Below are 41,716 nucleotides of genomic sequence, written 5' to 3' on the forward strand. Positions count from 1 at the left end.
GTGTGGAGGGTGTCGCTGTGGGTGTTGGTCGGCGGGGCGCCGGCGGGCCGGGGCCCCGGGGGCGCGCGCGGGCCGGCGCCCGGGCCCGGGCCCCCCCCCACGACGGCGACCACGTGGTCGCGTACACGGATCGCGGCAGCCACCATGCGGACGCCGCGGTGGTCGCGGTGGCTCCCGCGCTGGCCGGGCGGATTGCCCACCGGCCGCCGCTGCCGGCGCTGCGGGACGGGCTGACCCAGCGGATGCCGATGGGATCGACGCTGAAGGTGCACGCGATCTACCCGGAGCCGTTCTGGCGCGCCGAGGGCCTTTCCGGGGTCGCCACCGCCGCGGAGGGGCCGGTGACGGAGACGGTGGACAACGGCACGCCCGGCTTCCCGCGCGGCGTGCTGACCGCGTTCGCGTACGGCAGCCAGGCGCGCGAGCTACGCCAGATGTCACCAGGCCAGCGGCGGTCAGCCCTGCTGGACGCCCTGGTGCTGATGGTCGGCCCGTCCGCGGCGCACCCTGACGAACTGGTCGAGTACGACTGGTCGGCGGACGAGTGGACCCGGGGCTGCTTCTGCGGGGCACTGACCCCCGGCTCGTGGGCCGCCTACGGGCCCCAGCTACGCCGACCGGTCGGCCGGGTGCACTGGGCGGGCACGGAAACCGCCACCCGCTGGGCGGGTTACCTGGAGGGCGCCGTGCTGGCCGGCGAGCGGGCCGCCGGCGAGGTGCTGGACACCCAGAACCGCCGGAAGCGCGATTCGCACACGCGATCTCCCGCTGACGCAACGCCGCAAGCGGGCTGCGCGACGACGTACCGAGGATGGGGGAGGGACAAGCGCATGCCGCAGCATCCTGGCGTTGCGGAGCCGCCGAGCGTCCGGCGCACCGAACTTCAGCGGCACGCGGCCTCCGTACCGGGCCGGTTGATCGTGCAGACGCTGTTCGAGATACCGGTCGGGCTGGCGTCGGGCCGACACAAGCACCCGGGTGAGGAGGTGGGATTCCTGATCCGCGGCACGGTCGCCATGGAGTTCGACGACCGGCCCACCCTCACCATTCAAGCCGGGCAGCCCTTTCTCATCCCGCCGGGGGTCATCCACAACGCCCGGAACATCACGCCGGATGTCACCACCATGATGCTGTCGACGTATGTCGTCGACGAGAATGAGCCGCTGGTGGCCCAGTGCCACTGATCAGGACGAAGGTCCTGAACGGAAGGCAGCCGACCCCCGGCTGACGGAGTGCCCGCGTCGGCAGGCGATGATCGTGGGATGGGTATCCCAGGCTCGCTGCGCGAATCTCTGCACGACCCCGCGTTCTGGGCGCGGTACACCTTCGCCACGGAGGACGGCCCCGGCGCCGATCGGCTCGGTGCCCTTGAAGAGCTGCTCGACCAGGACGACGTCGATGATGACGACGAGGATGACGAGCGGAGCAAGCCACTCAACGTCACCTTCGACGTCGGCGGCGGCCACCTCATCCTGCTCGACGTCAACACCCGGCTCGACTCGTACGAGCTGGGCATCACCGGGCCCGGTGCCGTCGAGTGGGCCGGGCTGGGCTGGGACGACCTGGCGCACTGGCACCCGTACGCGCTGCGCTGGTCGGAGCTCGATCTGATCTGCCGGGCGATCGCCGTACGGGATCCGCTGCTGTCGCACCCCGGGGTGCCGATGGCCCTGCTGTGCCGGTTCGCCGCGGTCTTCGACGACGACGACATAGACGCCGCCGCTGCCGCCGTGGACGCGGCATACGTCGCCCTGCGGCCGCACGGCTGGGACGGCTACTGGCCCACGGGCACGGACTGGCTCGAACGCGCCGACTTCCGCGGCCAGAAAGTGGTCTGGCACCGCGACGAAGAAGGCAACCTGTGGGCCGAACAGGACGACGACCGCGACGCCGACTTCTACAGCACCCGGGTCACACCGCCGGCGCCGGCCGACGAGCATTTTCCGCATGCCCGGCTCAGGAAGCTGCTGGTCGCCGCCGCGACCACGGTAGCGACCGGATCACGCCCCTGACCCCTGACACCAGCTTCTGCGAAGGTGCTTCGGGTAGGACGGCGGACTGGGGTCGACGGCGGGCACCCGGCCGCCGACCGCGCCTGGCACGACAAACCGAGTGCGACCGTCGACCGGGCTCGTGTTGACTTTGCCGGTGGATCGTCAACGGCTCAGCAGCATCGCGCACTCGCACCACCCGATCGCGGCCCCGATCTCCGGTGTCAACCTCAACCGACTCCTGCGCCGAGCAGACCGCCAACCAGCGGCTCGTGTCCTCGACCTCGGCTGCGGAGAGGGTGCCTGGGCGCTGCAGGCCCTCGCGCACTACCCCGACGGGCACGCGGACGGCGTAGATCTCAGCCCGTACGCCCTCGAACGCGCCGCCACGGCCGCCGCTGAACGCGGCCTCGCCGACCGGCTCACCCTGCACGAGCGCGACGCCCGGACGTACGTGCCGGACGGCGATTACGACCTGGTGCTGTGCGTCGGGTCGACACACGCGTTCGGCGGCTTCGGCGAGACGCTGGAACTGGCCGGTCGGCACGTGAATGCCGACGGCGTCCTGATGGTCGGGGAGGGATTCTGGCAGGTCCCGCCGGCTCCGGAGGCACTCTCAGCGCTCGATGCGAACCCCGAGGAGTTCACCGACCTCGCCGGCCTCGTCGACACTGCCGAGCAGGCCGGCTGGACGCCGGTGTATGCCCACGTCAGCGACGCCGCAGAGTGGGACGACTACGAATGGTCGTGGATCGGCTCGCTCACCGAGTGGGCGCTGGACAACCCGGGCCACCCGGACACCGCCGAGGCGCTCACCGTCGCCCGGGAGCACCGCGACCAGTGGCTGCGCGGCTACCGCAACGTTCTGGGCTTCGTGACGCTGGTACTACGCCGAACCTGATCGTGGTCAGCCGTCGCGCCGCTGGTCAGATTCGCGAGCGGAACGGGGCGAGGGTGGCGCGGATCTGCTCGCCCGCGCCCCAGTCGTCGTCGAACTGGGCCAGTACGGCGAGGTGCTGCCGCAGCTGCACAATCGGCATGCGCGCCCGCCAGCCGCTGTCGAGCGCGGTCAGCTCCGCATAGACCGCGAAGAACCGGTGCGCCTCCGGTGGGGGCGAGGTGGACCACACATGGGCGAGGTCGACCTCGGCCCACATGTAGGACACGGCCGGGTCGATCAGCGCCGGCTGCCCGTCCGGGGCGGCCAGCACGTTCTGAGCCCACAGGTCGCCGTGCGTCAGGCATGCCGGCCGGTCCGGCAGCAGGTCGGGCAGCCGGTCACACAGCCGCTCCAGCGCCGCCCGGTCCCCGGCGTCGAGTGCCGCCTCGACACGCGGCTCCCCGAGCCACCGAAGCAGCCGGTGCTGTGCGAAGAAGGCGAAGCCGTCGTCATCCCAGGTGTTGACCTGCCGGCGGCGGCCCAGCCAGTTGTCGCGGTGCCAGCCGAAGCGAGGACTGGTCGTGCCCATGTGCAGGCGGGCGAGCGCGTGCGCGAACCGCTCCCAGAAGGTCTCGCTGCCTGGCCGCGGCCGCAGCACCGACAACACCAGCAGGTCCCGGTCCGCCAGGATCACCTCGGGTGTCGCCACGCCGCCGAGCTCGCGCAGGGCGGCCAACCCTTCGGCCTCCGCGACGAACACGTCGTCGGCCGGCGCGTCGGCGAAGGCCTTGACGAACACCGACGTCGCGTCTCGGCGGGTGGCGATGCCCGCGAGCGCCGCGAGCCCACCCGTCGCCGGCTCCACCGCGACCACATCGCGCATCCCGGCCCGGGACAGACGCTCCAGCAGGAACGTCGTTGACCGCATCAATGGCTCCTTCTGTCCCGGATGCCTGTTCGCAAGATCTTACGTGAGGAACACTCGGCCACGCGTACACGATCAACCTTCGGCCCGGGGCCAGAGGTCCCACCAAGCCGCCGACACGGGACGCCCGGAGGTCCAGCCAGTGGGGCGCGGGTCAGGCGCTACCCGGGGCGGGTGGGGGCACTATCGTTCGGACGTGCACATCCGTTTCGACGTCCCAGCGGACCCCGCCTACCCAGGCCGCGTGGCGGCCGCGCTCAGCAGGGTTCGGCTGCGCCGGTACGGTCAGGTCGGGGCGGTGCTGACGGCGGTCGGGGCGATCGGTTTCGTCGTCTCGCGGGGTTTCGCGTGGGGCGACCGGGTGTCGTCCCTGTGCATGGCGATGGTCGTGGCCGGCGTGCTGTCGATGCTGTACTCGCCGTGGGTGCGGTGGCGCGCCCGGCGCCGCTCCAGTGGGTACGCGGTCGAGGGCGCCTACGACATCACCGACGACAACATCATGATGCGCAGTGGTTCCGAGTCGGGCGGCATCGCCTGGGACGGGGTCGCGCGGGTGGGGGAGACCCCGGAGTTCTGGATCGTGTACGTCGGCCGGATGCCGGCGACCGTGATCCCACGGCGCTTGATGTCCGCCGAGGACGCCGAGACGTTGCGGGCCTACCTGGCCAGACGGGGGCTGCTCCAGTCTTAATGAATCCCGTGAACGAGCGAGGTCTCCGAGGTATCGGACACCTGCGGCCCGGGTGGGTGCGGACATGCCGCGGAGACGGCGGGCCACCCGGACGTGCCCGTCGGCACCGGCGGGAACTGTCCAGTTCGCCGTAGCCGCGGCGGCTCGGGTAGCGGCCGGCGGTCGGCGTGGTGAATGGTGAGTGGATGGATCGCGCGTTCGTACTCGTCCATAGCCTGCTGCTGGGTCCTCTGACGTGGGCTCCTGTAGCGGCGCGGCTGGCGGCCGGGGGCGCGGTGGCGGTGGTGCCGTCGTTGGTTGACGTGACCGAGGTCGACGACCCGCCGTTCTGGCCGCTCGTTGCCGCCAAGGTCAACGACGCTGTCTCCCGCCTACCGCAGGACCAGCCGATCTTGCTGGTCGCGCACAGCAACGCCGGTCTGCTCGTTCCGGTCATCATGCGGGCGGCTCGCCGTCCGGTCGCCGGGTGCATATTCGTCGACGCGAGTTTGCCCTGCCCTACCGGGTCGACGCCGGCCGCGTCACCCGAGCGGCTGGACCACCTGCGCAGCAAGGTGACCGAGGGTCGGCTGCCGCAGTGGACGACGTGGTGGAACGAGGACGACGTCGCGCGGCTGTTCCCCGATCCGCAGACCAGATCGGCGGTCTCGGCTGAGCAGCCCCGCCTTCCGTTGAGCTACTACGAGCAGCAGATTCCCGTCCCTGGTGGCTGGGATGATCGGCCCTGCGGCTATCTGCTGTTCGGGCCGCCGTATGACCGGATGGCGCAGGAGTCCCGGGAACGTGGTTGGGACGTCGACGAGGTCCCGGGCGGGCATCTGCACCAACTCGTCGATCCGGACGCGGTGACCGCCCGCCTCGTCGCCATGACCGAAGGATGGGGCTCCTCAGCCTACTGAGCCGGCGACGCCTCATCCCGCCGAGCGCACGTCATCGCCAGAGATGCCGGGCCTTGTTCGGAGCAGATAGCTTGTCGCCGTGAGGAGTTCTGGTGACCGCGCCGGACGACACGCGGTGGACGGTGCGTGTGGCGTGGGAACCCCGCTGGCGAGCCCTCGCCCGACGCTTCGGCGGTTGGCGCCGGAAGCGAAGAAGCCCCGATGTCCGTTCCGGGGATGTGGTGGATGGCGTGGTGCAGCTCGGGGATGCGGCAACCTCAGGTTCGGGCGGGGGAGGCGACTTCGACCTCGGGGACGCGATCATCGTCCTCGTGGTGGTCTTCATCGCGGTCATCGCGGCCGCCGCGCTGTTCTGGTGGGTACTGCTTCCGTTGCTGCTGCTTGCCATCGACCTCGTCGTCGTCCTCGTGCTGCTGGTGCTGGCGGTCGTGGGGCGAGTGCTGTTCCGCCGGCCGTGGACGGTGGAGGCGACGGCGGCCAACGGCGAGACGGTCACCACGGAGGTCGTGGGGTGGCGGGCCGCCCTGCGTCGGCGCGACGAGATCGCCGAGGTGCTGCGTAGGGGCCAACGGCCCGTCGATACAGTCAGCCCGACCCGCTAGGTGGGCCGCGGGCTCGTTCACCGGCCGCGGCCGCTGCTGTTGGTCGAGACCCCAAGACCATCCATCGGTGCCCGAGTGACCTCGGTGCGGTCACCCGGGTACCGCACGTCATGCCGTCGGCCGGGCCTGGTGCAGGATCTGGGCCAGCGCCGTCGGCCGGCTGAGCATCGGCCAGTGCCACGTCGGCAGTTCCTCGTACCGCCACGAGTCGCCGGTCATGTGGTGGCACAGCGGCATGGTGGCGGCCATCTGGCGTACCTGCTCGACGGTGAAGCTCGACAGCACGCCGAGGCGGGGTAGCTTCTCCCACGCCCCGGTGAGCCGCACCGGGGTGGTGACGGTTGCCCACGGTTGGGCCACGGATCGCTCACCGAGCAGCGCGATGACCGACTCATCCACATCTGCTGCTCCGGCCGCCAGTTCGGCCCACGGTGGGGGCGGAAGCCGCCAGCCGTCGCCGTGTTCGGCGACCATCGCCGCCTGGCGTTCACGCTCCTGGGGCGGGCTGAACTCTTCGCTGGCCACGCCGTCGGGCAGCGGGCCGGTGTCGACGAAGACCAGCTGGGCGATGCGGTCGGGCATGCGGTCGGCAGCGGCGGTCGTCACGACCGCGCCGGCGTAGCTGTGCCCGACGAGGACCACGTCGTGCAGGTCCTCGTAGCGCAGCAGGTTGACCACATCGGTGACGTGGACGTCGAGATCGGTGTCCGGGCGGGCCAGGTGGGCCCGCTCGCCGAGGCCGGTCAGACTCAGCGGGTACACCTCGTGGCCGTGCCCACGCAGAGCGGCGGTGACCGGGCGCCAGGCCCACGCGCCGAGCCAGAGCCCGGGAACGAGTACGAATGTCGTCATGGACCACACGCTAGGCTGAATACCGGACACATTCCGCCCGGATTAGGAGTCAGACTGTTGGCCCGGCCCACTGCCCGCGTACTGGCTCTGCTGGAGATCCTCCAAGTCGGTGGCGGCTTCACTCTCGCCGACCTGGCGGCCCGCCTGGGAGTCGACGAGCGCACGGTCCGCCGCTACGCCGCGCACCTCGCCGACCTCGGCATCCCGGTCGAGGCGCGGCGCGGCCGCTACGGCGGGTATCGGCTCACACCCGGGTACAAGTTGCCGCCACTCATGCTCACCGACGAGGAGGCGGTCGCTGTCATGCTCGGGCTTGTCGCCGCTACCCGAACCGGGCTGGCCACCGCCGAAGGCGCGGCCGCCGAGAGCGCGACCGCGAAGATCCGCCGGGTACTGCCGGCCGTCCTCGCCCGGCGGATCGATTCGCTGCTGGCCACCGTGGACTTCACCGCACCGGTCCGTCAGCCCACCTCGCCCGGCATCGAAGTGCTGCTGGTGCTCGCGGAAGCGGCCCGACATCAGCAACCGGTCACCATCGCCTACACCACCTGGCGCGGCCGGTCCGGCGAGCGGCGACTCGACCCGTACGGGCTGGTCTTCCACGCTGGCCGGTGGTACGTCACCGGTCACGACCACGACCGCGGGGCCGTGCGGACGTTCCGGCTCGACCGGATCGGGACGGCCCGCCCCGCCCAGGGCAGGTTCGACATCCCAGCCGGCTTCGATCCCACCACTCAGGTGCTGGCCGGTCTGGCGGCCGTGCCCTACGCGCACCACATGTCCGTGGTGCTACACACCACTCTGGCCCAGGCGCAGCGACGGATCCCGCCCTCGGTCGGCACGCTTACCGAGGTGCCCGACGGAGTGCGGCTCACCGCCCGGGTCGAACGGCTGGACGGTGCCGCACAGATGCTCGCCGGGCTCGGCTGGCCGTTCACGATCGACCGACCGGACGAACTCAAGGACGAGATACGCGCCCTGGCCGCCCGGCTGCTCACCGACGCCGGGCGATGACCAGCAGCCGCGCCCGCCCGGTCATGCCGGCCGGCGCGCCGGCTACGCATCCTCCCCGACCGTCGGTCATCCGGTGCGGCGGTCAGTCGACGCTGACCCGGACCGGTACGCCATCCGGGGCCCGGACGGTCAGGATGGCGCGACCCTCGGCCACCGTCACCTCACCCCGGTCGGCGCGTACCGGTCGGTCGGTGGCGAAGACCGCGACATCCTCGGTCTGGGTCGGCCGGAGCAGCACCTCCGAGCCGTTGCGGGCCACCAGTTCGCAGCTGCTCTCGATCAGTGTGGCCGGCCCGACGCGGATCCCGGCGGGCAGCATCAGTCCGGCGCGGGCGCCGATGCGCAGCCGCCGGCCGGACAGGACCGGCTCGTCCCGGTGCCACAGGCCGAACTCGATCGCCGACGGTGCGACGTTGACCAGGTGAAGCAGCCGTTGCCCGGACCGGTCCACGGTCGAGGTGAGCAGCAGCCCGGGGTCGCCTGCGTCGTGCCGCAGCCGGGGCCGCACCCCGAGCCGGGTCAGCACCGCTCGCCAGAAGTCCAGGTGGCACGGGTAGTCCGTGGCGATCACCACGGCCCGGCCGGTGCCGGCGGTCACCTCGACGCCGCACGGCCGGCCGGAGCCGACCTCGGTGAGCAGCCGTTCACCGGGCCCGGCGAGCAGTTGGGCGTAGCCGACCCGGACCTCGGCGGGGCCGGCCGCCCAGTCGTGGCCGACCACCGACGGGAAGTAGTGTGGCCCGCCCTCCAGCCAGCCGTCCGGCCGCAGCCCGAGCGCGTCGGCCAGCAGGGTGCACGGTGTGCCGTCGTGGTCCCGGGTGGGAAGCGGTCCGTGCAGCAGCAGCCGGCCGCCGGCCCGCAGGTGGCCGACCAGCCGCTGCTGGACGTCCGAACCGAGGGTGGGGGCGGTGGCCAGCACCAGCACCGGCGGGGCGCCGCCCGGCACGTGCGCTGCGCCGTCCGGGGCCTGCAGGTCCGCCGCGGGGAACGAGTAGCCGGCGAGCAGCAGCGCCCGCGCCAGCACGTCCCGCGCGCCCATGCCGCGGAACCGTTCCAGTTCGGCGACCTGCGTCGCCCGGTTGGTGGAGGCCGGGTGGCGGTACTCGGTCAGGTAGTGGTCCCGAACGAACCCGAGGGCGAACCCGTCGTGTTCCTCGTCGCCGTCGGCGAGCAGATCGCCCACCGCGCGTACGGCGTGCAGTGCCTGCCGTGTCGCGGAGTACGTCGGGTTGAGCCGCCCGTCGGGGCCGACAGGGGCGGCGAAGCCGTGCCGCTCACCGGTGAACGCGATCCGGTCGTTGCCGTCGCCGACCGGCTCGGCCAGGGGTGGGTTGTGGCCGCCGGCGAACAGGTAGAGGTTGAGCAGCCGGTTGCCCTGCGCCACGCAGAGCCGGGTCTTCAGGTCGATCGCCTCCGGCGGGTGGAGCGTGGACAGATCCTCGCCGTAGTCACCGCTGCCGGCCTCGAACTCCAGACAGGCCAGCGGCTGGTCGCGGTCGTGCGTGGCGGCCAGGAAGGCGTTGGACACGTACAGGTCGGCGACGTTGCCGACGGTCAGATCGCCGAGGTAGTAGTCCGAGCCGGAGGTGAGCTATGGCTGCCCCCGGTACGCCTCGACCAGCTGGCTGATCCCGATCGGGAAGGTGCGGCCCCGCCGCTCGGCGGTGCCGTGGACGTTGACCAGGAACGGCACCCCCGTCACCCCGTGCCGCTCGACGCTTCGCCGCAGCGCCGCCACGTACCGGCGGTAGCGGTCCCGCATGTAGCGGCCCAGGTCGTCGTGCAGCGCCAGCGACCGCTCCTCGGCCGGGGTGCGCAGGGCGGTGGACCACGCCACCGGATCGGCCGGGTCGGCGCCGATCCGTGCCGCGGCGGTGTCCTTGCCGTACCGCTTGACGGCCCAGCGGGCCAGGTCGGCGCAGAGGCCGTCGGTGAGGTCGGGGGAGTTGGTCACCCAGGACAGCATCCCGATCTCGTTGTCGAGCTGGACCGCCACCACCGGGCCGCCACGCGGCGCGAGCCGGTCGGCGACCAGCGGCATCACCTGGGCGTACCAGGCGTCGGCCGCGGCGAGGAACTCGGGTGCCAGGTAGTCGATGGTGCGGGTGCTGATCGGCGCCCCGTCCCAGGTGGTGGGGAGCAGGTGCGGGTGCTCGTCGTACACCCGGTAGGGGATGCCCTCGTTCTTCAGCTCGGCCATGACGAACGGGCCGGGGCGGACCACGGCCCGCAGTCCGCGCTGGTGGGCGAGGTCGAGGAAGCCGGCCAGGTCGCGTTGCTCGTGGGTGTGCCCGGTCAGGTCGACCGAGCCGTCCGGCAGTTCGTGCCACAGCCACGGCACGTAGGTGGCGACGGTGTCGGCGCCGCATGCGCGGAGCTGGTCGAGCCGGTCCGCCCAGTCTGCGCGGGAGAGGCGGAAGTAGTGCACCTCACCGGCGAGCAGCAGCTCGGGCCGGCCGTCGACGAGGATCCGGCGATCTCGGAGTAGTACTTCCGGCATTTCGGGGCAGGCCTCCTCGCACGGGAGATTGTGGCCGCAAGGGTTGTGAAGTTCGTCGTCGCTGCCTATGGTTCGGCTGAAACCGGTTTCTGTAAGGCACGTTACGGATCGAGGGAGCAATGGGCAACAGCCGTATGACGGTTCGGGAGATCGCCAAGCTCGCCGGCGTCTCCGTCGCCACCGTCTCGCGGGTCTCCAACGGCACCGGCCAGGTCTCCGAGGAGATGCGCCGCCGGGTGCTGGAGGCGATCGAGAAGCACGGATACCGCCCCGACCACCTCGGCCGGGCCCTGGCCGCCGGCCGGCACGGCTCCCTCGGCCTGGTCTTCCCCGGCCTGTCCGGCCCCTACTTCACCGAGCTGATCCAGGGCTTCGAGTCCGAGGCGGTGGGGTCCGGCGCCAGCGTGCACATCCTCTGCACACACCTGCGCTCCGACTCCGACGACCAGGTGCTGGAGATGGGCCGCCGGGTGGACGGTGTCGCCGTCATGGGCGGCACCATCGCCGACGAGACCCTGCTTCAGCTCGCCACGATGGTCCCCGTCGTGGTGGTCGCCGGCGAGGGACCCGGCGACATCCCCTCGGTTCGCGCCGACAACACCGGCAGCATGCTGGCGCTCACCCGACACCTGCTCGCCGAGCACGACCTGCGCGACCTGGCCTTCGTCGGCAACCCGGCCGGCTCGCCCGACGTCAGCGAACGCTGGGCCGCCTTCCGGCAGGCGCACCACGACCTCGGCATCCAGCCACCCGCCGCGCCCGTCGCGGTCAGCATGCAGCAGGCCGACGGGCTGCTCGCCGCCGAGCAGTTGCTGGGCGGCGACGCGCCCCGACCCGGCGGGGTGGTCTGCGCCAACGACGAGATCGCCCTCGGCGTGCTGGTCGGCGCGCTCGGCCGGGGCCTGCGGGTGCCGCAGGACCTGATCATCACCGGCTTCGACGACGTGCCGGCCGCCGCCCTCGTCGCCCCCTCCCTGACCACCGTCCGGCAACCCGTACGCGAGCTCACCGCCGAGGCGGCCCGGCTGATCCTGCGTGCCGCCGAACAGCCCGACAACACCCCCGCCGGCAGTCTCGTGCTGCCCACCGAACTCGTCCTGCGCCGCAGTTGCGGCTGCACCGCGCCACCGACCTCAGGTATGGGCAGGTGAGCGGCCCACACCCCTAGAAACCACCACACCACCGGAGGTACGACATGAGAAGTAGGCGGTTAGCCGCCGCGGCCGTGATCGCCCTGGCCGCATCGGTCGCCCTGGGCGGCTGCGGCCGCGACTCGGGCGGCAGCAAGGACGAGGCGAAATCCGTCGGGAGCGGCAAGGCGAGCGGCGACATCACCGTCTGGGCGATGGGCACCGAAGGCGAAAAGCTCGCCGAGTTCGCGAAGGAGTTCTCCACCGAGAACCCCGACGCGAAGGTCTCCGTGACCGCGGTGCCCTGGGACGCGGCGCACCAGAAGATCGCAAGTGCCATCGCCGCCAAGCAGACCCCGGACGTGTCGATGATCGGCACCACCTGGCAGGGCGAGTTCGCCAAGACCGGCGCGCTCGACCCGACCCCGCCCGACCTGATCAAGAAAGACGACTTCTTCCCCGGCGCCTGGGACACCACGATCGTTGACAACACCTCGTACGGCGTCCCCTGGTACGTGGAGACCCGGCTGATCTACTACCGCAAGGACCTCGCGGCCAAGGCCGGATTCCCGGACGGCCCGAAGACGTGGGACGACCTCAAGGCCATGGCCAAGGGCATGAAGGACAAGGCCGGCGCGAAGTGGGGCCTCAACCTCCAGCCCGGCAAGACCGGCAGCTGGCAGTCGGTCCTGCCGTTCGCCTGGTCCAACGGGGCTGAGGTGGCCAGCGCCGACAAGTTGAGCTTCGACACCCCGGAGATGACCGAAGCGCTCGGCTACTACCAGTCCTTCTTCAAGGAGGGACTGTCCCCGACCGCACTGCCGGAAGGTTCGCTCGAGCCCGGCTTCATCAAGGGTGACATCGGCGCGTTCATCTCCGGCCCGTGGCACGTGGGCATCCTCGACGACCAGGGCGGCCCCGGCTTCAAGGACAAGTACGCACTCGCGCAGATGCCGACGAAGAAGTCCTCGACCTCGTTCATCGGCGGCAGCAATCTCGCCGTCTTCAAGGACGCCAAGAACCGTGACGGCGGCTGGAAGTTCGTGCAATGGCTGAGCAAGCCCGAGGTGCAGGTCAAGTGGTACCAGGCGGTCAAGGACCTGCCCGCGGTGCAGTCCGCCTGGACCGACCCCACGCTCTCCGGCGACACCTTCCTGACCGCGTTCGGCCAGCAGCTCAAGAGCGCCAAGGCGCCGCCGTCGATCCCGACCTGGGAGCAGATCGCGGCCGCCTTCGACCTGGAGGTCGAGAAGCTGTGCAAGCAGAACGCCGACCCCGCCGCGACCGCCAAGGCGGCCCAGGAGAAGGCGAGCGCCATCGGGACCGGGAGCTGACATGGTCAGCGCCTCCGCGGCGACGGCACCGGCGCGACCGGACGGGGCGAGCAGCCCCGGCCGGCCCGCCGGGTCGGTCCGGCGACGTCAACGCCTGCGGCGCGCGCTGACCGGCTGGGCCTTCTCCGCACCCTTCACCGTGCTGTTCGCAGTGTTCATGGCGCTGCCGGTGGTGGTCTCGCTGGCCATGAGCTTCACCGACCTGCGCTCCACCGACCTGCGCAACCCGCTCGCGGTCAACGTCGTCGGCATCGACAACTACACCCGCCTGTTCTCCGATCAACTCTTCCTGCGCTCGGCGGTCAACACCCTGGTGTTCGTCGTCATCGGAGTGCCGCTGACGATGGTGCTGGCCCTGGCCGCCGCGACCGGACTCAACTCCGGGCTCGTACGCTTCCGCGCGCTGTTCCGGGTCGGCTTCTACCTGCCGGTCGTGACCAGCATCGTGGCGATCGCGGTGGTCTGGCGCTTCCTGCTCGACCCCGAGATCGGGCTGGTCAACAACCTGCTGCGACTGGTCGGGATCGACGGCCCGAGCTGGCTGTTCGACACCCGGCTCGCGCTGCCGTCGCTGATCGTCATGGCGGCCTGGCGCAACTTCGGCTTCCTGATGGTGATCTTCCTGGCCGGGCTCCAGGCGGTCCCGGCCGACCTGTACGAGGCCGCGACGCTCGACGGCGCGACGCGGTGGCAGCAGTTCCGCAACGTCACCCTGCCGATGCTGCGGCCGACGCTGCTCTTCGGCGGGGTGGTCACCGGCATCGGCTACCTCCAGCTGTTCGAGGAGCCGTTCGTCATGACGCAGGGCGGCCCCCTCTCCTCGACGCTGTCGGTCTCGTTCCACATCTACAACCAGTTCGGCTTCGGCAACTACGGCTACGCGGCCGCCGCCAGCTACGTGCTCTTCCTGGCGGTCGTGGCGCTGTCGGTCGTGCAGTTCCGCCTGCTGGGGGAGAGGGACTGACGATGGCCACGAGAGACACCACCCTGCGTACCCGGGACCGGGTCGCCAGGACAGTGCTCCACGTCGTCCTGGTCCTCGGACTGCTCGCCGTGGCCGGACCGTTCGTCTGGATGGCCCTCGCATCGGTCAAGCCGGAGCGGGAGATCCGCGCGGTGCCGCCGACCTGGTGGCCCGAGACGTTCACGCTGGACAACTTCCGCGAGCTGTTCTCCCGGCTCGACTTCCCGCTCTACTTCGTCAACTCGGCTCTGGTCGCGGCCGTGGTCACGGTCGGCAACCTGCTGTTCTGCTCGCTCGTCGGGTACGCGTTGGCAAAGCTGCGCTACCCCGGCAAGCGCATGCTCTTCCTGGCCGTGCTCGGCATGCTCATGGTGCCCGGCATGGTGACCTTCGTCCCGCAGTTCGTGCTGGTCAGCAACATGAGCCTGACCAACACCTACGCCGGCCTGATCCTGCCGTTCCTCGTCGGACCCTTCGGCGTGTTCCTCATGCGGCAGTTTCTCCAGTCGATCCCCGACGACCTCATCGAGGCCGCCCGGGTCGACGGCGCCGGCGAATTCCGGATCTTCTGGCGGGTGGTGCTCCCGTTGTGCCGCCCGGCGCTGGCCACCCTCGGGATCCTCACGTTCCTCGGCTCCTGGAACAACTTCCTGTGGCCCCTCGTGGTCGCCACCACGGAGGACAAGTACACGTTGCCGGTCGCCCTCGCGCTCTACAGCGTCGGCCAGAACCGCACCGACTACGGTCTGCTCCTCGCCGGCGCGGTCGTCGTCGTGCTCCCGGTGCTCATCGTGTTCCTGCTCCTGCAGCGGCACTTCCTGCGCGGCATCGCGACCACCGGAATCAAGTGACCCATGCTCCCGCACCAGACAAGGAGACCCATGCGACGCCTTCTCGCACCGCTCCTCGCGCTGGCACTCGTGCTGGCCGGCGGCTCGCCCGCCGTCGCGGCAACCGACGAGCGCGGCCCGGACCGGGCCCTGCTCCGCTACGCCACGGACACGTGGCGGTCGATGGCCGCCATGACCGACCCCGGCACCGGCCTGATCGCCGACAACATCACCGGCGACCTCGCCGCCGGCGGCCGCGCCACCTACACGTCCCCCACCAACATCGGCGGCTACCTGTGGTCCGCGGTGGTCGCCAGCAAGCTCGGCATCATCTCGCGGTCCGAAGCCCGTCAACGGATCGCCAAGACCCTCGACACGCTCGCCCGGCTCAAGCACCACACCGCCTCGGGCATGTACTACAACTGGTACGACCCGCGGGACGGCTCGGTCGTCACCGTCTGGCCCGACAACGGCAGCACCGTCTACCCGTTCATGTCCAGCGTGGACAACGGCTGGCTCGCGGCGGCGCTCAACGTGGTCAAGGGGGCCGTGCCGGAGCTGCGCGGCCAGGCCGACGCGATCCTGCGAAGGATGAACTTCGGCTTCTACTACAACCCGGCGGCGTCGACCCCGTTCGGGGCCAGCGGCCTGATCGCCGGCGGCTTCTGGGACGCGCCACCGCCGGGGTGCTCGCGGCAGCGGGACGGCGTGTGGTTCACCTGCAACCACTACGACATCACCGTCACCGAGCCGCGCATCGCGACGTACCTCGGCATCGCGATGGGCCAGATCCCACCGAAGGCCTACTACAACACCATGCGCACCCTGCCGGCCACCTGCGACTGGAGCTGGCACGAGATGCAGCCGGTCGGCTTCGACACCAGCTACGAGGGCGTTGCGGTGTATGAGGGCGCCTACCGGTACCGCGGCATCCAGTTCGTACCCAGCTGGGGTGGCGACATGTTCGAGGCGCTGATGCCCGACCTATTCGTGCCCGAAGCGCGGTGGGCGCCCAACAGCTGGGGCCGCAACCATCCCGCGACCGTCGCCGGCCAGATCGAGCACGGGATGAACGACGCCGGGTACGGCTACTGGGGTTTCTCCCCGGCCAGCGACCCGACCGGCGGCTACCAGGCCTGGGGTGTCGACGCGATGGGCATGGACACCGACGGCTACCCGTCCGACATGGAGCACTCGAAGTACGACGCCGGGTTCGGCGACTGCCGCCCGGCCGGCCCGGACCCCGACTACGGCGACGGCGTGGTGACCCCGCACGCGGCGTTCCTCGCCCTTCCGTACGCCAAGGCAGCGGCCGTCGACAACCTCGCCCGACTCAAGGCCAACTTCGACTCGTACGGCCCCGGTGGCTTCTACGACGCGATCGCCGTCGGCAGCGGCACCGTGGCCAAGCGCTACCTGTCCCTCGACCAGGCCATGATCATGGGTGCGCTCGGCAACGAGCTCGGCAACGACCTGCTCCGCCGCGCGTTCGTCTCGCCACAGTTCGAACGCCGGATCCGTCCGCTGATCGCACAGGAGACGTTCAACGTGCCGGCCAACCAGGACCTTCCCCAGCTGCGGGCGGCCGGCTGACGGCACCGGGAAGTAGGGCCTGCGGCCGCCGCAGGCCCTACGTCCCAGATGCGGCCGGATCCTCCCGGTGGCCGGCGCGGCTCACGCCCGGGGCACCTCGACCAGCACCGCGCCGGGCTGCGGCAGGTCCAGTTCCAGCACCGCCGCTCCGCCGTCGGCGGACGGCTGCACCTTTTCCACCGTGAGCTGGTCGACGGCGCGGAGCGCCGCCCACTGCTCGTCGGTCGGCCACTCGGCGACCCCCAGCCGCTCGGCGAGCGTGGTGACGTCACCGTGCTCCCGGTCGAGCCGGGAGACCAGGGCGGGCCGGCCGGCCGCGCCGTCGACGACCAGCCGGATCCGCCGGGCCAGCGCCGGATCCCCGTCCCGCTTGTCCTGGTCCAGGGTGGACACCCAAATCAGGATCGCCAGGCTGCCGTCACCGCGCCGGCTGGCCCAGGTCTGCACCAGGCCCTCGGCGCCGTCGCCGGCGGCCCGTACCGGCAGTTCGGTCTCGCCGAGCTGGGCGAGCATCCGCAGCGCGTGGTAGCGCGGCTTGGCGATACCGCCGACGGTGAGCAGGCCGAACCCGCCGTGCAGCAGCCTCGGCGGCCGGCCGAGTTCCTCGAAGTGGTCACTGGCCACCCAGTAGGACAGCGCGTCGACCCTGCCGGCGGCCGACCGCATGCCGGTGAGCAGGAAGGTCGCGGCCGAGGTGCCGTCGTTGACCGGGTGGAAGTGGGTGGGGGTGACGCCCCACTCGGTCCACAGGATCCGTGCGTCGGGAAAGCCGAGGCGGGCCAGCGTCGGCCGCAGGTCCAGCGGCGGGCTGCCGTACGTGTGGGTGGAGACGAAGTCCACCGGTGCCCCGGACCGCGCGGCATGTTCCAGCAGCGCGTCCACCCAGCCGGCGGCCGCCGACGACGGCCCACCCACCGGGATCCGCGGATCGACGTCCTTGACCGCGCGGGCGGTCACGTCGTACAGCCGCATCCACTCCTCGCGGCTGCCGCTCCAGAAGACCTCCAGATTGGCCTCGTTCCACACCTCGAAGTCCCAGGCGAGCACCTGCTCGCCGTACCGGTCCAGCAGGTGGGCCACCAGCGCCCGCACCAGCCCGGACCACCGGTCCCAGTCCCGCGGCGGGGAAATGATGCCGCGATAGGTGAAGACTGTGCGATCCGGGTCGGTGGCCAGGTCGCGGGGCATGAACCCGATCTCCACCACCGGCGTCATGCCGATGCCCAGGAGCAGGTCGTAGACCTGGTCCACGCGGCTGAAGTCGTACACCGGCTCGCCGTCGACCTCGCGGTAGACACCGAGGTCGTCGTGCAGGATCGAGTGCGCCCGCACGGCGGTCACGCCGATCTCCTCGCGTACCCGGCGGAGCGCGGCCAGCAGTTCGCCGCCGATCTCCCGGCCACCCGAGCGGTCCCGGCAGAGCAGTTGGGACAGCCGCTCGCTGCCGATCATCGGCTGCCACGGACGGTGCAGGGTGCTGCCGGCGGCGTCCGCGTCGAGGTGGAGCGTGACGGTGGTCGGTTCCCCGGCGCCCGGCAGGGCGGCCGCCGTGACCGCGTCGCTGAGCGCGCCGGTCACGGTCACCTCGGGTACGGCGGCCACCGCGTACGCGTACCGCTCGCCCGGGCTACCGGTGGTGTCGACGTACCAGGTGTCGGGAACGGCGAGCACGTCGCCGCCGAGGTGGTCCACCGGAGTGAACGGCCCCGACGCCCGATCGCCATCCAGCGTCGCGCGATGCACCAGGTAGCCGACCGCGCCGTTGACGGGCTGCCAGGAGAGGCGGACATGTCCGCGCCCGGGGGTGGCGGTGAGGCGGGCCGGCGGTGGCAGGTCGGGTAGCGCCGGCGTGCCGCCTTCGTCGCTGTGCCGGGCGATGCGGGCTTCCCAATCGGTCCGGGCGTCGGACGGCTCGGGTCCGCTGGCGTTCGTCACCGGGTACCTCCTCGCGGTCTTGAGTGAACCGGTTCGACGAATGTAACCGGTTACCGTCGCTCGTGCGATCCGGCTATCGGCCGGGCGACTCGCGGCCGCGCGCCCCGTAGCCGACAGTGGAGCGTCCTCGACGCGGCACCGTTGACGGCGGCCTCGAGGCCGCCGACCGCCGCGGAGCTCGGGCGGCCGGACGGGGAACCCGGCCCCGGTTCCGTACGTCGTAGGAGGCATGACAGGCAGCAGCGCCCGCGTACCCCATCGGCCGGCCGCCGCCGGCGCCCCCGCGGCCATGGGACTGGCGCTGCTCGCCAGCCTGGCCTTGATCGCCGGCTGCATGGCCACGTCGGCACCCCCACCGCCGCCCCACCGGGCCGCGCCCGCCGGAGGGATCCAGCTCGTCGCGTTCGACTCCTGTGCGCAACTGCTGCCGCAGCTGAAGGCGGCAGCCCGGGCGTACGTCCAGCCGTGGGGGTTCGCGCCGAACGGGGACGTGCTGGCCCTCGGCGGCCCGCAGAAGGCCGCGGCCGCGCGGGCGGATGCGGCGCCCGGCGCGGCTGCCGCCGGCGGCTACTCGGGCACCAACACCCACGAGGCCGGGGTGGACGAACCGGACCTGGTCAAGACCGACGGCGGGCGGATCGTCACGGTCAACCACGGCCGGTTGTACGTGGTCGACCCGGCGACCCGCCGGCTGACCGGAGAACTGGACCTGGCCCCCGGCGCCGACCGGGTCGGGTGGGCCGGCCGGGTCGAGGACAGCCTGCTGCTGCACGGGGACCGGGCGCTGGTGCTGCTCCGGCAGGGCTGGCCGGCGGTCACGAAACAGGGCGTCCCCGGCCCGGATCGGCGACCCGGGCCGGCGGACGACCCCGGGTCGCCTGACATCGTCGGCCCGCGGCTGGTCATGGTCGACCTCTCCGGCACTCCGAAGATCATCGGTGAATACCGGATCGACGGCGATCTGGTGGACGCCCGCCAGGTGAACGGAACCGTCCGCGTCGTGGTCCGCTCCGCGCCCCGGCTGACCTTTCCCTACCGGGAACGGGCCAACGACGCGCAGCGCACCGCCGCCAACCGCGAGATCATCGACGCCGCGACCGTCGACGACTGGCTGCCCCGCTACGAGATCACCGCCGACGGGCAGACCCGCAGCGGCCAGGTCGGCTGCGACCGGGTGAGCCACCCGGCCAGCTACTCCGGCACCTCACTGGTGACCGTGCTCAGCTTCGACCTCGGCCGGGCCGCGCTCGGCGCCGGCGACCCGGTCACCGTGCTGGCCGACGGCGACACCGTCTACAGCAACGGACCGCGGCTGTACGTCGCCAACGATCAGCGCTGGAAGGTGCTGCCGAGGCTGACCGCGCGGAACCTTGCACCCGACCCCCGGGACGAGGCCACCGAGATCTACCAGTTCGACACCTCCGGCGCAGGCGCCCCACGCTTCGTCGCCGCCGCCTCCGTGCCCGGCTGGTTGATCAACCAGTACGCCCTGTCCGAGTGGGACGGGCACCTGCGGGTGGCCACCACCACCGGCCGTACCTGGGGCCCCAACCCCAAATCGACCTCCAGCGTGTATGTGCTGCGGGCCGACGGTGCGACGTTGACCCGGGTCGGCAGCGTCACCGGACTGGGCAAGGGGGAACGGATCCACGCCGTACGGTTCGTCGGCGGCACCGGGTACGTCGTCACCTTCCGGCAGACCGACCCCCTCTACACCGTCGACCTGCGCGATCCGAAGGCACCGACCGTGCGCGGCGAACTGAAGATCAACGGGTATTCGGCGTACCTGCATCCCGCCGGCGAAGGCCAGCTGCTGGGCGTCGGGCAGGAGGCGTCCGACCGGGGCCGCGTCCAGGGCACCCAGGTCTCACTCTTCGACGTCTCCGACCCGGCCAAGCCGACCCGGCTCGCCCAACACCACGTCGCACAGGCGCACTCCGAGGCGGAGTTCGACCCGCACGCGTTCCTCTACTGGCCCGCCGAACGCCTCGTCGTGCTCCCACTGACCGTCCCGAACGCCGGCGCCGCGCGTGCCCCCGGTACGGCGAACGACGGCAACGCCGGTCGACTGCCGCGCAGTGTGGCGCTGGCGCTGCGGGTCGAGGACGGCGGGTTCACCACGGTCGGCACGATCGACCACACGGCGCGGGCGGGACGTCCCGGGGAACTGGTGCCGATCCGCCGATCACTGGTGGTCGACGGAGTGCTGTGGACCGTGTCCGAGGCCGGCCTCCAGGCGAGCGAACTCGCCACCATGCGGACCCTCGGCTGGCTGCCTACGGCGTGACCGGTGTCCCCGCGTGCGGCGGCGCAGCCGCCCACCGGCTCACCGGGCGGGTGGGTCGACGGCCCGCGAGCCTTGATCGCTGCCGAGTCGGCTGATTAGCTGGCCGGCATGACTGAGCTCGGACCCGTCGCCTGGCCACCGGAGCCGATCCGGACCGAGCGGCTCGTGCTGCGTGAGTCCGAGGCGCGGGACCGTCCGGCGTTCATCGAGCTGCTGGCGTCGCCAGCGGTGCACACCTACCTCGGCGGCCCCCGGTCCCGTGACGAGCTTGAGCGCGAGACGCCCGGGGTGCCCGAGCGGTGGCCGGGGAGTTTCGTCGTTGCTCTCGACGGGGCGATGATCGGCCAGATCCTGCTCAGGAGAGCAACCGGGCACCGTCGCCCGGCTGCCGTGGGGAAGGCCGATCTCGGTTACCTGTTCCTGCCGCGGGCGTGGGGGTTCGGGTACGCCGCCGAGGCGTGCGCGGCGGCACTCGCCTGGTTCGACGGCGTCCTTCCCGGGGAGCCGGTGGTGCTCACCACCCAGACCGCCAACGTCGGCTCCATGCGCCTCGCGGCAAAGCTCGGGTTCACCGAGGTGGAACGGTTCCAGGCCTGGGACGCCGAGCAGTGGCTCGGCGTGCGCCCCCCGGTCACGCCGTCCGCGTGACCTCGTGCTCGACAGCGCGCGGAGCAGCCGGCCGGACCGGTCAGGAATCGAGAAGCACCGGCCACGCACCCGTGCCTAGCGTGATCGCCATGACCTCCATCAAGTCCGTCACCCTCGACGTGCCCGACCTCACCAGCGCCGACGCCTTCTACACCGCCTTCGGGGTGGCCGACCACGTGCGGCTACGCGCTTCCGAAGCACCGACGGCCGGCTTCCGTGGTTTCGTGTTGTCGCTCGTGGTGTCCCAGCCGAGCACCGTCGACAGCCTCATCGGCGCCGCTCTCGGTGGCGGCGCCACGGAGCTGAAGCGGGCCAAGAAGGGGTTCTGGGGGTACGGCGGCGTCGTGCAGGCGCCGGACGGGGCGATCTGGAAGGTCGCGACGTCGGCGAAGAAGGACACCGGTCCCGCCACCCGGCGGATCGACGACGTCGTGCTGCTGCTCGGAGTCGCGGACGTGAAGGCGAGCAAGCAGTTCTACGTCGACCGCGGCCTGGCCGTGGCGAAGAGCTTCGGCAGCAAGTACGTCGAGTTCGCCACCGCGGAGTCCTCCATCAAGCTGGCGCTGTACGGGCGGCGCGCCGCCGCCAAGGACGCCGGCGTCTCCCCGGACGGGACCGGCTCGCACCGGATCGTCATCGGCGGCGATGCCGGCTCCTTCACCGACCTGGACGGGTTCGCGTGGGCGGCATGAGGATCGCGGTCACCGGGGGCACCGGGCGGGTCGGCGGTCGGGTGGCGCACCTGCTGGCCGGCGAGGGACGGCACGACGTCATCGCGCTGTCGAGCCGCACCGCGCCGTACGACGGCCCGGCCGCGCTGCGCGCCGCGCTCAACGGGGTCGACACCCTGGTGTTCGTGTCCAGCGACGGCGAGGCCGCGCGGGTGATCGTCCACCACCACAACGTCCTGGACGCGGCGATGCGGACCGGCGTCCGGCACGTGGTGCTGCTCAGCGGCGTGGACGCGGACGTGGATTCGCCGTTCTGCTACGCACACACCAACGGCCGCACCGAGCGGCTGCTGCGCGCCTCCGGCCTCCCGTACTCCATCGTGCGTGCCGGCCTGTTCACCGAGTTCTTCGTCGGCCTGATCCAGCAGGTCGCCGCGAGCAGCACCGGGACGGTGGCGCTCCCGGCCGCGGAGGGCCGCGTCTCCCTCGTCGCACGCAGCGACGTGGCGCACTGTCTGGCCGCTCTGGCACTGCGCGAACCCACCAACGCGCACCACGACGTGACGGGGCCGGAGAGCCTCACCGTCGAGGCGGTCGTCGCGGCCGCCGGATACCGGTACGCCGACACCACGCCGGCCGACTTCGCCGGCGCCCTGCTGCGCCACGGCGAGGAGCCGTGGTGGACCTACGCGTACGCAAGCATGTTCGAGTCCATCCGGCAGGGCCGCTGGGCGGCGACCTCCGCAGCGGTCACCGAACTGACCGGCCGTGAACCGGCGGCCCTGCCGGACGTGCTCACCGCCGCGAGCCTCGGTTCGGGCACCGGAACGACGTGATCGATGTCGGAGTCGTCACTGCGCGCCGGCCCTGCCGAGCCGGCGCGGTCCCAGCGGAGGCGCCCGGTGGCCCCGGTCAGTCCCGGGGCGCGAACAGCATGCGCGCCAGCACGAGCATCATCGCCGCGAAGCCGCCGACCAGAGCGAGCCACGACCACGCCCAGCCGACGGTGAAGCCCAGCACCGCGAAGGCCGCGATGGCGATCAGCCAGAGGGTGAGGGTGTACAGGCCGAAGCGGGCGGCGGCGGCCGGGTCGTTGGTGAAACGGTCGCCGACGTCCTGCTGGGATGCGTGTTGCTGGAGCACCCACGGCTTGTGGCGGTTGGTCTGCGTGGCACCGAGGTAGGTGAACCCGACGGCGGCGGCCACGATGGCGAGTACGCCACCGATCAGCCAGGGCAGCTCGCCCTCGGCCAGGTACCGCCAGCCCGAGCCCGCGCCGGCCAGGGCGAGGGCCGTGGCGGCCCCGTATCCGGCGGCGCGAAGGGCGCGCACGGGATAGTTGGTGGTGGTCTCCTGCCGCAGTGCGTCGGCCACGATGAGGCCCACGGCCAGCGCGGCGGCCGGGATCGCGGCGAGTTGCGCCGGCTCGGGCACCGCGACGTCGACCGCGGCCAGTACGAGGATGGCGAGCGCGGCGACCGCGACCGCCGCCAGGACGACGGTGCGTACCAGGAATCCGGGCTTGGGCCGGACCCGGTGGCGTGCCCACGCGGCGGCGGGTGTGTCGGACCCGGTCTCCATCTCGTCGATCAGCGATCGGACGTCGCCCAACTCGGCCGTCGCGCGGCGCACGGCGGCGGTGGGGGAGAGCCCGGCCCGTTCGAGGTCGGCTACCCGGGCTACCAGGTTCGCTCGGATCTCCTCCTTCAGGTCCTGAATCTCGGGGGTCATCTCGACGCCGGCGAAGGCCTCGTCGAGGAGGCGGTGGATGTCTGTCGCGGAGCTGCGCGTGGTGCCGTTCGAGGCGGTCATGACGATGCCTTTCCAGTGGCCGGTTGCCGGGGGTTGGGTTGATCGCCGAGGTCGAGCAGAGAGTCGATGAGGTCGCGCGTGACGACCCACGCCGCGACGTTGCGGCGGTAGACGGCGTGGCCGGCGTCGGTGATGCGGTAGTACTTCCGCCGCCCGCCCTTGGTCTCGTCACCCCAGTAGGCCTCGACGAGTCCGTCCTTGACCAGGCGCCGGTAGCTGGCGTACAGCGTCGCTTCCTTGATCTCGTACGCCCCGCCGGTCGCGTCGCGGATCGTCTTGAAGATCTCGAATCCGTAGCTGTCGCCGCGGCAGAGGATCCCCAGCACGATCGTGTCGGTGTGCCCGCGGAGCAGGTCGGCGGCGAAGGCGTCACCGAGAAGGGCGGCGTCGCTCCCGCTTCTCTCAAACATGACTAGTACTGTATCAGGTCTAGTACTAGTGCAGCTATAGAGCCGGGCAGGACAGCCGCCGCCCTGCCCGGCGGACAAGGGGACCTGCCGGCCTGGAACGATGACCGGGTGAAGATCACCCGTCTCATCACCTGCGAGGACGCGCCGGCCCTGGCCGAGTTGCTCCGCGTCAACCGCGAGTTCCTCGCGCCGTGGGAGCCGATCCGTAGCGAGGACTACTTCACGGCGGACGGCCAGCGCGCCGTCATCGAAGCCGATCTCCAGCAGCACGAACAGGGATCGAAGCTGCCCCACGTCATCCTCGACGACTCCGGTCACGTGATCGGCCGCATCACGCTCAACGGCATCGTGCGCGGGCCCTTCCAGTCATGTGCCATGGGCTACTGGGTGAGCGCCGGCCACAATGGCCGAGGGTTCGCGACGAAGGCGGTGCGCGAGATCGTTCGGGTGGCCTTCGAGGAGTTGGGGCTGCATCGGGTGCAGGCGGAAACCCTGCTGCACAACGTCAGATCGCAGCGGGTGCTGGAACGCAACGGGTTCGTGCGGTTCGGCATGGCGCCGGAGTACCTCAACATCGCCGGCCGGTGGCAGGACCACGTCATGTACCAGCTGGTGAGGCCGTCGTCGGCGACCCGCTGACGCCACCACCGGGCACCCACCGCGGGCAGCCGATGCCTACCATCACGGCATCGACGAGGCGGCCGGCCGTCGAGTACGTTACCGGCGAGTCGAGCTGGCGATCGTGGACGGCGGGAGACCGGATGGCCGGGAAACACCGTTCGTGGTCGGGCTGGGGCCACGTCGAGGACGCGGTGACCGGCGCGGAGGCCACCGCCCTGACCGCGCGGGTGCGTACCGTCCTGCCCACCGTCGACCTGACCGAGCATCTCGCGCCGCCCGTGGCCGAACTCGACCTACGCCCGCCTCGGGTCGACCCGCCGGCATCACTCGCCCCGCTGTGCTCGACGGCCCCGCCCGACCGGGCAGCGCACACCCACGGCAAGGCGTTCCGGGACGTCGTCCGCAACCTGCACGGCGACGTCCGCCACCCCCCGGATCTGGTGATCCGGCCCGCGACGGAACAGGACATCGTCGAAGTGCTCGACTGGTGCGCAGGTCGGGGCATCGCAGTGATCCCCTACGGCGGCGGGTCGTCAGTCGTCGGCGGTGTGGAGCCGCGGCTCGACGACGCGTACCCCGCGGCGGTCAGTCTCGACCTCGGGCGCCTCGACCGGGTGCTGGAGGTGGACCCGACCAGCCGGGCGGGCCGTATCCAGGCCGGCGTGTTCGGCCCGGCGCTGGAGGACCAGCTCCGGCGGCATGACCTCACGCTGCGGCACTTCCCGCAGTCGTTCGAGTTCTCCACCCTGGGCGGCTGGCTGGCCACCCGCGCCGGCGGCCACTACGCCACCGTCCTCACCCACATCGACGACCTGGTGGAGTCCATGCGGGTGATCACGCCGGCCGGCACCAGCCAGTCGCGTCGGCTGCCCAGCTCCGGTGCCGGGCCGTCCCCGGACCGGATGTTCCTCGGCTCGGAGGGCGCGCTCGGCGTCATCACCGAGGCCTGGTTGCGGCTGCAGAAGCGGCCGCGCTGGCGGGCGGGCGCCTCGATCCGCTTCACCGACTACGACCAGGCGGTCGCCGCCACCCGGGGCGTCGCCCAGTCCGCGCTGAACCCGAGCAACTGCCGGCTGCTCGACCCGGCTGAGGCGCTCCTCAACGCCGGCGCCGCCACCACCGGCGGCGTGCTCGTCCTCGGATTCGAGTCCGCCGACCATCCGGTCACACCGTGGCTGGATCGCGCCGTCGAGCTCTGCCGGCACCACGGGGGCATTCACGAGCCGGCCCGCGGCGGCGACTCGTCCGGCCCACGTCGGGGGACCGCCGACGCATGGCGGTCCGCGTTCCTGCGCATGCCGTACCAGCGCGACGCGCTCGCCGCGCGGTCGATGATCGTGGAGACGTTCGAGACCGCCTGCACCTGGGACCGGTTCCCCGCCCTGCGCGCCGCCGTGCTCGACGCGGCCGGCGACGCATTCCGCGCCGTCGCCGCCACCGGCCTGGTCACCTGCCGCTTCACCCATGTCTACCCGGACGGCCCCGCCCCCTATTTCACCGTGTACGCCACCGGCCGCTGGGGCGCCACGCTCGCCCAGTGGAACCAGATCAAGCACGCCGTCTCCGACGCCCTGCTCGCCGCCGGCGGCAGCATCACCCACCACCACGCTGTCGGCCGCGACCACCGCCCGTGGTACGACCAGCAGCGCCCGGACCCCGTCGCGCTCGCGTTGCACGCCGCCAAGAGCGCGCTCGACCCGTCCTGGATCCTCAACCCCGGCGTCCTCGTCGATCCGCCGGCTGACGTGATCCGGCCCCGCGACGCCTGACCTGTCTGCGGTTGCCGTCCAAAGGGGCCAGTTCGGGCGGACGGAGCCGCCTCGGACGTCCGTCTCACCAGACGGTCAGCGCAGGCGGGCCCGCAGGTCGGCGATCCGGTCCGCCGCGGCCAGGAAACCGGTGGCGTCGAGCTGGCCCCGCGTCTGGGCGTTGACCAGGGCGGCGGTGGCGGCTTCGCCCTGGCTGACGTCACGGGCGGAGCACAGGATGAGATCCATGCCGGCAGTCGCGGCGGCGACCGCACGCTGGCCGGTGCTGCCGTAGTGAGCCAGCGCACCGGCTTCCAGAGCGTCGGTGACGGTCACTCCGGTGAACCCGATGCGGCGGCGCAGTTCCTGCCCGACCACTGCCGGCGACAGGCCGGCGGGGCGGTCCGGGTCCAGCGCCGGGTAGACGGCCCAGGACACCATGACCAGGTCGACCCCGACGCCGACGGCGGCGGAGTACGGAAACTCGTCGGTGCCGCGCAACGTGGCCGGCGACCGGGACAGGGTGACCGGCCCGGTGTCTGTGTTCTGGGCGGTTGCCGCCGACCCCAGTCCGGGGAAGTGCTTGGCGGTGGCGGCCACGCCGACGCGCTGCTGGGCGGTGATGAACGCCCGTCCCAGGCGTGCGACAGTGTCCGGGTTCGCGCTGTAGGAGCGCTGATACTGGTCGATGAAGTTGCCGGCGGCGGAGTAGACGTCGAGAACCGGGGCGAGGTTGACGTTCATACCCACCGCGGCAAGGGTGCGGCCCGCTCCGGCGCCTGCCGCGGTCGCCGCCGCCACCGGATCGGCGGACTGGCCGATTCGCTTCTCCGACAGCGTCGGCGCCCCCGGCAGCCGCCGGACCAGGCCGCCCTCCTGATCGACCATCAGCAGCAGCGGCACCTGGACCAGGCTCTGCGCCTGGGCTCGTCGCAACTGGGCGATCACCGACCTGATCTGGGCGGTGCTGGCGATGTTCTCCCCGAAGAAGACCACTCCGGCGGCCTCCCCGGCGCGGATGATCCGCAACAGGCTCGCCGGTGGCGTCAACCCGGGATAGGAGTAGATGATGCGCTGCCCGGCCAGTTGCCGTCTGGTCAGGCCGGCCGACCGGGTCGGCGTCGGTGTGGGTGAGGCGCCCGGGGCCTCCGTGGACGGCGGCGCGGTCGAGATGGACGGCGATGCCACCCGTCCGCCACCGGACCCACCGGGCGCGGACCACGTCGAGTCTGCCGCACCGGGGGCCGTCGGCCCGGGCGCGGGGGAGTGCGACGACTGGCAGGAGACCATGGCGAGGCCGAGCGCCGCGACCGCCAGCACGGTGCGAGCTTTCGCCGCTGGATACATGACCACCTCCGGGTAGCCCGCACCGATCTCGGTGTGCTTGACGGGATCCGACGATCAGTCGTCGGTGACCGGTCTGCCCTGCTCCGATCTCATCCGCCGGCGACGATGAGCGGCGGGTCCCCGCCGGCGGCGATCGCTGTCACCGGACCACATGCGGCGGCTGTATCAGCAGTATGTGCGCGAGATTCATCGGTGACCAGTGCCGTGACCAGGAATCTTCCCGGTGCCCGCTCCGCGTCGCTGCGGGCGAGCGGGCCGGTCTAACCGACCGGGGCGGCGGCCGGCCGTTGCACCGGCTCGTCGACGCGCAGGTCGGCCAGGTCGCGCAGCCCGCGGACCGGGGACAGCAGCAGGGCCAGCGGCGCCAGCGCGGTGGCCGCGGCGAAGGCGAAGAGGGTGCTCCCGGCGCCGGCCGGGCCGGCGAGGGCGCCGGCGACCAGCCCGCCGACCGGGATCGCACCCCAGGAGACGAAGCGGACCGTGGCCATCACCCGGGAGAGCAGCTCGGGCGGGCTGGCGGTCTGCCGGTAGGTGCGGGTGGTGACGCTGAGCACCACCACACCGCCGGCGAAGAGCACGTTGCCGGCCGCGAAGGCGAGGTACGCGGACCAGCCGGCGCCCACCGGCACCAGGAACGCGCCACCGACCGCCACCAGGCAGGCGACCACCAGGGACCGGGCCGTGCCCCAGCGACCGGTGATCCATGGCGTCAGGGTCGCCCCGACCAGTGAGCCGACGCCCTCCACCGCGAGCAGCAGGCCGACCAGGGCGGCGGGCGCGTGGAGCTCCCGGACCAGGTAGAGCGGGTAGACCGCCAGCTGCGCGCCGCAGACGAAGTTGACCGCGGTGGCCGTCCACATCGTCGGTCCCATCACGGGGTGGCGGGTGACGTACCGCCAGCCCTCGCCGATCAGCGCGCGGACCGGGGGCCGGCGGTCCCGGGCGTCCGACCGGCGGGCCGGCAGCGACCACAGCAGCGCCGCGGAGACCAGGTAGCTGATCGCGTCGAGCAGGACCGCCGGGACCGCGCCGAGCGCCTGCACCGCGAGACCGCCCAGCGACGGGCCGCTGAGCTGGGTGCCGGCGTGGGTGGCCGAGGTCAGGCTGTTGCGGGCGTGCAGCTGTTCCCGGCTCACGATGGCCGGCAGGAAGGTGGCGTTGGCGACGTCGAAGAGCACGTTGGCGAAGCTGATCACGAGCGCCACCACCACCAGTTGGGCGACGGTCAGCAGACCCCACCACCAGGCCAGTGGGATGGAGGCCACGGCGACGGCCCGGGCCAGGTCGGCGCCGACCTGGGCGCCCCGCAGCGGCAGCCGCTGCACGATCACGCCGGCGGGCAACCCGATCAGCAGCCAGGCCACGTAGTTCGCCGCAGCGATCAGGCCCATCTCGAACGCGGAGGCGTCCAACACGGTCAGGGCGGTCAGCGGCAGCGCCACCGCGCCGACCGCCGACCCCACCTGACTGGTGGTACCTGCGCCCCACCAGCGCCAGAACACCCCGGCCCCCTGCCCGACGGACATGCCGTCCACCCCCGATCCGAGCCAGTGAGTTCCAATCTGAAACGGACTATAGTCGAGGCGACCGGAAGGGTGGGAGGTGGGACGTGCGGCGGGCGGACCTCGGCGACGCCGACTGCGGCATCGCGCAGGCGCTGGGCGTGCTCGGCGACTGGTGGACCTTCCTGATCGTGCGCGAGATCGCCGGCGGCACCACCCGGTTCGACGCGGTGCAGCGGGAGTTGGGCGTCAGCCGGCGCGCGCTCACCGAGCGGCTCGCCGGGCTGGTCGAGCACGGGGTGCTGGTCCGCCAGCCCTACTCGACCCATCCGCCCCGGCACGACTATCTGCTCACCCCCAAGGGGGAGGGCCTGCTACCGGTGCTCGTCGCCCTCCAGGACTGGGGCACCCGGCACGTCATGGGCGACGGCACCCTCACCGGCACCGCGGCCGCCGGCTCCGCCGAGGCCCGCCGGGTGCACCACCTGGTCGGCCGGCGGGTGCCGGACCTCGTCCTGACCCGGGACGACGGCGGCAGCGGGTCGCCGGCCGTTCCCGGCCGGTGGACCGTGCTCTACCTGTTCCCCGGCGCGTTCGCACCCGGCGCGCAGGGCGTCCCGCCCGGCTGGGCCGACATTCCCGGCGCGGTCGGCTGCACGCTCGAATCCCGCACCTACGCCGACCGGCACGACCGGTTCCGGGCTCTCGGGGCGGAGGTGCGGGGAGTGAGCACCCAGCGGCCCGATCAGTTGCGCGCCTTCGCGGCGCACGCCCGGCTGCCGTACCCGCTCCTGTCCGACCAGGACGGCCGGCTCGCGGCCGGCCTGCTGCTGCCCACCTTCCGGGCCGGCGGGGTGGACCGGCTCAAGCGGTCGACGCTCCTGGTGGACCCCGGGGGTGTGGTGCGGACGGTGCAGTTCCCGGTGACCGACCCGGCGGGATCGGTGGACGAGATGCTCGACGAGGTGCGCCGTCGGGCGGTCAGCTGAGGGCGGCCGCCAGCACGCGGTCGAAGGTGCCGGGCTCGATCGCCTCGGAATTGGTGAGCAGGACGATCCGCCGCTCCGCGGCCGGCAGGCAGGCGGCGAAGGACAGGAAACCCGCGTTCTGTCCGCTGTGGTGGAACCAGGGCTCGCCGGCGAGCGTGCCGGTGAACCAGCCGTAGCCGTACCCGTCCTCGCGGGGCTCGCGTCCGGTCGGGGCGCGGGCGGTGAGCATCAGCGTCCGGTACGGCTCGTCGAGCAGCCGGCCGGCGCGCAGTGCGTCCAGCCAGGCCAGGACGTCGCTGGTGGTGGACCAGACGTCCCCGGCGCCCATGTTGACCACGTCCAGCTCCCAGGAGGACACGGGGCGGCCGTCCCGGCCGTGACCCGGTGCGACGTCGGCCCGTCCGCCGGGCGAGCCGGCGAAGGTGCGCTCCAGCCCGGACGGCGTGAAGATCTCCTCGGCGAGCAGTCGAGCGTACGGGCGGTCGGCCACCCGCTGCGCCACCTGTGCCAGCAGCACGTACGCCGGGCTGCTGTAGTGCCACCGGGAGCCGGGGGCGAACAGTGGCGGCCGCCGCTGGAAAGTGGCCAGCAACTCGTCCCATCCCACCCGTCGGCCCAGGTCGATCTCCGGGTAGTCGTCCCAGTGCCCGATGCCCGAGGTGTGGGTGAGCAACTGGTGCAGGGTCAGCTCCCGCCACCCGTCCGGGCTGCCGCCGAACCAGCGGCCGAGCCGGTCCTCGAGGTCCAGCGCGCCGCGCTGGGCCAGCAGCAGGACCGCCGCCGCGGTGAACTGCTTGCTCACCGACGCGAGTTGGAAGCGGGTGGCCGCGGTGCAGCCGTCGGCGACCGCGTCGGCGACGATCGTGTCGCCGCGCTTGACCAGAAGCGAGCCCGGCACCTTCGGCATCGGGTGACCCTATCCGGTTCTCCTCGTCCGCGATGGCCCCCGCAGGGCCGCCTTCCGGAAGCCTTCCGGAAGATGCTTGTCGGCGGTGCCGGTCGGTCCTAGACTCCGATGCGAATCGCAGCAATTCGCGATTGTCTATCTCGTCTCCGAGGGTCCGGGCCGCCGTCACGGCGCCTCGCGGCGAGTACGCAGGTGGCAGGGCACCCCTGCGCGGCTTCCCTCACCACCTCAGGAGATCGCATGCAACGATCGCATCGCCCGCTCGCCGTGCGACAGCGGATGAAGGTTCTCGGCGCGGCGCTGATCGCCGCCGGACTGGCCGCGCTGGCGGCGTTCGCCCTGCCCGCGCCCGCCGCCGCGGCCGCGCTGACCGAGGTGACCAACTTCGGCACCAACCCGAGCAACCTGCGGATGTACCTGTACGTGCCGGACAGCGTCGCGGCCCGGCCCGGGCTACTGGTCGTCAACCACTACTGCACCGGCAGCGGCCCGGCGATGTACTCGGGCACCCAGTTCGCCTCCCTCGCCGACCGGTACGGCTACATCGTGGTCTATCCGTCGGTGACCCGCAGCAGCCAGTGCTTCGACGTCTCCTCGCCGCAGGCGTTGCGCCGCGACGGCGGCAGCGATCCGGTCGGCATCAAGTCCATGGTCGACTACGTCCGGCAGCGCTACGCCGTGGACCCGAACCGGATCTTCGCCACGGGCGTCTCGTCTGGGGCGATGATGACCAACGTCCTGCTCGGCGACTACCCCGACGTGTTCACCGCCGGCGCGGCCTTCGCCGGGGTGCCCTTCGGCTGCTTCGCCACCACCAACGGGTCGGAGTGGAACAGCGACTGCGCCAACGGGCTGGTCGTCAAGACCGCCCAGCAGTGGGGCGACCTGGTCCGTGGCGCCTACCCCGGCTACACCGGGCGTCGGCCGCGGATGCAGCTCTGGCACGGGACCAACGACGAGACGTTGCGCTACCCGAACTTCACCGAAGAGATCAAGCAGTGGACCAACGTCAACGGGTTGAGCCAGACCCCGACGCACACCGACACGCAGTCGGGCTACACCCGCACCCGCTACGGCGGCACCGGCGGCACCGCGCCGGTGGAGGCGATCAGCATGCAGGGCGTGTCGCACAACCTCCCGGTCGACGCGGCCCAGGCGATCCGCTTCTTCGGCCTCGACGGCAGCACCCCGCCACCCACCACGCCGCCGCCGACCACCCCGCCCCCCACCACCCCGCCGCCCACGACGCCGCCGCCGACCACCCCGCCGCCCGCCGGCGGGTGCCGGGTGGCGTACCTGGTGAACGCCTGGAACACCGGGCTCACCGCGTCGGTGACCATCACCAACACCGGCACGACGGCCGTCAACGGCTGGAGCCTCGCGTTCACCCTGCCCACCGGCCAGAGCATCACCAACGGCTGGAACGCCACCTACGCCCCGACCAGCGGCGCGGTGACCGCCCGCAGCGTCTCCTACAACGCCACCATCCCCGCTAACGGATCGGTGGACATCGGCTTCCAGGCCAACCACACCGGTAACACCGGCAAGCCCGGATCTTTCACGCTCAACGGCGTGCCCTGCGCGGTCGCCTGACGGCCGGCCCGGCCGGACGCCCTCGCCGCGGGGTGTCCGGCCGGGCGCGGGTGCGTTGCCGACGCGATGTCGGCAAAGGCCACCCCCGCCGACCAGGTTCCCGACATCGTGTCGATAAGATGTCGACATGATGTCGACAAGACGGCGAGGTGGGTCCTGATGTTCCTGGCGCTGCGGGAGTTGGCCTTCGCCCGGACCAGGTTCGGGCTGATGGGTGCCGTGATCGCCCTGATCGCGGTGCTGATGGTGATGTTGTCCGGCCTGTCGGTGGGCCTGGTGAACGACGGCGTGTCCGGGCTGCAGAAGCTCCCGGTGACCGCGTTCGCGTTCGAGCAGCACGTCCAGCACGACGCTGCCTTCTCCCGCAGCGTGGTGGACGACGACGCGGTACGGGCCTGGCGCGAGCGGCCCGACGTGGCGGCGGCCACCCCGTACGGCAACTCGCTGGTCAACGCCCGCAGCGACGGCGGCGTCGAGATCGACCTGGCCCTGTTCGGGGTGGAGCCGGACTCGTTCCTCGCTCCGCCGGTCAGTCAGGGTTCGCGGCTGGCGACCCCGGGCGGGATCGTGGTCAGCACGACGGCGGTGACGGCCGGCCTCCGGGTCGGCGACACCGTCACGCTGGACCGGATCGGCACCCGGCTCAGAGTCGTCGGAGTCACCGTCGGCCAGCACACCTTCGGCCACGTCGACGTGGCCTTCGTGCCGCTGGCCACCTGGCAGCGGATCAAGGCCGGGGTCGGGCCGGACGGCGTGCTGCCCGACCGCGCGGCCCGGGAGAGCACGGCGGTGGCCCTGCGGGCGAAGCCGGGACGCACCCTCGACCTGGCCGCCGGTGACGCCGCGGCCGGCACCGAGAGTCTCACCCTCGACCAGTCGTACGGCGCTTCCCCCGGCTACACCGCGGAGAGCACCACCCTGCGCCTGATCCAGGGCTTCCTCTACGCCATCTCCGCGCTGGTCGCCGGGGCGTTCTTCGCGGTCTGGGTGATCCAGCGCAAGCATGAGGTGGCGGTGCTCCGGGCCATGGGCGCGCCCGCCGGCTGGGTGCTGCGCGACGCGCTGGTCCAGGCCCTCGTCCTCATGGTGGCCGCGGTCGCCGTCGGCGCGGCCGTCGGCGTCGGCCTCGGCGCCTTCATCACGGGCGGCGGGGTCCCGTTCGCGCTCAGCGCGCCGGACGTCGCCGCCGCCGCGGTCGGGCTGATCCTGCTGGGCCTGGTCGGCGCCGCGGCCGCGGTGGCCCGCATCGTCTCCGTCGAACCCGCGGCCGCTCTGGGAGGAAACCGGTGAACACGACCGCCGCCATGAAGCCGGACACCAGCCGTGCGCACGGGCTGGTCCTGCGGGACGTGTCCCTCCAGCACGGGGACGGACCTGATCTGGTCCGCGCCCTCGACGAGGTGAGCCTGACGGTGGCGCCCGGCGAGTTCGTCGCCGTGGTCGGCCCGTCCGGCGCCGGCAAGTCGAGCCTGCTCGCCGTCGCCGGCGGGCTGACCCGGCCGAGCGCAGGAACGGTCCTGGTCGCCGGTCAGGACCTCACCGCCGGCAACCAGCGGGCCCGGGCCGCCCTGCGGCGGGAGCACATCGGCTTCGTCTTCCAGTCCGGAAACCTCCTGCCCGCGCTGACCGCCCGGGACCAGGTGCGCCTGCCGCTGCAGTTCGCCCCGGGCGGCCGCCGCGGCCGACGGGATCCCCGGGAGCTGCTCGCCGAGGTGGGCATGGCGGAGAAGGCCGACCGGCGCCCGCACCAGCTCTCCGGCGGTGAACGCCAGCGGGTCGGGATCGCCCGGGCCCTGATCACCGAACCCCGGCTGCTGCTGGTCGACGAACCCACGGCGGCCCTCGACCGCGCCCGCAGTCACGAGGTCGTCCGGCTGCTCGCCCGCGAGGCGAAGCAGCGCGATGTCGCCGTGGTCATGGTCACCCACGACCACGACGTCCTCGAACACTGTGACACCGTGTACGAGATGGTCGACGGTCGGTTGAGCCGGCACGGCTGACTCCGGACCACCCCGTCCGTCGTCCCGGCAAGCACCGACGCCGGAGTCAGGAGGACCGCGTGCCGAAGATCCAGGCTTCCACCGTGGCTGAGCACCGCGCCGCGCAGCGGGCAGCCCTGCTGGACGCGGCGCGCGGCCTCCTGTCCCGGAACCCCGCCGAGCAGCCACCCAGCCTGGCCGAGGTGGCACGGCGGGCCGGGCTGGCCCGGTCCAGCGCCTACTCCTACTTCAAGTCCCGGGAGGACCTGCTCGACGCCCTCATCGCGGACACCTTCCCCCGCTGGTCGGCGTACGTGACGGAGCAGATGGACCGGCACGCCGACGCCGGTCGGCAGGTGCTGGCGTACGTCGACGCCAATCTGCACCTCGTCGCCAGGGGGGACCACGCTCTCGTCCGCGCCCTGGCGGCCGCCGGGCGTCCGGACACCCTCGCCACCTCGAGCAAGCTGCTGCACGACGAGCTCCGTACGCCGCTGGAGGCGGCGCTGCGTGCCTACGGCGCGCCCGACCCGGTCCGGATGGCCGAGGTCATCCAGTCCGTCGTCTTCGCCCTCACCCGGATGATCGAGGACGGGACGCCGGAGCGGACGGCCCGTCGCCTCGCCCACGAACTGCTGGGGCCGTACCTGGGCGGGTGACCGCCCGACCGCACGACCCGGCATGGGGCGGCCCGGGCCGGGTACGCGTACCGGACAGCCGAGAGTCGAGCGGAAACGGGGTGATCCGGGATGAAGGTCCGCAGCTCCCTGCGCGGCCTGAAGCGCAAGGCGAACTCGATCGTGGTGCGCCGCCGTGGCAAGCTCTTCGTGCTCAACAAGGCCGACCCGCGGCAGAAGGCCCGCCAGGGCTGATCGGCGGCGGCAGCTCACGCGGTTAGTTCCGGACTTTTCACAAGGCGCGAAAAAAGCGGCGGACGGCGGCCGCACACATTGACACACACCACTGCCCGGGGAACTCTGCACCGGAACGGCGGGGCGGCCGACGGCCGCCCCGCGTACCCGTCCCGGTCCCACCGCGTCCCCGGAGAGGCCCATGTCACCGGTCCCACCGCGCCCCCACCCGCCCCGCCGACTCCTCGCCGCCCTCGCCGTCCTGCTCGCGGCGGCCGCCCTGGTCGCCCCGCCGTCCCCGGCCCGCGCGGCCGACCCGCTGATCTCCCAGGGGCGGCCGACCACGGCCTCGTCCACCGAGAACGCCGGCACCGCCGCGGCCAACGCCACCGACGGGAACACCGGCACCCGCTGGTCCAGCGCCTTCGCCGATCCACAGTGGCTCCAGGTGGACCTGGGCACCACCGCCACCATCTCCCGGGTCAGCCTGAGCTGGGAGGCCGCCTACGCGCGGACGTACCAGATCCAGACCTCGACCGACGGGGTCGCCTGGACCACCGTCTGGTCCACCACCAGCGGAGACGGCGGCACCGACGACCTCACCGTCAGCGGCACCGGCCGGTACGTGCGGATGTACGGCACCGCCCGGGCCACCGCCTACGGCTACTCGCTCTGGGAGTTCCAGGTCTACGGCAGCACCTCCGGCGGCAGTGGCTGCGACACCGCCGGCAACGCCGCGCAGGGCCGGCCCGCCACCGCCTCCTCGACGGAGAACGCCGGCACCCCGGCGAGCGCGGCCGTCGACGGCAGCCTGAGCACCCGCTGGTCCAGCGCGGCCAGCGACCCCCAATGGCTCCAGGTCGACCTCGGCAGCGCCCGGACCCTGTGCCGGGTGGTGCTGACCTGGGAGGCCGCGTACGCGAAGGCGTACCAGATCCAGACGTCGACCGACGGCACCGCCTGGACCACCGTCGCCGCCACCACGAGCGGGGACGGCGGCACCGACACCCTCACCGTCAGCGGCAGCGGCCGGTACGTGCGGATGTACGGCACCGTTCGCGCCACCGGCTGGGGCTACTCGCTCTGGGAGTTCGCCGTGTACGCCGCCGGGGGCGGCACCATCCCGGGCGGCGGCTCGCTCGGCCCCAACGTGCTCACCTTCGACCCGTCGATGTCCGCGGCCACCATCCAGGGCCAACTCGACTCGGTCTTCCGCAGCCAGGAGTCCAACCAGTTCGGGACCCAGCGGTACGCGCTGATGTTCAAGCCCGGCGACTACTCCGGGATCAACGCGCAGATCGGCTTCTACACCTCGATCATGGGCCTCGGCCGGAACCCGGACGACGTCCGGATCCACGGCGACATCACCGTCGACGCCGGCTGGTTCAACGGCAACGCCACCCAGAACTTCTGGCGCTCCGCGTCCAACCTGGAGGTCTTCCCGTCCGCCGGGTTCACCCGCTGGGCCGTCTCCCAGGCCGCGCCGTTCCGCCGGATGGACATCCAGGGTGACCTGAACCTGGCCCCGAACGGGTACGGCTGGGCCAGCGGCGGCTACCTCGCCGACAGCCGGGTCACCGGCGTCGTGCAGCCGTACTCGCAGCAGCAGTGGTACGCCCGGGACAGCAACGTCGGCGGCTATCTCAACGCGGTCTGGAACATGACCAATTCAGGGGTGGTCGGCGCACCCGTGAACAGCTTCCCCAACCCGCCCTACACCACCCTGGCGCAGACGCCGGTCAGCCGGGACATCCCGTACCTCTACCTCGACGCGGCCGGCGCCTACCAGGTCTTCGTCCCGTCCACCCGGACCAACGCCGCCGGCGCGTCCTGGCTGGGCGGCGCCACCCCGGGCACGTCGATCCCGCTGAGCCAGTTCTACGTCGCCCACCCTGGCGACTCCGCGGCGACCATCAACGCGGCCCTGGCCCAGGGGTTGAACCTGCTGCTCACCCCCGGCGTCTACCCGGTCGGCGAGACCATCACCGTGAACCGCCCGGGCACGGTCGTCCTCGGCGTCGGCTTCCCCACGCTGGTCCCGCAGAACGGCGTCACCGCCATGTCGGTCGCCGACGTGGACGGGGTCCGGCTGGCCGGGATGCTCTTCGACGCCGGACCGATCAACTCGCCGGTGCTGCTCCAGGTCGGGCCGACCGGGGCCACCGCCGGCCACGCCGCCAACCCCACCTCCATCCAGGATGTCTTCTTCCGGATCGGCGGTGCGGGCGCCGGTCGGGCGACCACCAGCCTGGTGGTCAACCAGCGCGACGCCCTGATCGACCACATCTGGGCCTGGCGGGCCGACCACGGCACCGGCGTCGGCTGGACGGTGAACACCGCCGACACCGGCCTGGTCGTCAACGGCGACAACGTCACCGCGCTCGGCCTCTTCGTCGAGCACTACCAGAAGTACGAGGTGATCTGGAACGGCAACAACGGCCGGATCATCTTCTTCCAGAACGAGCTGCCGTACGACCCGCCGAGTGCCTCGGCCTGGATGAACGGGTCGATGGTCGGCTACGCCGCCGTCAAGGTGGCCAACGCGGTCACCGCGTTCGAGGGCTGGGGGATGGGCAGCTACTGCTACTTCAACGTGGATCCCACCATCGCCGCCTACCACGGGTTCGAGGCGCCGACCACGGCGGGCGTACGGTTCCACGACCTGCTCACCGTCTCGCTGGGCGGCAACGGGTCGATCACCCACGTCATCAACGACACCGGCGGCACCGCGCAGGGCACCGACACCGTGCCGGTGAACCTGGTCAGCTATCCGTGACCCGGCCGGGCGGCGGCGCGTTCCGGGGTGCCGCCGCCCGCGCCCCGGCCCCCGGGCCACCCCGCCAGCCGGCCGGCGGCGAACCGCAGCAGCGCACCGTAGATCCGGACCGAGTCGGCCAGCGCGGAGAAGTGCGAGGATGAGTTGTCCGCCCGGTAGCGGGTGGCGATCGGCACCTCGGCGATCGGGTGGCCGGCCCGGGTCGCGTACAGCAGCACGTTCATCTCGTACTCGAACCGCTCGCCCGGCACCGACCCGAGCCAGTCCAGCAGCCCCGCGGGATATGCGCGCAGCCCGGTCTGGGTGTCCCGCACCGGCACGCCGGTGGCGAGGCGGAACACGTCCCGGGTTAGCCCGTTGCCGACCCGGCTGCGCAGCGGCTCGTCGCCGTCGAACCGGCGTACCCCGAGGGTGAGCGCGCCGGTCTCGCGCATCCGCTCGACCACCCGGACGACGTCCCCGCCGCGGTGCTGGCCGTCGGCGTCCACGCAGACCACGTCCCGCCCCGGATGGCTCGCGGCGACGTACCGGAAGCCGGTCTTCAGCACCACGCCCTTGCCCCGGTTGACCCGGCGGCGCAGCACCGTGGCGCCTCGATCGCGCGCCGCGTCGAGGACGTCGTCCGCCGCCGGTCCGCTGCCGTCGTCGACCACCACGGGATGCCAGCCGCAGGCCGCCCCGGCCAGGTCGTCGAGGAGACGGAGCAGGTCTTTCCCCGGTCGGTAGACCGGTACCAGAACGATCACGTAGCCTCCTGCCCCGTGGCTGCCGTGGCGCGGTGGCCGACGGCGATCAGCGCCGCCCGCCGGGCCGATCGCCGTCGGCTGTACCCGGCGCGCCGGCGGGCCAACCCACCGCCGCACCGCGCCCCCGTCCACTGAGGAGCCGGCTGATGCGGCGCTCCCGGCGCAACAGGCCCGCCGGGTCGTGGACGCCGAGGTAGCCCAGCCGCGCGGCGGCGCGCAGGGTGCGCTCGCGTCGCCGGTCCCGCCCGGCCGCGCCCCCGGGCGTCGGGATGTCGCGCAGCGCCGGGCCGGACAGGCCGAGGACCTTGCCGGCGAGGAACCGGACTCGGGGCAGGTGCCAGGGATGCGAGACCAGCCCGAGCGGCCGGGTCGGGCCGAACGTCTGATCGGCGAGGAGGCCGTCCTGGACCGTGTGGACGAGGTTCTGCAGGGTGGTCCGGGAGCGGGACTCGGCGTGCAGCGCCGCGTACCGGTCGAGGCCGGCGGCCCGGGCGCGGGCCAGCATCAGGTCGCCCTCCCGGCGGCCGGCCGGCGGGCACGCCGCCTCCGGGTAGCCGTGCGGCCAGCCGCCGGTGCAGACGATCCGGGGTGCGGCGGCCCGACGGAACGCGTCAGCGTGGCTGGTCACGTAGGCGACCGCCGCGTCGACCCGGGCCGCGCTCTCCGTGCTGAGCCGGTAGCCGTCGTCGCCGAGGACCAGGCCGCGGCCGAAGACGAGCAGCACCGTCGCCGGCGGTGGCGTCACGCCTGCCTCCCTTCACCCGGGGAGAAACGGTACGCGCCGCTCAGCCCTCGTCCGCCTCCGGTGGCCACGGCGGCGCGCCGACCCCGGTGACCCGGACTCCGCCCCAGGGGTCGACCTCGACCAGCCGGCCCGGGGCGGTCCGGTCGCCGACGCGCACCGCCACGTCCCGGCGTCCGGACCGGAGCAGCCGGGCGATCCGGGGCTCGGGTTCGATCCGTCCGGCCCAGTGGTAGCGGCCGTCGACCGGCTCCCAGCGTCCGGTCCCGTGCAGGCGTACCTCGGTGTCGGCGATCCACGCCGGACCGTGCCAGCTCACCGGTCGATCCGCTCGTGCGCCCGGGTCAGCTCGGCGGGCAGGTCGGCGCCGCGCCGGACGCCCTCGATGCCGCTCCAGAGCAGCGTGGTCAGGTAGTCGGTGAGCGCGGCCCGGCGGATCGGCTGGCCGTGGGTGGTCCACCAGTCAGCGACCGCCTGCACGAATCCCACCAGGCCGTACGCCCACGGCTCGGCCGGGCCGGCGTCCAGGCCGAGGGCGCGCAGCCGGTCGCCGATCACCCGGGCCAGCCCGGCGGCCACCTGCCGGCTGGTGCCGGCGACGACCTGGTGGATGCCCGGGTGGCCGGCCTGGTGCAGGAGGAAGCGGTAGAGGGTCGGCTCCGACTCGACGATCCCGAGGTACGCGTCGATGGTGGCCTCGACCAGCGCCCGCTCCTCGCGGACCCGCTCCACGGCGGGGGCGATCGTGTCGACGACCCGGGCCGCCACCACCTCGCTGACCGCGAGCCAGAGCTGGGACTTGTCCGCGAAGTAGCGGTAGAGGACCGGCTTGGTGACCCCCGCGGTGGCCGCCACCTGGTCCATGTCCACCTGCGGGCCGTGCCGCAGCAGCGCCTGCACGGCGGCCCCGATCAGTTCCTGCCGGCGTTGCTCGCGGTGCTCGGCCCAGCGGTCCCGGCGCCCGGTGCGCCGGCCGGCGGGCGGCTCGGGCGGGGTGTCGGGTCCATTGACATCGGTGGAGGTGCGCTGCATGCTACCACTCGTAACAGTTACCGGAAGTTACGTCAACCGGGAGAGGTCATGGAGAGTGGCTTCGCGCGCGAGGCGGTCGCCACCCGGCTGCTCACCGCCTCGGCGCGCACCAGCTACGACCCCACCGTCGGGATCGACTGGTCGGCGCCGCACCGGCCGGGCGCGTACTGGCTGCCGCCGCGGCGCAGCAGCCTCTACGGGACGACGCTGTGGGACGGGCTGAGCGAGGAGGAGCGGATCGAGCTGACCAAGCACGAGGTGGCCAGCGCGGCCAGCGCCGGGATCTGGTTCGAGACGATCCTCATGCAGATGCTGGTGCGGCACTACTACGACGCCGACCCGACCAGCCGGCACGCCCAGTACGCGCTGACCGAGGTCGCCGACGAGTGCCGGCACTCCATCATGTTCGGCCGGCTCATCGAGGCGACCGGCTGCCCGGTCTACCGGGCCGGCCGGATCGACCATCTCCTCGGCCGCTGGCTCAAGGCCACCGCCACCGGCCCGCAGATGTACGCGGCCATCCTCATCGCCGAGGAGATCCTCGACGCGTTCCAGCGGGAGATCATGGCCGACGAGTCGCTCCAGCCACTGATCCGGATGGTGTCCCGGATCCACGTGGTCGAGGAGGCCCGGCACGTGCGCTTCGCCCGGGACGAGCTGACCCGCCAGGTCGAGGCCCCCGGACCGCTCGCCCTCGGGCACGCGCGACTGGTGATCGGCCGGGCCGCGTACTCGGTCACCCGGCGCCTGGTGCACCCGCGGGCATACGCGGCGGTCGGCATCCCGCCCGCAATCGGCCGCGCCGCGGCCCGGGCGAACCCGCACTGGCGGGCCACCCTGCGCTGGTCCGCGCAGCGGGTGCTCGACCACCTGACCGGCCTGGGTCTGGTCTCCGGGCCGGGCCGACTGCTCTGG

At 72.4% G+C, this 41,716-nt stretch carries 40 protein-coding genes; 26 read left to right on the forward strand and 14 right to left on the reverse strand.

The features are described 5' to 3' along the window. From ACWEVO_RS01235 to ACWEVO_RS01245, 3 genes are all read left to right on the forward strand, one after another. On the forward strand, nt 1-1,184 hold a 1,184-nt coding region (locus tag ACWEVO_RS01235), incomplete at its 5' end, for an FAD-dependent oxidoreductase (protein WP_452305552.1). A gap of 78 nt (nt 1,185-1,262) precedes the next feature. Beyond that, entirely contained in the window at nt 1,263-2,012 is a 750-nt protein-coding gene (locus tag ACWEVO_RS01240) for a hypothetical protein (RefSeq protein WP_452305553.1), read from the forward strand. Nucleotides 2,013-2,148: 136 nt separating this feature from the next. Continuing rightward, nucleotides 2,149-2,892 (forward strand): SAM-dependent methyltransferase, encoded by a 744-nt coding sequence (locus tag ACWEVO_RS01245; protein WP_452305554.1) that lies wholly within the window; start codon nt 2,149-2,151, stop codon nt 2,890-2,892. Nucleotides 2,893-2,917: 25 nt separating this feature from the next. Here ACWEVO_RS01245 and ACWEVO_RS01250 read toward each other — a convergent pair whose 3' ends face one another. After that, nucleotides 2,918-3,799 carry a fructosamine kinase family protein gene (locus ACWEVO_RS01250; protein WP_452305555.1) on the reverse strand — a complete coding sequence of 294 codons (882 nt, stop codon included), beginning with the start codon at nt 3,797-3,799 and terminating at the stop codon, nt 2,918-2,920. A gap of 193 nt (nt 3,800-3,992) precedes the next feature. Between ACWEVO_RS01250 and ACWEVO_RS01255 the strand changes: the two genes are divergently transcribed. The 3 genes from ACWEVO_RS01255 to ACWEVO_RS01265 all read left to right on the forward strand — a co-directional run bounded on the left by ACWEVO_RS01255 (nt 3,993) and on the right by ACWEVO_RS01265 (nt 5,988). Then, nucleotides 3,993-4,487 (forward strand): YcxB family protein, encoded by a 495-nt coding sequence (locus tag ACWEVO_RS01255; RefSeq protein ID WP_452305556.1) that lies wholly within the window; start codon nt 3,993-3,995, stop codon nt 4,485-4,487. Nucleotides 4,488-4,672: 185 nt separating this feature from the next. Then, nucleotides 4,673-5,386 carry an alpha/beta fold hydrolase gene (locus tag ACWEVO_RS01260; RefSeq protein WP_452305557.1) on the forward strand — a complete coding sequence of 238 codons (714 nt, stop codon included), beginning with the start codon at nt 4,673-4,675 and terminating at the stop codon, nt 5,384-5,386. A 230-nt stretch (nt 5,387-5,616) separates the two neighbouring features. Continuing rightward, nucleotides 5,617-5,988, forward strand: coding sequence for a hypothetical protein (locus ACWEVO_RS01265; RefSeq protein ID WP_452305558.1), 372 nt, complete (start codon nt 5,617-5,619; stop codon nt 5,986-5,988). A gap of 108 nt (nt 5,989-6,096) precedes the next feature. Here the strand turns inward: ACWEVO_RS01265 and ACWEVO_RS01270 are convergent, their stop codons facing one another. Further along, nucleotides 6,097-6,840 carry an alpha/beta fold hydrolase gene (locus ACWEVO_RS01270; protein ID WP_452305559.1) on the reverse strand — a complete coding sequence of 248 codons (744 nt, stop codon included), beginning with the start codon at nt 6,838-6,840 and terminating at the stop codon, nt 6,097-6,099. Nucleotides 6,841-6,897: 57 nt separating this feature from the next. Between ACWEVO_RS01270 and ACWEVO_RS01275 the strand changes: the two genes are divergently transcribed. Continuing rightward, a complete protein-coding gene (locus ACWEVO_RS01275) occupies nt 6,898-7,854 on the forward strand; it encodes a helix-turn-helix transcriptional regulator (protein ID WP_452305560.1) in 957 nt (318 codons plus the stop codon). 82 nt (nt 7,855-7,936) lie between these two features. On the opposite strand, the gene ACWEVO_RS01280 is transcribed toward ACWEVO_RS01275, so the two are convergent. Together ACWEVO_RS01280 and ACWEVO_RS01285 are read right to left on the reverse strand one after the other, a co-directional pair. Beyond that, on the reverse strand, nt 7,937-9,382 hold the full coding sequence (locus ACWEVO_RS01280) for a hypothetical protein (RefSeq protein ID WP_452305561.1): 1,446 nt from the start codon (nt 9,380-9,382) through the stop codon (nt 7,937-7,939). A gap of 63 nt (nt 9,383-9,445) precedes the next feature. Next, entirely contained in the window at nt 9,446-10,354 is a 909-nt protein-coding gene (locus tag ACWEVO_RS01285) for a beta-galactosidase (RefSeq protein WP_452305562.1), read from the reverse strand. 119 nt (nt 10,355-10,473) lie between these two features. Here ACWEVO_RS01285 and ACWEVO_RS01290 point away from each other — a divergent pair, with 119 nt between their 5' ends. From ACWEVO_RS01290 to ACWEVO_RS01310, 5 genes are read left to right on the forward strand one after another with little or no spacing between them, the layout of a single operon-like run. Then, nucleotides 10,474-11,505 carry a LacI family DNA-binding transcriptional regulator gene (locus tag ACWEVO_RS01290; protein ID WP_452305563.1) on the forward strand — a complete coding sequence of 344 codons (1,032 nt, stop codon included), beginning with the start codon at nt 10,474-10,476 and terminating at the stop codon, nt 11,503-11,505. Between the two features lie 44 nt (nt 11,506-11,549). Beyond that, on the forward strand, nt 11,550-12,818 hold the full coding sequence (locus ACWEVO_RS01295) for a sugar ABC transporter substrate-binding protein (protein ID WP_452305564.1): 1,269 nt from the start codon (nt 11,550-11,552) through the stop codon (nt 12,816-12,818). 1 nt (nt 12,819) lies between these two features. Continuing rightward, nucleotides 12,820-13,782 carry a carbohydrate ABC transporter permease gene (locus tag ACWEVO_RS01300; RefSeq protein ID WP_452305565.1) on the forward strand — a complete coding sequence of 321 codons (963 nt, stop codon included), beginning with the start codon at nt 12,820-12,822 and terminating at the stop codon, nt 13,780-13,782. Nucleotides 13,783-13,784: 2 nt separating this feature from the next. After that, a complete protein-coding gene (locus ACWEVO_RS01305; RefSeq protein WP_452305566.1) occupies nt 13,785-14,633 on the forward strand; it encodes a carbohydrate ABC transporter permease in 849 nt (282 codons plus the stop codon). A 30-nt stretch (nt 14,634-14,663) separates the two neighbouring features. Beyond that, nucleotides 14,664-16,205, forward strand: coding sequence for a glucoamylase family protein (locus ACWEVO_RS01310; RefSeq protein WP_452305567.1), 1,542 nt, complete (start codon nt 14,664-14,666; stop codon nt 16,203-16,205). 81 nt (nt 16,206-16,286) lie between these two features. Here the strand turns inward: ACWEVO_RS01310 and ACWEVO_RS01315 are convergent, their stop codons facing one another. Next, complete coding sequence (locus ACWEVO_RS01315; RefSeq protein WP_452305568.1) at nt 16,287-18,140, reverse strand: GH39 family glycosyl hydrolase; 1,854 nt, start codon at nt 18,138-18,140, stop codon at nt 16,287-16,289. 229 nt (nt 18,141-18,369) lie between these two features. Between ACWEVO_RS01315 and ACWEVO_RS01320 the strand changes: the two genes are divergently transcribed. The 4 genes from ACWEVO_RS01320 to ACWEVO_RS01335 all read left to right on the forward strand — a co-directional run bounded on the left by ACWEVO_RS01320 (nt 18,370) and on the right by ACWEVO_RS01335 (nt 22,582). Then, complete coding sequence (locus ACWEVO_RS01320) at nt 18,370-20,427, forward strand: beta-propeller domain-containing protein (RefSeq protein ID WP_452305569.1); 2,058 nt, start codon at nt 18,370-18,372, stop codon at nt 20,425-20,427. Between the two features lie 108 nt (nt 20,428-20,535). Next, nucleotides 20,536-21,075 (forward strand): GNAT family N-acetyltransferase, encoded by a 540-nt coding sequence (locus tag ACWEVO_RS01325; protein WP_452305570.1) that lies wholly within the window; start codon nt 20,536-20,538, stop codon nt 21,073-21,075. 89 nt (nt 21,076-21,164) lie between these two features. Then, entirely contained in the window at nt 21,165-21,767 is a 603-nt protein-coding gene (locus ACWEVO_RS01330; protein ID WP_452305571.1) for a glyoxalase, read from the forward strand. After that, on the forward strand, nt 21,764-22,582 hold the full coding sequence (locus ACWEVO_RS01335) for an NAD(P)H-binding protein (protein ID WP_452305572.1): 819 nt from the start codon (nt 21,764-21,766) through the stop codon (nt 22,580-22,582). The genes ACWEVO_RS01330 and ACWEVO_RS01335 overlap by 4 nt, the downstream gene beginning before the upstream one ends. Before the next feature lie 76 nt (nt 22,583-22,658). On the opposite strand, the gene ACWEVO_RS01340 is transcribed toward ACWEVO_RS01335, so the two are convergent. Both ACWEVO_RS01340 and ACWEVO_RS01345 read right to left on the reverse strand, forming a co-directional pair. Next, nucleotides 22,659-23,558 (reverse strand): permease prefix domain 1-containing protein, encoded by a 900-nt coding sequence (locus ACWEVO_RS01340; RefSeq protein ID WP_452305573.1) that lies wholly within the window; start codon nt 23,556-23,558, stop codon nt 22,659-22,661. After that, the gene (locus ACWEVO_RS01345; protein WP_452305574.1) at nt 23,555-23,968 is read right to left on the reverse strand and encodes a PadR family transcriptional regulator; all 414 of its coding nucleotides are present in this window, start codon (nt 23,966-23,968) and stop codon (nt 23,555-23,557) included. The genes ACWEVO_RS01340 and ACWEVO_RS01345 overlap by 4 nt, the downstream gene beginning before the upstream one ends. A gap of 108 nt (nt 23,969-24,076) precedes the next feature. Between ACWEVO_RS01345 and ACWEVO_RS01350 the strand changes: the two genes are divergently transcribed. Further along, complete coding sequence (locus tag ACWEVO_RS01350; protein WP_452305575.1) at nt 24,077-24,607, forward strand: GNAT family N-acetyltransferase; 531 nt, start codon at nt 24,077-24,079, stop codon at nt 24,605-24,607. A 122-nt stretch (nt 24,608-24,729) separates the two neighbouring features. Further along, nucleotides 24,730-26,358: an FAD-binding oxidoreductase gene (locus tag ACWEVO_RS01355; RefSeq protein WP_452305576.1), complete on the forward strand. Its 1,629-nt coding sequence runs from the start codon at nt 24,730-24,732 to the stop codon at nt 26,356-26,358. Nucleotides 26,359-26,433: 75 nt separating this feature from the next. On the opposite strand, the gene ACWEVO_RS01360 is transcribed toward ACWEVO_RS01355, so the two are convergent. After that, on the reverse strand, nt 26,434-27,525 hold the full coding sequence (locus ACWEVO_RS01360) for a glycoside hydrolase family 3 N-terminal domain-containing protein (protein ID WP_452305577.1): 1,092 nt from the start codon (nt 27,523-27,525) through the stop codon (nt 26,434-26,436). 419 nt (nt 27,526-27,944) lie between these two features. Continuing rightward, nucleotides 27,945-29,210: an MFS transporter gene (locus tag ACWEVO_RS01365; protein WP_452305578.1), complete on the reverse strand. Its 1,266-nt coding sequence runs from the start codon at nt 29,208-29,210 to the stop codon at nt 27,945-27,947. 83 nt (nt 29,211-29,293) lie between these two features. Between ACWEVO_RS01365 and ACWEVO_RS01370 the strand changes: the two genes are divergently transcribed. Then, nucleotides 29,294-30,175 (forward strand): winged helix-turn-helix transcriptional regulator, encoded by an 882-nt coding sequence (locus ACWEVO_RS01370; protein WP_452305579.1) that lies wholly within the window; start codon nt 29,294-29,296, stop codon nt 30,173-30,175. On the opposite strand, the gene ACWEVO_RS01375 is transcribed toward ACWEVO_RS01370, so the two are convergent. Further along, nucleotides 30,168-31,082, reverse strand: a complete 915-nt coding sequence (locus ACWEVO_RS01375; RefSeq protein ID WP_452305580.1) for a serine hydrolase domain-containing protein — start codon at nt 31,080-31,082, stop codon at nt 30,168-30,170. The genes ACWEVO_RS01370 and ACWEVO_RS01375 overlap by 8 nt on opposite strands. Before the next feature lie 240 nt (nt 31,083-31,322). Between ACWEVO_RS01375 and ACWEVO_RS01380 the strand changes: the two genes are divergently transcribed. The 6 genes from ACWEVO_RS01380 (at nt 31,323) to ACWEVO_RS01405 (ending at nt 38,281) form a co-directional block, all read left to right on the forward strand. Beyond that, nucleotides 31,323-32,675, forward strand: coding sequence for an extracellular catalytic domain type 1 short-chain-length polyhydroxyalkanoate depolymerase (locus ACWEVO_RS01380; protein ID WP_452305581.1), 1,353 nt, complete (start codon nt 31,323-31,325; stop codon nt 32,673-32,675). 159 nt (nt 32,676-32,834) lie between these two features. Continuing rightward, a complete protein-coding gene (locus ACWEVO_RS01385; protein ID WP_452305582.1) occupies nt 32,835-33,965 on the forward strand; it encodes an FtsX-like permease family protein in 1,131 nt (376 codons plus the stop codon). Next, on the forward strand, nt 33,962-34,675 hold the full coding sequence (locus tag ACWEVO_RS01390) for an ABC transporter ATP-binding protein (protein ID WP_452305583.1): 714 nt from the start codon (nt 33,962-33,964) through the stop codon (nt 34,673-34,675). Before ACWEVO_RS01385 ends, ACWEVO_RS01390 begins: the two co-directional genes overlap by 4 nt. An 83-nt stretch (nt 34,676-34,758) precedes the next feature. Beyond that, nucleotides 34,759-35,313 (forward strand): TetR/AcrR family transcriptional regulator, encoded by a 555-nt coding sequence (locus tag ACWEVO_RS01395; RefSeq protein WP_452305584.1) that lies wholly within the window; start codon nt 34,759-34,761, stop codon nt 35,311-35,313. A gap of 90 nt (nt 35,314-35,403) precedes the next feature. Next, nucleotides 35,404-35,526, forward strand: coding sequence for a 50S ribosomal protein L36 (locus tag ACWEVO_RS01400; RefSeq protein ID WP_089008045.1), 123 nt, complete (start codon nt 35,404-35,406; stop codon nt 35,524-35,526). Between the two features lie 181 nt (nt 35,527-35,707). Beyond that, nucleotides 35,708-38,281, forward strand: a complete 2,574-nt coding sequence (locus ACWEVO_RS01405) for a discoidin domain-containing protein (RefSeq protein ID WP_452305585.1) — start codon at nt 35,708-35,710, stop codon at nt 38,279-38,281. Here ACWEVO_RS01405 and ACWEVO_RS01410 read toward each other — a convergent pair. Genes ACWEVO_RS01410 through ACWEVO_RS01425 form a run of 4 tightly spaced genes read right to left on the reverse strand, consistent with a single transcriptional unit; the run spans nt 38,272 to nt 40,801 of the window. Further along, nucleotides 38,272-39,027: a glycosyltransferase family 2 protein gene (locus ACWEVO_RS01410; protein WP_452305586.1), complete on the reverse strand. Its 756-nt coding sequence runs from the start codon at nt 39,025-39,027 to the stop codon at nt 38,272-38,274. The two genes, ACWEVO_RS01405 and ACWEVO_RS01410, sit on opposite strands and share 10 nt — an antisense overlap. 46 nt (nt 39,028-39,073) lie before the next feature. Then, nucleotides 39,074-39,772: a YdcF family protein gene (locus ACWEVO_RS01415; protein ID WP_452305587.1), complete on the reverse strand. Its 699-nt coding sequence runs from the start codon at nt 39,770-39,772 to the stop codon at nt 39,074-39,076. A gap of 40 nt (nt 39,773-39,812) precedes the next feature. After that, nucleotides 39,813-40,088: a DUF4873 domain-containing protein gene (locus ACWEVO_RS01420; RefSeq protein WP_452305588.1), complete on the reverse strand. Its 276-nt coding sequence runs from the start codon at nt 40,086-40,088 to the stop codon at nt 39,813-39,815. Next, nucleotides 40,085-40,801: a TetR family transcriptional regulator gene (locus tag ACWEVO_RS01425; protein ID WP_452305589.1), complete on the reverse strand. Its 717-nt coding sequence runs from the start codon at nt 40,799-40,801 to the stop codon at nt 40,085-40,087. The genes ACWEVO_RS01420 and ACWEVO_RS01425 overlap by 4 nt, the downstream gene beginning before the upstream one ends. A 48-nt stretch (nt 40,802-40,849) precedes the next feature. On the opposite strand from ACWEVO_RS01425, the gene ACWEVO_RS01430 reads away from it, so the two are divergent. Next, the coding region (locus tag ACWEVO_RS01430; protein WP_452305590.1) for an AurF N-oxygenase family protein at nt 40,850-41,716 on the forward strand (867 nt) is incomplete at its 3' end.

It is taken from the genome of Micromonospora sp. NPDC003776 (genome assembly GCF_053605645.1).

What these genes read in the sequence shown, in the direction of transcription:
- ACWEVO_RS01240 (WP_452305553.1), top strand. Translation starts at nt 1,263, where the DNA reads ATGGGTATCCCAGGCTCGCTGCGCGAATCTCTGCACGACCCCGCGTTC.
- ACWEVO_RS01250 (WP_452305555.1), bottom strand. Translation starts at nt 3,799, where the DNA reads ATGCGGTCAACGACGTTCCTGCTGGAGCGTCTGTCCCGGGCCGGGATG.
- ACWEVO_RS01260 (WP_452305557.1), top strand. Translation starts at nt 4,673, where the DNA reads ATGGATCGCGCGTTCGTACTCGTCCATAGCCTGCTGCTGGGTCCTCTG.
- ACWEVO_RS01270 (WP_452305559.1), bottom strand. Translation starts at nt 6,840, where the DNA reads ATGACGACATTCGTACTCGTTCCCGGGCTCTGGCTCGGCGCGTGGGCC.
- ACWEVO_RS01285 (WP_452305562.1), bottom strand. Translation starts at nt 10,354, where the DNA reads ATGCCGGAAGTACTACTCCGAGATCGCCGGATCCTCGTCGACGGCCGG.
- ACWEVO_RS01290 (WP_452305563.1), top strand. Translation starts at nt 10,474, where the DNA reads ATGGGCAACAGCCGTATGACGGTTCGGGAGATCGCCAAGCTCGCCGGC.
- ACWEVO_RS01295 (WP_452305564.1), top strand. Translation starts at nt 11,550, where the DNA reads ATGAGAAGTAGGCGGTTAGCCGCCGCGGCCGTGATCGCCCTGGCCGCA.
- ACWEVO_RS01300 (WP_452305565.1), top strand. Translation starts at nt 12,820, where the DNA reads ATGGTCAGCGCCTCCGCGGCGACGGCACCGGCGCGACCGGACGGGGCG.
- ACWEVO_RS01305 (WP_452305566.1), top strand. Translation starts at nt 13,785, where the DNA reads ATGGCCACGAGAGACACCACCCTGCGTACCCGGGACCGGGTCGCCAGG.
- ACWEVO_RS01310 (WP_452305567.1), top strand. Translation starts at nt 14,664, where the DNA reads ATGCGACGCCTTCTCGCACCGCTCCTCGCGCTGGCACTCGTGCTGGCC.
- ACWEVO_RS01320 (WP_452305569.1), top strand. Translation starts at nt 18,370, where the DNA reads ATGACAGGCAGCAGCGCCCGCGTACCCCATCGGCCGGCCGCCGCCGGC.
- ACWEVO_RS01325 (WP_452305570.1), top strand. Translation starts at nt 20,536, where the DNA reads ATGACTGAGCTCGGACCCGTCGCCTGGCCACCGGAGCCGATCCGGACC.
- ACWEVO_RS01330 (WP_452305571.1), top strand. Translation starts at nt 21,165, where the DNA reads ATGACCTCCATCAAGTCCGTCACCCTCGACGTGCCCGACCTCACCAGC.
- ACWEVO_RS01335 (WP_452305572.1), top strand. Translation starts at nt 21,764, where the DNA reads ATGAGGATCGCGGTCACCGGGGGCACCGGGCGGGTCGGCGGTCGGGTG.
- ACWEVO_RS01340 (WP_452305573.1), bottom strand. Translation starts at nt 23,558, where the DNA reads ATGACCGCCTCGAACGGCACCACGCGCAGCTCCGCGACAGACATCCAC.
- ACWEVO_RS01345 (WP_452305574.1), bottom strand. Translation starts at nt 23,968, where the DNA reads ATGTTTGAGAGAAGCGGGAGCGACGCCGCCCTTCTCGGTGACGCCTTC.
- ACWEVO_RS01355 (WP_452305576.1), top strand. Translation starts at nt 24,730, where the DNA reads ATGGCCGGGAAACACCGTTCGTGGTCGGGCTGGGGCCACGTCGAGGAC.
- ACWEVO_RS01365 (WP_452305578.1), bottom strand. Translation starts at nt 29,210, where the DNA reads ATGTCCGTCGGGCAGGGGGCCGGGGTGTTCTGGCGCTGGTGGGGCGCA.
- ACWEVO_RS01375 (WP_452305580.1), bottom strand. Translation starts at nt 31,082, where the DNA reads ATGCCGAAGGTGCCGGGCTCGCTTCTGGTCAAGCGCGGCGACACGATC.
- ACWEVO_RS01380 (WP_452305581.1), top strand. Translation starts at nt 31,323, where the DNA reads ATGCAACGATCGCATCGCCCGCTCGCCGTGCGACAGCGGATGAAGGTT.
- ACWEVO_RS01385 (WP_452305582.1), top strand. Translation starts at nt 32,835, where the DNA reads ATGTTCCTGGCGCTGCGGGAGTTGGCCTTCGCCCGGACCAGGTTCGGG.
- ACWEVO_RS01400 (WP_089008045.1), top strand. Translation starts at nt 35,404, where the DNA reads ATGAAGGTCCGCAGCTCCCTGCGCGGCCTGAAGCGCAAGGCGAACTCG.
- ACWEVO_RS01405 (WP_452305585.1), top strand. Translation starts at nt 35,708, where the DNA reads ATGTCACCGGTCCCACCGCGCCCCCACCCGCCCCGCCGACTCCTCGCC.
- ACWEVO_RS01425 (WP_452305589.1), bottom strand. Translation starts at nt 40,801, where the DNA reads ATGCAGCGCACCTCCACCGATGTCAATGGACCCGACACCCCGCCCGAG.